Origin of the sequence: Burkholderia sp. AU27893 (assembly GCF_002223205.1) — a bacterium.
GTDB lineage: Bacteria > Pseudomonadota > Gammaproteobacteria > Burkholderiales > Burkholderiaceae > Burkholderia.
In genome coordinates this window covers 1145998-1203668 of sequence record NZ_NKFD01000004.1, presented here as the reverse complement: position 1 = coordinate 1203668, position 57671 = coordinate 1145998, and the positions used below count along the sequence as shown (strand labels likewise).

Annotated in this window: 49 protein-coding genes and 1 pseudogene (1 of these 50 running past the window's edge); 32 read left to right on the top strand and 18 right to left on the bottom strand. The window is 67.3% G+C overall.

Features of this window, described 5'->3' with window-relative positions; genetic code table 11:
* The 5 genes from CFB47_RS25300 to CFB47_RS25275 form a co-directional block, all read left to right on the top strand.
* A protein-coding gene (locus tag CFB47_RS25300; protein ID WP_089442508.1) for a universal stress protein crosses the window boundary here: on the top strand, positions 1–120 show its end. 351 nt of this gene lie to the left of the window's left edge; the window shows 120 of its 471 coding nt (coding positions 352–471); its start codon lies off the left edge, out of view; its stop codon occupies positions 118–120.
* Between the two features lie 368 nt (positions 121–488).
* Positions 489–995 carry a cupin domain-containing protein gene (locus CFB47_RS25295; protein ID WP_089442507.1) on the top strand — a complete coding sequence of 169 codons (507 nt, stop codon included), beginning with the start codon at positions 489–491 and terminating at the stop codon, positions 993–995.
* A 186-nt stretch (positions 996–1181) separates the two neighbouring features.
* Complete coding sequence (locus CFB47_RS25290) at positions 1182–2207, top strand: DedA family protein/thiosulfate sulfurtransferase GlpE (protein ID WP_041493311.1); 1026 nt, start codon at positions 1182–1184, stop codon at positions 2205–2207.
* Positions 2208–2650: 443 nt separating this feature from the next.
* A complete protein-coding gene (locus CFB47_RS25280; protein ID WP_089462658.1) occupies positions 2651–4033 on the top strand; it encodes an amino acid permease in 1383 nt (460 codons plus the stop codon).
* 217 nt (positions 4034–4250) lie between these two features.
* Positions 4251–5186, top strand: coding sequence for a universal stress protein (locus CFB47_RS25275; RefSeq protein ID WP_089462657.1), 936 nt, complete (start codon positions 4251–4253; stop codon positions 5184–5186).
* A gap of 559 nt (positions 5187–5745) precedes the next feature.
* Here CFB47_RS25275 and CFB47_RS25270 read toward each other — a convergent pair.
* Positions 5746–6180, bottom strand: a complete 435-nt coding sequence (locus CFB47_RS25270) for a hypothetical protein (RefSeq protein WP_089462656.1) — start codon at positions 6178–6180, stop codon at positions 5746–5748.
* Between the two features lie 563 nt (positions 6181–6743).
* Here CFB47_RS25270 and CFB47_RS25265 point away from each other — a divergent pair.
* Together CFB47_RS25265 and CFB47_RS25260 are read left to right on the top strand one after the other, a co-directional pair.
* The gene (locus CFB47_RS25265; protein WP_089442503.1) at positions 6744–6998 is read left to right on the top strand and encodes a DUF3562 domain-containing protein; all 255 of its coding nucleotides are present in this window, start codon (positions 6744–6746) and stop codon (positions 6996–6998) included.
* A gap of 343 nt (positions 6999–7341) precedes the next feature.
* A complete protein-coding gene (locus CFB47_RS25260; protein ID WP_089442502.1) occupies positions 7342–9141 on the top strand; it encodes a methyl-accepting chemotaxis protein in 1800 nt (599 codons plus the stop codon).
* A gap of 30 nt (positions 9142–9171) precedes the next feature.
* Here the strand turns inward: CFB47_RS25260 and CFB47_RS25255 are convergent, their stop codons facing one another.
* A complete protein-coding gene (locus tag CFB47_RS25255; protein ID WP_089442501.1) occupies positions 9172–10146 on the bottom strand; it encodes a sigma-54-dependent Fis family transcriptional regulator in 975 nt (324 codons plus the stop codon).
* Between the two features lie 459 nt (positions 10147–10605).
* Here CFB47_RS25255 and CFB47_RS25250 point away from each other — a divergent pair, with 459 nt between their 5' ends.
* Both CFB47_RS25250 and CFB47_RS25245 read left to right on the top strand, forming a co-directional pair.
* Positions 10606–12591 (top strand): ATP-binding protein, encoded by a 1986-nt coding sequence (locus CFB47_RS25250; RefSeq protein ID WP_089463546.1) that lies wholly within the window; start codon positions 10606–10608, stop codon positions 12589–12591.
* A 106-nt stretch (positions 12592–12697) separates the two neighbouring features.
* The gene (locus CFB47_RS25245) at positions 12698–13309 is read left to right on the top strand and encodes a DUF4142 domain-containing protein (protein ID WP_089463545.1); all 612 of its coding nucleotides are present in this window, start codon (positions 12698–12700) and stop codon (positions 13307–13309) included.
* A gap of 13 nt (positions 13310–13322) precedes the next feature.
* Here the strand turns inward: CFB47_RS25245 and CFB47_RS25240 are convergent, their stop codons facing one another.
* From CFB47_RS25240 to CFB47_RS25230, 3 genes are all read right to left on the bottom strand, one after another.
* On the bottom strand, positions 13323–13838 hold the full coding sequence (locus CFB47_RS25240; protein WP_089462655.1) for a PRC-barrel domain-containing protein: 516 nt from the start codon (positions 13836–13838) through the stop codon (positions 13323–13325).
* A 37-nt stretch (positions 13839–13875) separates the two neighbouring features.
* The gene (locus CFB47_RS25235) at positions 13876–14307 is read right to left on the bottom strand and encodes a CBS domain-containing protein (protein ID WP_089442497.1); all 432 of its coding nucleotides are present in this window, start codon (positions 14305–14307) and stop codon (positions 13876–13878) included.
* Between the two features lie 375 nt (positions 14308–14682).
* Entirely contained in the window at positions 14683–14931 is a 249-nt protein-coding gene (locus tag CFB47_RS25230; protein ID WP_071332608.1) for a hypothetical protein, read from the bottom strand.
* Between the two features lie 141 nt (positions 14932–15072).
* On the opposite strand from CFB47_RS25230, the gene CFB47_RS25225 reads away from it, so the two are divergent.
* From CFB47_RS25225 to CFB47_RS25205, 5 genes are all read left to right on the top strand, one after another.
* Positions 15073–15372, top strand: a complete 300-nt coding sequence (locus CFB47_RS25225) for a hypothetical protein (RefSeq protein ID WP_089462654.1) — start codon at positions 15073–15075, stop codon at positions 15370–15372.
* Between the two features lie 323 nt (positions 15373–15695).
* On the top strand, positions 15696–16007 hold the full coding sequence (locus CFB47_RS25220) for a hypothetical protein (protein ID WP_089442496.1): 312 nt from the start codon (positions 15696–15698) through the stop codon (positions 16005–16007).
* Between the two features lie 205 nt (positions 16008–16212).
* Positions 16213–17091, top strand: a complete 879-nt coding sequence (locus CFB47_RS25215) for a MipA/OmpV family protein (protein ID WP_089442495.1) — start codon at positions 16213–16215, stop codon at positions 17089–17091.
* A 96-nt stretch (positions 17092–17187) separates the two neighbouring features.
* Entirely contained in the window at positions 17188–18882 is a 1695-nt protein-coding gene (locus tag CFB47_RS25210) for a VRR-NUC domain-containing protein (protein WP_089462653.1), read from the top strand.
* Complete coding sequence (locus tag CFB47_RS25205; RefSeq protein ID WP_089462652.1) at positions 18879–21179, top strand: ATP-dependent DNA helicase; 2301 nt, start codon at positions 18879–18881, stop codon at positions 21177–21179. The genes CFB47_RS25210 and CFB47_RS25205 overlap by 4 nt, the downstream gene beginning before the upstream one ends.
* 105 nt (positions 21180–21284) lie before the next feature.
* Here the strand turns inward: CFB47_RS25205 and CFB47_RS25200 are convergent, their stop codons facing one another.
* On the bottom strand, positions 21285–22055 hold the full coding sequence (locus CFB47_RS25200) for an IclR family transcriptional regulator C-terminal domain-containing protein (RefSeq protein ID WP_089463544.1): 771 nt from the start codon (positions 22053–22055) through the stop codon (positions 21285–21287).
* Positions 22056–22220: 165 nt separating this feature from the next.
* Here CFB47_RS25200 and CFB47_RS25195 point away from each other — a divergent pair, with 165 nt between their 5' ends.
* Positions 22221–22454 carry an AbrB/MazE/SpoVT family DNA-binding domain-containing protein gene (locus CFB47_RS25195; RefSeq protein ID WP_089462651.1) on the top strand — a complete coding sequence of 78 codons (234 nt, stop codon included), beginning with the start codon at positions 22221–22223 and terminating at the stop codon, positions 22452–22454.
* On the top strand, positions 22441–22854 hold the full coding sequence (locus tag CFB47_RS25190; RefSeq protein WP_089462650.1) for a PIN domain-containing protein: 414 nt from the start codon (positions 22441–22443) through the stop codon (positions 22852–22854). The genes CFB47_RS25195 and CFB47_RS25190 overlap by 14 nt, the downstream gene beginning before the upstream one ends.
* Positions 22855–23003: 149 nt before the next feature.
* On the opposite strand, the gene CFB47_RS25185 is transcribed toward CFB47_RS25190, so the two are convergent.
* Entirely contained in the window at positions 23004–23417 is a 414-nt protein-coding gene (locus tag CFB47_RS25185) for a hypothetical protein (RefSeq protein WP_089462649.1), read from the bottom strand.
* Between the two features lie 382 nt (positions 23418–23799).
* Here CFB47_RS25185 and CFB47_RS25180 point away from each other — a divergent pair, with 382 nt between their 5' ends.
* Positions 23800–24288: a hypothetical protein gene (locus CFB47_RS25180; RefSeq protein ID WP_256946751.1), complete on the top strand. Its 489-nt coding sequence runs from the start codon at positions 23800–23802 to the stop codon at positions 24286–24288.
* Positions 24289–24375: 87 nt separating this feature from the next.
* Here CFB47_RS25180 and CFB47_RS25175 read toward each other — a convergent pair whose 3' ends face one another.
* Positions 24376–25677, bottom strand: a complete 1302-nt coding sequence (locus tag CFB47_RS25175) for a UDP-N-acetylglucosamine 1-carboxyvinyltransferase (RefSeq protein ID WP_089458185.1) — start codon at positions 25675–25677, stop codon at positions 24376–24378.
* Positions 25678–25894: 217 nt separating this feature from the next.
* Positions 25895–27202 (bottom strand): shikimate transporter, encoded by a 1308-nt coding sequence (gene shiA / locus CFB47_RS25170; protein WP_089462647.1) that lies wholly within the window; start codon positions 27200–27202, stop codon positions 25895–25897.
* Between the two features lie 358 nt (positions 27203–27560).
* Here shiA and CFB47_RS25160 point away from each other — a divergent pair, with 358 nt between their 5' ends.
* The gene (locus tag CFB47_RS25160) at positions 27561–28688 is read left to right on the top strand and encodes a 4-hydroxyphenylpyruvate dioxygenase family protein (protein WP_089462646.1); all 1128 of its coding nucleotides are present in this window, start codon (positions 27561–27563) and stop codon (positions 28686–28688) included.
* An 81-nt stretch (positions 28689–28769) separates the two neighbouring features.
* On the opposite strand, the gene CFB47_RS25155 is transcribed toward CFB47_RS25160, so the two are convergent.
* Positions 28770–30005, bottom strand: coding sequence for an NADH:flavin oxidoreductase (locus CFB47_RS25155; protein WP_089462645.1), 1236 nt, complete (start codon positions 30003–30005; stop codon positions 28770–28772).
* 218 nt (positions 30006–30223) lie between these two features.
* Between CFB47_RS25155 and CFB47_RS25150 the strand changes: the two genes are divergently transcribed.
* Entirely contained in the window at positions 30224–31453 is a 1230-nt protein-coding gene (locus tag CFB47_RS25150; RefSeq protein WP_089458979.1) for a DUF2252 family protein, read from the top strand.
* Positions 31454–31479: 26 nt separating this feature from the next.
* Here the strand turns inward: CFB47_RS25150 and CFB47_RS25145 are convergent.
* Positions 31480–31701: pseudogene (locus CFB47_RS25145) on the bottom strand (type II toxin-antitoxin system HipA family toxin); the annotation flags it as partial.
* Between CFB47_RS25145 and CFB47_RS40680 the strand changes: the two are divergent.
* Positions 31627–31869, top strand: coding sequence for a hypothetical protein (locus CFB47_RS40680; protein ID WP_105749947.1), 243 nt, complete (start codon positions 31627–31629; stop codon positions 31867–31869). The pseudogene CFB47_RS25145 and the gene CFB47_RS40680 sit on opposite strands and share 75 nt — an antisense overlap.
* 26 nt (positions 31870–31895) lie before the next feature.
* Here CFB47_RS40680 and ribBA read toward each other — a convergent pair whose 3' ends face one another.
* Together ribBA and CFB47_RS25135 are read right to left on the bottom strand one after the other, a co-directional pair.
* Entirely contained in the window at positions 31896–33020 is a 1125-nt protein-coding gene (ribBA, locus tag CFB47_RS25140; protein WP_089462644.1) for a bifunctional 3,4-dihydroxy-2-butanone-4-phosphate synthase/GTP cyclohydrolase II, read from the bottom strand.
* On the bottom strand, positions 33017–33955 hold the full coding sequence (locus tag CFB47_RS25135) for an alpha/beta hydrolase (RefSeq protein WP_089462643.1): 939 nt from the start codon (positions 33953–33955) through the stop codon (positions 33017–33019). Before CFB47_RS25135 ends, ribBA begins: the two co-directional genes overlap by 4 nt.
* Positions 33956–34236: 281 nt before the next feature.
* Here CFB47_RS25135 and CFB47_RS25130 point away from each other — a divergent pair, with 281 nt between their 5' ends.
* Complete coding sequence (locus CFB47_RS25130) at positions 34237–35427, top strand: LuxR family transcriptional regulator (protein WP_069251570.1); 1191 nt, start codon at positions 34237–34239, stop codon at positions 35425–35427.
* 182 nt (positions 35428–35609) lie between these two features.
* Here CFB47_RS25130 and CFB47_RS25125 read toward each other — a convergent pair whose 3' ends face one another.
* Positions 35610–36275: a cation diffusion facilitator family transporter gene (locus CFB47_RS25125; protein ID WP_089462642.1), complete on the bottom strand. Its 666-nt coding sequence runs from the start codon at positions 36273–36275 to the stop codon at positions 35610–35612.
* A 253-nt stretch (positions 36276–36528) separates the two neighbouring features.
* Positions 36529–37713 carry a thiolase family protein gene (locus tag CFB47_RS25120; protein ID WP_089463542.1) on the bottom strand — a complete coding sequence of 395 codons (1185 nt, stop codon included), beginning with the start codon at positions 37711–37713 and terminating at the stop codon, positions 36529–36531.
* Between the two features lie 1015 nt (positions 37714–38728).
* Here CFB47_RS25120 and CFB47_RS42150 point away from each other — a divergent pair.
* From CFB47_RS42150 to CFB47_RS25110, 3 genes are all read left to right on the top strand, one after another.
* Positions 38729–39025, top strand: a complete 297-nt coding sequence (locus CFB47_RS42150; protein WP_143330892.1) for an NAD(P)H-binding protein — start codon at positions 38729–38731, stop codon at positions 39023–39025.
* A gap of 216 nt (positions 39026–39241) precedes the next feature.
* Positions 39242–41473: an alpha/beta hydrolase domain-containing protein gene (locus CFB47_RS25115; RefSeq protein WP_089462641.1), complete on the top strand. Its 2232-nt coding sequence runs from the start codon at positions 39242–39244 to the stop codon at positions 41471–41473.
* 836 nt (positions 41474–42309) lie between these two features.
* Positions 42310–43332, top strand: a complete 1023-nt coding sequence (locus tag CFB47_RS25110) for a DNA-binding protein (RefSeq protein WP_089462640.1) — start codon at positions 42310–42312, stop codon at positions 43330–43332.
* Between the two features lie 144 nt (positions 43333–43476).
* Here CFB47_RS25110 and CFB47_RS25105 read toward each other — a convergent pair whose 3' ends face one another.
* Positions 43477–45048 carry a hypothetical protein gene (locus tag CFB47_RS25105; RefSeq protein WP_089462639.1) on the bottom strand — a complete coding sequence of 524 codons (1572 nt, stop codon included), beginning with the start codon at positions 45046–45048 and terminating at the stop codon, positions 43477–43479.
* A gap of 308 nt (positions 45049–45356) precedes the next feature.
* Here CFB47_RS25105 and CFB47_RS25100 point away from each other — a divergent pair, with 308 nt between their 5' ends.
* From CFB47_RS25100 to CFB47_RS25065, 8 genes are all read left to right on the top strand, one after another.
* On the top strand, positions 45357–45977 hold the full coding sequence (locus tag CFB47_RS25100; protein ID WP_089462638.1) for a TetR/AcrR family transcriptional regulator: 621 nt from the start codon (positions 45357–45359) through the stop codon (positions 45975–45977).
* Between the two features lie 234 nt (positions 45978–46211).
* Positions 46212–47270, top strand: a complete 1059-nt coding sequence (locus tag CFB47_RS25095) for an NADP-dependent oxidoreductase (protein ID WP_089462637.1) — start codon at positions 46212–46214, stop codon at positions 47268–47270.
* Positions 47271–47370: 100 nt separating this feature from the next.
* Entirely contained in the window at positions 47371–47670 is a 300-nt protein-coding gene (locus CFB47_RS25090) for a putative quinol monooxygenase (RefSeq protein ID WP_089458980.1), read from the top strand.
* A gap of 135 nt (positions 47671–47805) precedes the next feature.
* Positions 47806–48261: a (2Fe-2S)-binding protein gene (locus CFB47_RS25085; protein ID WP_043183740.1), complete on the top strand. Its 456-nt coding sequence runs from the start codon at positions 47806–47808 to the stop codon at positions 48259–48261.
* A 1-nt stretch (position 48262) separates the two neighbouring features.
* A complete protein-coding gene (locus CFB47_RS25080) occupies positions 48263–50485 on the top strand; it encodes a xanthine dehydrogenase family protein molybdopterin-binding subunit (RefSeq protein WP_089462636.1) in 2223 nt (740 codons plus the stop codon).
* Positions 50486–50500: 15 nt separating this feature from the next.
* Positions 50501–51799, top strand: a complete 1299-nt coding sequence (locus CFB47_RS25075; protein ID WP_089462635.1) for a cytochrome c — start codon at positions 50501–50503, stop codon at positions 51797–51799.
* A gap of 152 nt (positions 51800–51951) precedes the next feature.
* The gene (locus CFB47_RS25070; protein ID WP_089462634.1) at positions 51952–53397 is read left to right on the top strand and encodes an NAD-dependent succinate-semialdehyde dehydrogenase; all 1446 of its coding nucleotides are present in this window, start codon (positions 51952–51954) and stop codon (positions 53395–53397) included.
* A gap of 376 nt (positions 53398–53773) precedes the next feature.
* Positions 53774–55252, top strand: a complete 1479-nt coding sequence (locus tag CFB47_RS25065) for a diguanylate cyclase (RefSeq protein WP_089462633.1) — start codon at positions 53774–53776, stop codon at positions 55250–55252.
* A 54-nt stretch (positions 55253–55306) separates the two neighbouring features.
* On the opposite strand, the gene tagH is transcribed toward CFB47_RS25065, so the two are convergent.
* Together tagH and CFB47_RS25055 are read right to left on the bottom strand one after the other, a co-directional pair.
* Positions 55307–56770: a type VI secretion system-associated FHA domain protein TagH gene (gene tagH, locus CFB47_RS25060; protein WP_089462632.1), complete on the bottom strand. Its 1464-nt coding sequence runs from the start codon at positions 56768–56770 to the stop codon at positions 55307–55309.
* 44 nt (positions 56771–56814) lie between these two features.
* Complete coding sequence (locus tag CFB47_RS25055) at positions 56815–57201, bottom strand: TssQ family T6SS-associated lipoprotein (RefSeq protein WP_089442474.1); 387 nt, start codon at positions 57199–57201, stop codon at positions 56815–56817.
* Between the last annotated feature and the right edge of the window lie 470 nt (positions 57202–57671).

Sequence of the window (57671 nt, the reverse complement as noted above, 5' to 3'; positions counted from 1 at the left end):
GGGCGGCATGGCCTGCGCCGGCTGCTGCTCGGCAGCGTCGCCGAATCGCTGCTGCGCGCGGCCGACCGGCCCGTGCTGCTGGTGCGGCACAGCGAGCCGGGCACGCCGGCGGCTGCGTGACGCACGCGGCAACGCACCGACGTTGACGCACGGGCGCTGCGGGCGGCGGCCGTCTCGCGTATTCGTCGGACGACGGCGTGATGAGACGGACACGCCCGGCGCACGGCGGGTGAGCGCGACTGCCGCTGCCGACACATCGACCGCGCGAGGGCGGGACGCGCGGTGTACGCCACGCGCGCAATCGCGTGCCGGCGGTTGCATCCCGACATGCAGTTCTGGCAGCATCGACCGGTGTCCGCTTGTTCGCCGCGCGCATGGCCGCGGCGATCGACGCAGCCGCATCCGGCGACAGTCGACCGCGTTCGCGATGAGCGAAGCGACGCCGTCCGCCGGGTGCCCGGTTCCTTACCTTACCGACGTCATCCGCCATGCCGATCTCCGCTCCCGACCTGATTCGCCAGTTCGACCTGCAGCCGCATCCCGAAGGCGGCTATTTCCGCGAAACCTACCGTGCGCCCGATTCGGTCGTGCGTCCGGCCGACGGCGCGTCACGCGCCGCGTCGACCGCGATCTATTACCTGTTGTGCGACGGCGCGTATTCGTCGTGGCACCGGATCCGTTCCGACGAAGTCTGGCATTTCTACGCGGGCGACCCGATCGAAGTGTGGGTGCTCGACGAGCGCGACGGGCTGACGATCCACCGGCTCGGCAACCCGCTCACGCACCCGGGCACCGTGTTCCAGGCGGTCGTGCGGGCCGGGAGCTGGTTCGGCGCGCGCTGCGCGCTGCCGGAGCATGTCGCGCTCGTCGGCTGCACGGTGGCGCCGGGCTTCGAGTTCGCGGAATTCGAGCTGGCCGACGCGGCCGCGCTGGCCGCCGCGTTTCCCGATTACGCGGAACACGTCGGGCAGCTTGCCCAGCGCACCGACATGTGACTGTCACGGCGGTGCCACCCAGCGCGCGAAGCCCGCGCCGATGGCGTGTGTTCCGCGCGGTCGCGGCCAAACCCGTTTAGAATGCCGTGGTGCATCGGGTCGGCCGCGGGCGTGCCGCGGCGGCCGTTGCCCCAGCCGTGCCGACGGCCCTCGTCGCACGGCTGCACGCCTTCCAGGAGCGCCGCCGTGTGGCACTTTCCCATTGCTATTCCATCGTCGCTCGGCCCCTGGGCAGTGTTCGCGAGCGTGTTGATCACGCAGCTCGGCGTGCCGGTGCCGGCCGTGCCGATGCTGATTCTCGGCGGCACGATGGCGGCAATGGGGCAGGCGTCCTGGGTCAGCATGTTCGCGGCGGCGATCGGCGCGACGATGCTGGCCGATTCGCTGTGGTTCTTCATGGGCCGCACGCGCGGCCGGCGCCTGCTGAACGGCCTCGTGCGCTTCTCGCTGTCGCTCGACACGACGCTGCGTTTCGCACGTAACGTCTTCGAAAGATACGGCGCACCGCTGCTGGTGCTGTCCAAATTCCTGCCGGGCCTCGGCCTCGTGTCGGCGCCGCTGCTCGGCACGACCGCGATCGGCGTCGGCGTGTTCCTGTTCTGGGACCTGGCCGGCGCATCGCTGTGGGCCGCGTTCTGGCTGGTCGGCGGCGCGGCCATTCATGACCAGATCGTCCAGTTCGTGCTGTGGGTGCGCGCGAGCGGCGGCACGATCCTCGATGCATTCCTCGCGATCTTCATCACGTTCCTGCTGTACCGCTGGGTGCGTCGCGTGCAGTTCCGCCGCTATCTCGCGCAGGTGCGCATCTCGCCGCCGCAGCTCGTCGAAATGATGACGTCGGACGAGCCGCCGCTGATCTTCGACGCGCGGCCGAAAGCGATTCGCGAGCGCGAACCGTACCGGATCGCCGGCGCGGTGCCGGTCGATCTCGATTCGCCGGACCTGCTCGATCCTGAAATGCTGAAGCGGCCGATCGTCGTGTATTGCGTGTGCCCGAACGAGGCCACCGCGAAGCGCCTGATCGCGAAGATGCAGCGCAAGAAGATGATCCACAACATCCGCGCGCTGAAGGGCGGCCTCGATGCGTGGGAAAAACACGGTTATCCGGTCGAGCCGATGCCGGCCGATCTCGATGCGTCGCGTTATTTCGTGCGTCCGGATCACGGGGCGATCGAAGGCGAATATACGGTGCGCGCGACATTGTCGAAATAAATCCGTGCGCGAGCGTCGCGCGCATTCGAATTCCACTACCGGTTTCACGCCCCGCGATTTTTACTAAAATCGACTGGCGTGAAACGGCTTATCCTCCCTATAATCCCGCCTGCATATTGCGTGCGCCTGATCGCGCACCTTCGACGCGTGTTCGTTCGCGCCGAAAGCGATTGATCCCGTCGCCGTCCGTTACGCGCACAGCCGCGTCACACGGGCCGCACGGGCGTATTCCGTGAAAGGCCCGATCCGTTTTCCGGATTGTTCCGGAACATACGGATAATCGGCGGCGATTCCCATCGGATTGACGCAATATCCGTGTCGTTTCTAATTCAGAAAACGACAGCGGAGATTATTTCGTTTTCGGCATGCCGGGATCGGCATGAACGGTCGCGCATTGATATCGACAATGACGGCGGCCCATTCGCGGCTGCCAGGAGACGGACTTGAAACAACCAGAAGACCAGTTGCATCGAGGGCTGGAAGAGCGGCACATCAACCTGATGGCGCTCGGCGCGACGATCGGCGTCGGCCTGTTCCTCGGCTCGGCCAGCGCGATCCGCGTCGCCGGCCCGGCCATCCTGCTGACCTACCTGCTGGGCGGCATCGCGATTTTCCTGATCATGCGCGCACTCGGCGAGATGGCGATCGCCAATCCCGTCGCCGGCGCGTTCAGCCGCTACGCACGCGACTACCTCGGGCCGCTCGCCGGCTACCTGACCGGCTGGACCTACTGGTTCGTGTGGATCGTCACCTGCATGGCGGAAATCACGGCGGTCGGCGTCTACATGCACATGTGGTTCCCCGGCGTGCCGAACTGGATCTGGGCGCTCGCGGCACTCATGGCGATGGGCTCGGTGAACTTCATCGCGGTCAAGCTGTACGGGGAATTCGAGTTCTGGTTCGCGCTGATCAAGATCGTCACGATCGTGCTGATGATCATCGGTGGCGGGTTGATGATCGCGTTCGGCATCGGCAACGGCGGTGTCGCGATCGGCCTGTCGAACCTGTGGGCGCACGGCGGGTTCATGCCGAACGGCATCAACGGCGTGGTCGCCGCGTTGCCGATCGTGATGTTCGCGTATCTCGGCGTCGAGATGCTCGGCCTTACCGCCGGCGAGGCGCGCAACCCGGAGAAGTCGCTGACGAAAGCCGTGAACTCTGTGTTCTGGCGCGTGCTGATTTTCTACATCGGTGCGCTGTTCGTGATCATGTCGCTGTATCCGTGGGACCAGATCGGCACCCAGGGCAGTCCGTTCGTGATGACGTTCTCGCGGCTCGGCATCCCGGCGGCGGCCGGCATCATCAATTTCGTCGTGCTGACCGCGGCGCTGTCGTCGTGCAACAGCGGCCTGTTCAGCACCGCGCGGATGCTCTACAACCTCGCGCAGCAGGGCCAGGCGCCGAGCAAGCTCGGCCAGGTCAATCGCAACGGCGTGCCGGTGTACGGCGTGATCGTGTCGGTCGCGCTGCTGCTGATCGGCGTGCTGCTCAACTATCTCGCGCCGCAACACGTGTTCACGTGGCTCACGTCGGTGTCGACGTTCGGCGCGATCTGGACGTGGTGCGTGATCCTGATCGCGCAGATGCGCTTTCGCCGCACGCTGTCGGCCGACAAGATCGCGCGCCTGCCGATCCGCGTGCCGTTCTATCCGCTCGGTTCGTTCGTCGCGCTCGGCTTCCTCGTGCTGGTCGTCGTGCTGATGGCGTTCACGCCCGACACGCGCGTCGCGCTCGTGATCGGGCCGGTGTGGATCGTGCTGCTCGGCATCACGTATGCGCTGTTCTACGCGAACCGGCCGGCGGCATCGGTGCCGACGAAGTCGTAAGCAGCACCGGCCGGGGCCCGCGTGACCTTGATCACGATCATGCACGCGCGGGCCGGACGACCTATGCTGGACGAATCGATTGTCCGCGCTTCGCGTGGCAACCCGCCGATCCCCGTGACCGCCGCGACCGCGGCGGTTGTTCGGCCGCCGTGCGCCGCTTCCGCGCGAAGCTCCCGGCGTCGTTTCGCGACGCCGCGCCCGCACGGAGGCCTTCGCCATGCAGCCTGCCCAGCCCATCCCGACGCTTGCGCGGATCGCGCTGGCCGTCGATCCGACGCCCGAATCGCTGTCCGCCGCGCGCTATGCGCGCACGCTGCTGCGCCCCGGCATGCGATTGCGCATCGTCTGCGCCATCGACAACCCGCGCCTCGTATTGCCCGACATCCCGCGCATCGACGCACTGCTGACGTCCGCGCGCGAGGACCTGATGCGCGACGCGCAGGCCATCAACGAACGGATCGCGGCGTTGTTCGCCGACAGCGGCATCGAAGTCGAGCAGGCCGTCATCGATACGTCGGTGACGGGCGGCTCGGTGGCCGATGCCCTGGTGAGCGATACGTCGGCATGGAACGCGGACGTGCTGGTGGTCGGTGCGAATCCGCATCACGGGCTGCTGCGGCTCGTCGAAGGCGCGATGTCGGACACGTTGACGACACGCGTGCGCTGCGCGCTGCTGATCGTGCCGGCCGCCTACGTCCGGCCGCCGGACGGCGGCCTGCAGCGGCTGATGTTCGCGGTCGACGGCAGCGAGCCGTCGCTGCACGCGGTGCGCGTCGGGCTCGGCTTCGCGACGCCGACGACGTTGCTGTACGCGGCCTACGTGATCGATCGCGCGGTTCGTCTGACGGATATCGTGCCGGTGCGCGCGCTCGAGGATGCGTATCGCGCGGAGGGCGAGGATGCGCTCGCGAAGATCGGTCCGCTGTTCCATGCGACCGGGAACCCGAGCAAGCGCGGTGTCGTCGAAACCCGCCCGACCAGCGACGACGTGGCCCATGCGCTGATGCGCGACGCCGTGCACTGGCGCGCCGAACTGCTGGTGGTCGGCACGCATGGCAGGCGCGGCATCGCCGCCTGGCTGATCGGCAGCGTGGCGCGCCGCATTGCGCATCTCGCACAGGTGCCGGTGCTGCTCGTGCGCGATACCGAATAATTCGCACGGTGTCGCGATCGAAGCACGCTTGACTTGACCTGCATCAGAAATCGCGCGCTTCGCGCGTGAGACATTGACGGAACATCCGGCAACCCAGCCGGTCTGTCGTGCATGTACCGCACGGCCACGCCGCAACACGCACGCGGGTTGATGGCCGTGATCGACGGTGCATACACCGCGGTGACATCAATTTCCGGAGCCGCAACGTGCGATGCACGGTGCGTCATCCGACCGGGAACTCTCTGGCACGAGGGTAGGCAACCACGGTTGCCTTGGAGGACGGGCGGGGTGCAAATCACCCCGTCCGCTTTCCGCGTTCGTGTTGTAGTCGGCCCCGTCTGATTTGCCATCCCCGCAGGTATCGTCGTCATGGCGGCCGTGTCGAACGGCGCGTCATGACGCGCGATGGCGCGCGGTGGCGCCGATGCGGATCGGTGACGCTCGCGGCAGGCGCGCCGCTCGCTGTGGTACAGGCGCGGCGTGCGGCACGCGTTGCCGGCGTCGTGAGATGCTCAGCGCGTTGCGCGCACGGCGTGCCGCACAACGGCTGCCTGCATGCTCAGGTGAAGCGAAGCACCGACCGCAGGTCGTGCCGCCGGCCGGGCGCACGGCGCACCTGCTGACGCTGACGCCCGACATGCAGTGGCGCGCACGCGCCGCACGTGCGGTTGCGCAGGCGGTTCGCGTGCGGCCAGCCGGGGCGCGCCTTGCGACGTGGCTCGGCATCGGCCGGCGCGGCGGGTGCGGCCCGCGCGCAGAGTGCCACGGCGAACCGTTGCAACGCGAGCACCGAGCCCGCGATGCTCTGGTACTTTTCGCGGCCGATCTGCCCGTCGAGCGTCACGAGCAATCCGGCTTCGCGTGCAAGCGCGAGCAAGGTGTCGATATTGTCGGCCGGCAGGTTGCCCGCCGATACGGCCTCGGCGGGCAGGGCGCGCGCTTTGCCCGACGCGCGCCGCTGGCCGTCCCGGCCCGGTAAGTTGCGATGTGCCATGGTTGGTCTCCTGCGCCAGGCCCCGCATGCCGGCTCGACGGCCGGCTGAGCGATGACCCGTATGAACGTATCGTCCATGTCACCAGTATCGTGTCGCGCCCGTGCGCTGCCAAGCAGCGCGCGCTGAAGTCGCTGTCAGGTATTGCGCGGCGCCTATCGGAATCCGCTGACACGCCGATCGGCAGATCGGCACATCGGCCGTCCCGGCGACGCGCCGGCCCGTTCGTTCGGACGAATGGGAGCGCGTGGAGGAGATCGCTTGACGCATGATTTCGGCCGGTCTAACTTCGTCAATGCATCGGCGTCGGGCGGCGTTCCATCGTCAGCCTGTGTCAGCCGGTGCCGCGCCCCGGGGTGGCGTGGCAGGACTTTCAGTCTCGTTCGCGGGCAGTTTGCGCCGCGAACCTTGCGCGGCCGGTTCGGGGACGGATCGGCATGGCGGCATGCAACGTGCCGTTGATCGCGCACAAACATGCGCCGGCGCATCGCACGCCGTGCCGCCGTTCAGCCTTTAAGCTTCCGGTACCTTCTTCTTTTCGTTCCTCGCCGTCAGGAGTCCGTCGATGTCCAAGGACAGTTTGCTCGATTCACTCAAGGAAGCCGCCAAACAGCGCGCGATCGGTTCGGATCAGTTGCGCGCGATGCTCGAGGACGAAGTCCGCGTGCTGTCGTCCGACGCGCGGGTGCACGACTACATCCACGTATTCGCGATCCGGCACCTGCGCGAACGGATGCGCCGGCAGGACGATCTCCACGACGACACGCGTGCCGATGCGCCATCCGCGGACGCCGATCCGCGTCCGAGCCATCGCCTGTGACGGGCGAGCGCCGCGGCAGATGCCGCGGACGTGACACGATCCGTCGCCGGGCCAGGGCCGGATCCTGATCGACATTCATGCTTGGGTCGACAGCGAACCGGCCCGTTTCAACGCGCTTCTTGATCGCCGTGCCCGGGATCGACCATGCCGTCGTCGCGTCCGGCGGCTGTGCGCGCACGGCGCCGGTGCAACTCGGTCATCCGGACGAACCGCTGACAACCGGCGTTGCGTTTCGTCATACTTTCACTGAATTGTCACAGCGGCCTCAAGTAAGCGGCGCGATTGCCGTTTACCCGGTGAATTCGTCCACCGGGCGTTCGCGCTCCCTTACCGAGTCGTTGCCATGTTCTCGTCCATCCGCGCCCGCATCCTTGCCGCGTGCGTCGCCATTGTCGTATTCGCGCTGGTCGCCACCACGCTCATCAACTATTTCATCGCGCGCTCGTACAACAACGATGCGATCGACCGCAACCTGACCTCCGTCGCCAGCGGCCACGTGGTCGGGATCGCCGACTGGGTCGCCACCCGGAGCCGGATGATCGCGTCGCTGCAGGATGCCGCGCTGACGCCCGATCCGTTGCCGGTGTTCAAGCAGATGGCCACGGCCGGCGGTTTCACGAACGTCTACGCGGGCTACGCCGACAAGACGTTCCACTTCTCCGACCCGACCGGCATTCCGCCCGACTACGATCCGACCGGCCGACCGTGGTACAAGCAGGCCGCGCAGGCCGGCAAGCCGGTCGTCACGCCGCCGTACGTCGACGCCGGCACGGGCAACCTCGTCGTCACGTTCGCGGTGCCGATCCTGCGTGACGGCGCGGTGAAGGGCGTCGTCGCAGCGGACGTCGCGATGGACACCGTGATCGCGAACGTGAAGTCGATCCGTCCGACGCCGGCGAGCTTCGGGATGTTGATCGACAGCACCGGCCACGTGGTTGCCCACCCGGACCCGAAGCTCACGCTGAAGCCGGTCGGCGACGTGTCGCCCGAACTCGGCGCGACGAACGGCGCGACGATCGCGGCCGCGGCCGCGCCCGTCGAGGTGACGGTCGGCGGCGACGCGAAGCTGGTGCGCGCGCGCCCCGTGCCGGGCACGGACTGGTACGCGCTGGTGCTGCTCGACAAGAACGAGGCGACGGCCGGGATGCGCTCGCTGCTGACCGCGTCGCTGATCACGCTGCTCGTGATCGTCGGCGTGGCGTCGCTGATCATCGGCGCGATCACCGCGACCGCGTTCCGCCGCCTGTCGCAAGTGCGCCAGGCCATGGCCGCGATCGGCTCGGGCGCCGGCGACCTGACGCAGCGCCTGCCGGCCGACGGACGTGACGAAGTGGCCGACATCGCCCGCTCGTTCAACAGCTTCGTCGACAAGCTGAACGACGTGATGCGACAGATCCGCGATGCGAGCGAATCGGTGCGCACCGCCGCGAACGAGATCGCGGCGGGCAACCAGGACCTGTCGTCGCGCACCGAATCGGCGGCGGCGAGCCTCGAGGAAACGGCCGCGTCGATGGAAGAGATCACCGCGACGGTGGGTCAATCGGCCGCCGCCGCCGGCCAGGCCGACGAACGCGCGGCGGCCGCGTCGCGGATCGCGTCGCACGGCGGCGTGGTCGTGTCGGACGTGGTCGCGACGATGGAGAAGATCGAGGAAGCCTCCGGCCGCATCGGCGACATCATCGGCGTGATCGACGGGATCGCGTTCCAGACCAACATCCTCGCGCTGAACGCGGCCGTCGAAGCGGCGCGCGCGGGCGAGCAGGGCCGCGGCTTCGCGGTCGTCGCGCAGGAAGTGCGCAGCCTCGCGCAACGCAGCGCGCAGGCCGCACGCGAAGTGAAGGTGCTGGTCGAATCGACGGTCGCGAGCGTGTCGGCCGGGTCCGGGCAGGTGCGTCAGGCGGGCGACACGATGCGCGAGATCGTGTCCAACGTGGCGAACGTGACGACGATCATCTCCGAGATCACGCACGCGGCGAACGAGCAGACGCGCGGCATCCAGGAAGTGAATCGCGCGGTCACGCAGCTCGACGAAATGGTGCAGCAGAACGCGGCGCTCGTCGAACAGTCGACCGCCGCCGCGACGGCCTTGCAGTCGCAGGCGAACGCGCTGGCGACCACCGTCGGGCGGTTCAAGGTCGCTTGACGCGGCGCGCGGGAAAGACGGCCGCGCCGCTCAGGAGTGGCCGTTGTCGCGCATCAGCGCGAGCCGGTTGTAGAGCGTTTTCAGGCTGATCCCGAGCGCTTTCGCGGCGCGCGGCTTGTTGCCGTCGAAGTGGCGCAGCGTGGCCGCGATGAAGCGCTGCTGCGCATGGTGCAAGGTCGCGCCGAGCGGCAGCGCCATCGTGTTCTCCGACAGGCGCTCGGGCGGCATCGCCGGCTTCGGCAGCGTGACGTCGATGCCTTCATCCGCCAGGATGTACGCGCGCTCGATCGTGTTGTGCAGCTCGCGGACATTGCCGGGCCACGAATACGCGCGCAGTGCGGCGATCGCCGCGTCGGTCAGCCGCTTGTGCGCGTGGTGCCGCGCGTTGAGCGCGTCGACGAATTCCAGTGCGATCGTCTCGATGTCGCTGTCGCGCTGGCGCAGCGGCGGCACGTACAGCGCAAACGCGGCGAGACGATAGAACAGGTCCTCGCGCAGCCGGCCGTCGCGCACGGCTTCGGCCGGGTTGTGGCGCGTGGCCGACACGATGCGCACGTCGAGCGCAATCGGCTCGGTGCCGCCCACCCGGACGATCACGTTCGATTCGATCGCCCGCAGCAACTTCACCTGCAATGACGCGGGCATTTCCGCGATCTCGTCGAGCAGCAGCGTGCCGCCGCGCGCGGCTTCGAAGAACCCTTCGCGCTGCGCAATGGCACCCGTGAAGCTGCCTTTCTCGTGCCCGAACAATTGCGATTCCGCGATATCGGGTGGAATCGCGCCGCAGTTCACGGGGACGAACGGGCCGTCGCGCCGGGCACTGAGATCGTGCAGCCGGCGTGCGACGATATCCTTGCCGACCCCGCTTTCGCCGGCAATCATCACGCTGGCGCGGGTCGGGGCGATCTTCTCGATGCGGCCGAGCAACGTGCGCATCGCGGCGGACCGGCCGGACAACTGGCGGCCGTCTGCACGTTGCTTCGACCGGTTGGCGGTTTCTCCCATTGGCATGGATCGGTATTGGCGGTGCCGTTTTGAAAATCGGCACCACGCACTCCGTTGATTGCAATATTTTCATCGACAGCAAAACGACCACGAAGGTGCCGCGAAATAGAAATTTCCAATGCGCGCGGCGGGGACAGAAGAGACAGACCATCGACTCCTGACGCGCATCGCGGCCTCTCCCTGTGATCCAGGGTCGTATCGGTGCTTTTTTACAGAATTCCGATGAAAAAGCCGGTCGTGACTATCGTGCGTCGATGCGGCGTGCGACACCGGCCGATGCTCAACCGGTCTCGGCACGCCCGACAGCGGGGGAATCAGGCAGGCGGCCATCCACGGTCAGTGTCGGGCATGCCGCTTGCGGACGCCACCAGGCTCGCCCGGCACGCTGCGACGGCAGGCCGGATGCTCGACTTGCGGCATGACGCCGTGCGACCGGAGCCGGCGCGAGGCAAGGATGCAATGAGGACCCTGACCCGTGAGCTGTTACGGCAGGGTGCATGGATCGTGCTGGCCGTCGGGCTGGCGTCCGCGCTGCAGGCGTGGGCGGTTCGCGTCGTCGGCGAGCACGCGCCATTTGCGCCGCTGCCCTTTTATGCAGGCGTTGCGGCTGTCGCCTGGCTGACATCGTTCGGCGGTGGGCTGGCCGCGGCCGCGTTGAGCGTGGCCGTGATCGGCACGCTGTGGTGGCGTGATGCGCCGCTGGCCGCGTTGCTCGTGCAGGCCGGCGCATTCGTCGCGATCAGCTTCGTCGAGTGCGTGCTCGTGACGGCCGTGAAGCCGCTGCTCGCGAACGATCGTCTGCGCGAACCCGATGACGACGCTGCTGCCCGCGAGTCGCATCGCGAGCCGGCGCCGGCCGCACGCGTGCCGGTACCCGACGAGCGCCTGCTGCGCCGTGTGGTCGACGCTTCGCCCGATGCGATCGTCGGGGTCGATGTCGCACGCCGGATCACGAGCTGGAATCCGGCCGCTCGGCGGATCTTCGGCATCGACGCAACGCAGGCCGCCGGGCGCGACGTCGCCGCGATGATCGCGCCGCGCTGGTTGCGGCGCCATCCGTTGCCCGCGTCGTTCGCGAACCTGCACGCGCCGGTCGGTCCGCTCGACGTGCTGTGCGTGCGACGCGACGGGAGCCGTTTTCGGGCGACCTTCGCCGCTTCGCCGATGGTCGATGCGCAGGGCAACTGCACGGGCCTGTCGATGACGCTGCGCGACGCGCACGAACGACGCCGCGGCGAGCGGCGCAACCTGCGCTCGCTGCGCGGCGCGCGCGACGCACGCGCCCAGGCGGACACGTCGAACCGGCTGAAGGACGAACTGCTGGCCACGGTGTCGCACGAGCTGCGCACGCCGCTGAACGTGATCTACGGCTGGGTCGAGGTGCTGCGCAACGTCGACGGCCAGGGGCTCGCGCAACAGGCCGTCGACGCGATCGACCGCAGCGCGCGGTCGCTGTCGCACATGGTGGCCGACCTGCTCGATGCGTCGTCGCTCGCGACCGGCCGGTTGCGCCTCGAGCGCGTGCCGGTCGATCTCGTGCGGGTCGTGCGCGATGCCACGCGTGAGCTCGACGCGACGGCACGGGCGAGCGGGCTCGAGCTGTCGACCGAATGCGCGATGCCGGCCTGCGTGATTCCGGCGGACCGCGAGCGCGTGCGCCAGCTCCTGTCGAACCTGTTGTCGAACGCGATCAAGTTCACGCCGCCGGGCGGGCGCATCGTCGTGTCGCTGGCCCGGGCCGGCGAGCGCGTGCGGCTGTCGGTCGCCGATACGGGGCAGGGCATTGCGCCGGAATACCAGCCGCACCTGTTCGAGACGTTCAGCCGGCCCGAACGCGCATTCGCGTCGCCGGAGCGCGGCCTCGGGCTCGGCCTGTCGATCGTGCGCAACATCGCGCAACTGCACGGTGGCGATGTCGTGGCGACGAGCGCGGGTACCGGGCGCGGGACGACCGTCACGGTCACGCTGCCGGCTGGCTGGGACGTTGACGATCCGGCCGACAACCTGCTGCAGGCAGCGGGCACGCCGGACCCGGTGACGCTCGACGGCCAGCGCGTGCTCGTCGTCGACGACGACGCGACATCGCGCGCGAGCCTCGCCGCGGCCCTCGAGACGATGGGCGCGCAGGTATCGACCGCGCAGTCGGGGCACGACGCGCTCGACGCGGTGGAACGGCAGGCGCCGAACGTCGTGCTGTCGGATCTCGCGATGCCGGACGGTGACGGCTTCTGGCTGCTTGACCGCATCCGTCATTTGCCGGGCAGCAGCGGGCATCTGCCTGTCGTCGCGGTCACGGCCCACGCCGGCAACGCCGACCGGCACCGCGTGATGGCGGCCGGGTTCGACGCGTATCTGCGCAAGCCGGTGGACATGCCGACGCTGGCGAGCGTGATCGCCGATGTCGCGCCGGACGCCGCGCACCATCGGAAAGGGCGCGGCCGGTAGCAGCCGGCGTGGCGGCTCGCCGGGTCACGACGAAGGGAGGCGGCGCGATGGACGCAACGGCAACCCGCGCCGCTGGCCCGCCCCGTCGCGCCACACGGAGGTCCGGATGAAAACGAATCGGATTCATCGGCCGGCGGCGATCGCGCTGGCCGCGAGCGTCGGCGCATCGATCGCCGTACTCGCCCATGCGCAGGCGTTACCGGCTTCGTCGGCCCAGGTCGCGCCGGGCGTCATCCGCCCCGGCACGACGCCCGACGAGGCCGGCATGACCCAGCGGCCGACCGGTGTCGATGCGGAATTCGTCGACAAGGCCGGCATGATCGGCAAGGTGGCGCGGCAGGCCAGCCAGCTCGCGCTCGACCGCTCGTCGAACCCCAACGTGAAGGCGTTCGCGCGCCGGCTGGTCGACGATCACGGGCGGCTCGCCGACGAATTGCGGCAGCTTGGCGCGACCAAGGGCGTACCGGTTCAGTCGCGGATGCTCGTCGATCCGGCCGTGACCGCGTTGCGAACCAAGGAAGGGCATGCGTTCGACACGGCCTATGTCGCGGTGGCAGGCCCGCGCGCGCATGAAGATGCGATTCGGCTGTACGAAACGGAAGCGCGCGACGGCCGCGATCCGCAGCTTCGCGCGTTCGCGGCCCGCGCGTTGCCGACGCTGAAGGCGCACCTGGCCGCCGCCCGGCAACTCGCGCAGACGGTGGCGGCCGCACACTGAGCGCCGATTCGCGCTACCGCTTGCCGCCGTCGGGGCTTTCAGGCGCGTCGGGGCCGCCCGGCGACGCCTCGTAAGGCGGGGAGTCGAGTGCCGTTTCTCCTTCCTCGATCAGCCAGTACGGCGAACTGCCGTAGTACGCATGCAGCGCCTCGGCCCACGCCGGATCGGCCATGGCGGGCCAGCGGTTCCTGTCGAAGCCGGGGGCTTCGCGCACGCGTTCGGTGGGGCCGGGCAGCACGAAGCATCGGCGCTCGACGTCGAGCACCAGCACGTTCCACGGCACCGCGAGCAGCTTGTCGCCGCCCCCCGGCGCGCTGCCGGACGACACGACCGCATACGCGATCCGGCCGGCGCGCACGTCGAGCATGATGTCGGCGACCTGGCCGATGTCGTCGCCATCCATCGTCAGCACGCGATCGCCTTCGAGCGTGCGGGCGGCCATCACGTCGGGCCCTGGCCCGCCGCCTGCGGTGCGGCGGTTGCTGCCGACGATGCGCGTGTCGTCACGCGACGGTCTGTCCGTTGTCATCGAACACCTCCTGGTCGAAGCGGCACCCGGGCGCCGGTCAGCGCCGGCGCGGCAGTGACACGTCCTCGAGCGTATTGGCCAGCTCGTCGCGCTCGGGGCCGCCCGCGCGCGTCGCGATGTCGCCGAGCGACACGATGCCGACCAGCCGCCGGTTGCGGTCGAGCACCGGCATCCGATGCAACTGCACGTCGGCCATCCGCTGCTGGACGTCGCCGACACCGTCGTCCTCGACGCACCACTGCACGGGTTGGGACGCGACCGCCTGCACGGGCGTATCGGACGAATGGCCGTGCGACAGTCCGCGCACCGCGAGGTCGCGGTCGGTCACGATCGCGACGAGTTCGGCGCCGTCGCAAACGGGCAGCACGCCGATATCGAAGCGCCGCATCAGTTCGGCCGCGTGGCGAATCGTGTCGGTCGGCGCGACGCACACCACGTCGCGCGACATGATCTCGGTGACGCGATACATGAAGGTCTCCTTCGTGAGCCAGACTATCGGGGAGCAGATGGCGTGCCGCGCGCGAGCCGCACACGCCGAGCCTCGGCAGATGCAGGCCGCTATCAGCGTGAACGGGCCTCGCCGGCCGGGCGACGGAGAAATTTGCCAGCCCGCTTGTACATCTTCCACGGCCGCCGCCGCGAACGGGCGGGGCACGACGTCAGTGGCCGATGCCCGTCATCGCGACGATCGCGAGCACCACCGCGCTTTCGATCGCTGCCAGCGCGGCGACGCCGGCGGCGCCGCTGACTTCATGCCATCTGCGTTCAAGGCGTTTCATCAGATCAACTCCGGATTGCTCCGGCCCGCGCTGCGCCGCTGCGCAGCGCGGGCCGGGTGCCGCCGTCAGCCGTGATCGCGGGGCGGTGAAGGGACGTGCGGCGAGCGGCGTTCGTGCTCGCCGGACGGCTTGGCAGGATCGATACGGGTCGCGCCGCCCACGGCGGGCGGGTCGCTGGCCGGAAACGTCTCCTCGAGGCCCTCGTCGATGCGTTCTTCCGTCTTGTCTTCGGACGGCGGGCGCGACGTGGCGAGCCAGAGCAGTCCGGCAGCCGGTGACACGGCGTCGTGGCGGCCGGGGGCGTGAACGGTCATGGTCGAACCTCCTTGGTCATGGATACACGCGCAAGCGCCATGCCCGCGCGGGCCGACGGCACGACGCTTGCGCGTGGGCGACACCGCACGGGGCGCGGCGCAACCACGCTGCGCCGTCGGCGTGGACAAGAGGACATCGTGATGAATGCAGCCAGGGAAAGGATACGTTACGACGCGAACGTATGCGGCGGCGATTTCGCCCACGTGCGCGAGCGTTTTGACACGTGGAAGCGCGAGTCGCTGGTCTATCGGCCCGAGCGGCGCATGTTCGACGGCAAGGACGAGGTACGCGAACTGAACGACACCGTCTACGACGGCCCCGAGCGCGCGCAGCGGGCGCTCGTCGCCGAATGCAGGCCGTCCGACCGGTTCGCGCTCGCGGCACGGCTGACCGCGGAAGGCCGCATGATGTGGCTGGTGATGGCGGCCTACGACGACTGAGCGCGCGACAGCGTCCGGCCGGAGCGGGCAACCGGGCGCGCAGGAGCGGGCACGCCGCTTGCGCACGGTGCCGCCGCCATCGAGATGCGCGCGCCGTCGCGCAGGAGAGACATGAACACGCCATCCAAGCTGCATCGCCCCGAGCCGACGACGCCCGATGTCGACCCGGACCCGCCGCCGCCCGGGCACGACGATCCCGTCGATCCGCCCGTGCCGGATGGGCTGCCGCAAGGCGACCCGCCGTCGCAGCCGCCACCGATGCGGATGCCGGGAGGCGGTGCATCACAACCGTCCGCGCGAACACTGAAAAAAGGAGGACCCTCATGGACATTCACGTGCAATCGCCAGACAAGCGCGCGATCGCTCAGGTGCTGGGCCGCTATTTCGAATCGCGCTCGCTGCACTATCACATCGAGGAATTGCCGGGCGGGGTGCTGCAGATCGGCTTTCGCGCCAGCGGCCGTCCGGCAGCCGTCACCGTGTCGTTCGACGATGCCGCGTACGACACCTATACGCACTGGGATGCAAGCCAGAAGCAGCTCGCGCTCGGTCGGCTCGCCGACGGCTTCTCGCGGATGATGTCGACGCGCAGTCCGGCCGCGCTGGCCGGCGACTATCACGTCGAGCGATTCTGATTCCATCCCGCTTCACCGGACTGTCCCGCGTACGGCAAAGTGCCCGCACGCAGCGGGCGCTTTGCGTCCGTGCGTGTGTCGCGTAGGATGTCCGTTAATTCAGCGCACGCTACGTTCGCGCCGCAGGCTGCCAGCCGCTGCAGCCGAAGAGGCGCAGTGCGCTCCTTTACTTCGGGTTCGTTTCGCGCAACCGACGGGGACCTTGATGACTGTTGCTCGCTCTTTGCTGTCACCCGGCGCACGCCGGTTCGTTTCCGCGGTGTCGGCCAGCGCGGCGCTTGCCGCTGTTGGCGCCCGCGACGCGTCGGCCCAGACGCCTTCACCGCTCGGCGAGTGGCAATACTCGGCGGGTGTGCCGCTCCAAAAACTGTTCGAGCCGAATGTTTCCACCTGGGATATCAGCATGGGCGCCGCGATGACGCTGCAGCCACGCTATGCGGGCTCCGATCGCTATCGCGTGATGGGCGGCCCGACGGTCGATATCCGCTATCGCGACCTGTTCTTCCTGTCGACCGGCGAAGGGCTCGGCGCGAACGTGCTGCGCGGGCCGAACTGGCGCGTGAGCCTGTCCGTCGGTTACGACCTCGGGCGCCGCTCGGCCGACGACATCCAGCACCTGAACGGCCTCGACAACATCAACGCGGCGCCGGTGATGAAACTGGCGGCCGATTACGTGATCTCGAAGGAATTTCCGCTCGTGCTGCGCGCGGATGTCCGGCGCAGCATCGGCGGCTCGAATGGCTGGGTCGGCGATTTTTCCGCATACATGCCGCTGCCGGGCAGCAACGAGCATTTCTTCTGGTTCGCGGGGCCGACCGTGTCGTTCGCCGATTCGCGCTACATGAACAGCTGGTTCGGCGTGAGCCCGGGCGCTGCCGCGCGTTCCGGGTTGCCGGCCTATTCGTCGGGGGCCGGGCTCAAGTCGGTCGGCGCGGGCGTGACGATGGCCTGGTTCGTGAACAAGCACTGGTTCGTGACGATCGACGGCGCGCTCGAGCAACTCGTCGGCCGCGCCGCGCACAGCCCGATCACGCAGCAGAGGACCAACGGCGTGTTCGACATGTCGGTGAATTACCAGTTTTGAGCGGGGGCCGGGGGCCAATCGCCGACGGGGCGTGCGGCAGTTGCCGTCACATTTGATATGATTCCGACCTGTACAAATGTACAGTGATCGATCCCCGTGACACCTGCATCGCCGACGCCCCCGGCGTTTTACTACCTAACCAATTTCGAACGCGCGCTGGCCTGGCTCGGCGCGCGTTACGGCGACCTGTTCGACGCACACGAGCACGCGTTCGTCCGCCAGTTCGCGACGCTGCCGCAGGCGTCGCGCGCGCTGCTCGTGCGGATGCTGATGCGCAACGGCTCCGACTTCCGCGCCAGCAAGCTCGTCTACGACGAAATCGGCTGCGCGCTCGACGCGGTTGCGCCGCTCGTCGCACTCGGCTGGGTCGATCCGGCGCCTGCGCTGACGCTCGACGAACTGTTCGCGCTGTCGACCAAGGCCGATCTGCTGCGCATCTTTCCGGCACTCGCCGCGCATGCGGGCGGGCGCAAGCCCGAATGGCTCGAGCGGCTGCGGCCCGCGCACGACGTCGCGCAACCGCTCGACGCGTGGTGCGCGCAGGCCGGCGACCGCGTGCTGCGCGTGACGGTCGGCGCGCTGTGCGACCGGTTGCGCCTGATGTTCTTCGGCAATCTCCATCAGGACTGGAGCGAGTTCGTGCTCGCCGATCTCGGCGTGTTCCAGTACGAAAGCGTGCCGATCGCGCCGTCGTCGCGGGCGTTCCAGCAGCGCGGCGACGTCGATGCGTATCTCGCGCTGCAGACGTGTCGCGACGCGCTCGACGCGTGGCCCGACGATCTGCCGTTCGACGACCTGATGCGCGCGATCGACGCGGTCGGTTGCGGCCAGCCCTGGCTCGCGACGCGTCGTGCGAAGCTGCTGTTCGCGCTCGGGCAGACGTGTGAGCGCCGGGCCGACTGGGACGGCGCGCTCGACGCGTATGCGCGCAGCGCGTGGCCCGGCAGCCGCCATCGGCGCATCCGTGTGCTCGAACGCTGCGGGCGTGACGACGAGGCGCTCGCGCTGGCGCTCGATGCGCGCGGCGGCTTCGAGAGCGACGAGGAGCGCCAGCGTGTCGAGCGGATGCTGCCGCGCCTGCAGCGCCGGCTCGGCCAGCGCGTCGAACGGGCTGCCGCGGCGGCCGACGTGCCGCGCGAGACGCTCGTGATCGCGCGCCCCGATGCGTTCGTCAGCGTCGAATTCGCGGTGCGCGACCATCTTGCGCAACCGGCTTCGCCGGTTCACTACGTCGAAAACACGCTGATCAATTCGCTGTTCGGGCTGCTGTGCTGGGAGCCCGTGTTCGCCGCGGTGCCCGGTGCGTTCTTCCACCCGTTCCAGCGCGGCCCGGCCGATCTGCACGCACCCGATTTCGTCGCGCGTCGTGCGGAAGCGTTCGCCGCGTGCTTTGCGCAGCTCGATTCGGGCGCCTATCGCGACACGATCCGCCGGCATTTCGCGACGAAAGCCGGACTGCAATCGCCGTTCGTGTTCTGGGGCGTGCTGACGGACGCGTTGCTAGACGAAGCGCTCGCGTGCCTGCCGCCCGAGCACCTGCGGCTGTGGTTCACGCGCCTGCTCGCGGATATCCGCAGCAACCGCTCGGGGTTGCCCGATCTCGTCCGTTTCTGGCCCGGCGAGCGCCGCTACGAACTCATCGAGGTGAAAGGCCCCGGCGACCGCCTGCAGGACAACCAGACGCGCTGGCTCGCGTACTGCATCGCGCACGGCATGCCGGTGCGCGTGATCGATGTCGAGTGGGCCGGCGAGGGCGTCGCGCACGCCGAAGCGGCGGGGCTGTCCGCATGAGCTACGTTGTCGCGGTGCGGGCGATGTGCGAGTTCACCGCGCGACGCGGCGACCTCGACCTGCGCTTCACACCCGCGCCGACCGCGCTCGAAGGCATCGCCGGCCACGGTGCGGTCACGTCGAACCGCGGCGCCCGCTACGAAACCGAGATCGCGCTGACGGGCACCTGGGGCACGCTCACCGTGCGCGGCCGCGCGGACGGCTACGACCCGGTGGCGAACCGTCTCGAGGAAATCAAGACCTATCGCGGCAGCCTCGATGCGATGCCCGACAACCACCGCGCGCTGCACTGGGCGCAGGCAAAGGTCTACGCGCACCTGATGTGCGACGCGCGCAGCCTCCCGGAAATCGACGTCGCGCTCGTCTATTTCGACATCGTGTCCGAGCGCGAGACGGTGCTGACGCAAACGCTGGGCGCGGCCGAGCTTGCAACGTTCTTTGCCGAGCAGTGCGCGTGCTTCGTCGGCTGGGCCGAGCGCGAGACGGCCCATCGGGCAGCGCGCGATGCGGCGCTGCGCGCGCTGGCGTTTCCGCACGGTCAGTTCCGCAGCGGCCAGCGCGAGCTGGCGGTGGCCGTCTATCGCGCGGCACGCGACGAGCGGTGCCTGATGGCGCAGGCGCCGACCGGCATCGGCAAGACGCTCGGCACCGTGTTTCCGCTGCTGAAGGCCTGCGGCGAGGGCGAGCTCGATCACGTGTACTTCCTGACCGCGAAGACACCCGGCCGCGCGCTCGCGCTCGAAGCGGCGACGACGCTCGGCGCCGGCACGCCGGCGCTGCCGCTGCGCGTGCTGGAACTCGTCGCGCGCGACAAGGCGTGCGAGCATCCGGACAGCGCATGCCACGGCGAATCGTGTCCGCTCGCGAAAGGCTTCTACGACCGGCTGCCGGCCGCGCGCGATGCGGCCATCGAGGCCGGGCTGCTCGACCGCGAGACCGTGCGCGCAGCGGCGCTCGCGCACGACGTCTGCCCGTACTACCTGTCGCAGGAGCTCGCGCGCTGGTCCGACATGGTGATCGGCGACTACAACTACTACTACGACGGCAGCGCGATGCTGCACACGCTCGCGCAGCAGAACCAGTGGCGTGTCGGCGTGCTCGTCGACGAAGCGCACAACCTGCTCGATCGCGCGAGGAAGATGTACAGCGCGTCGCTCGATCCGTTCGCGTTCGCGGCGGCCCGCGAGATTGCGCCTGGGGCGCTGCGCAAGGCGTTCGACCGGCTCGCCCGCGCCTGGGGCTCGGTCAGTCGCGCGCAGGCCGAGCGCTATGCCGCGTATCCGGAGATCCCGGGCCCGATCGTGTCGGCCGTGCAGAACCTCGTCGCGGCAATCGGCGAACACCTGGCCGACGCGCCGCGCGCGAACGGCGATGCACTGCTGCGGTTTCATTTCGAGGCGATCCAGTTCGGCGTGCTGGCCGAAGCGTTCGACAGCGCGTCGATCTTCGACGCGACGATGCACGGCGAACCGATGCCGCGCCAGCCGGCGCTGGACGGCGTGGCGTCGGCCGGCCGCCGGCGCCGCGTCCAGTCGACGCTGTGCGTGCGCAACGTGATTCCGGCCGGCTTTCTCGCGCCGCGCTACGAAGCCGCGTGCGCGACCGTGCTGTTCTCGGGCACGCTGAGCCCGTTTCATTTCTATCGCGACACGCTTGGGTTGCCCGGCGACACGGGCTGGCTCGACGTCGACGGGCCGTTCCGCGCCGAGCAACTCACGGTGCGCGTCGCGAGCCACGTGTCGACGCGCTGGCGCGACCGCGAGCGTTCGCTCGAACCGATCGCCGACCTGATCGCCGCGCAATACGCGACGCGGCCCGGCAACTATCTCGGCTTCCTGAGCAGCTTCGACTACCTGGGGCGCGTGGTCGCGCTGATGCAGACGCGGCATCCGGACGTGCCCGTCTGGGCGCAGGCGCCCGGCATGGCGGAAAGCGAGCGCGACGCCTTTCTCGCCCGCTTCGACGCTGGCGGGCGCGGCGTCGGCTTCGCGGTGCTGGGCGGGGCATTCTCGGAAGGCGTGGACCTGGTCGGCGAGCGCCTGATCGGCGCGTTCATCGCGACACTGGGGTTGCCGCAGGTCAACGACGTCAACGAGCAGATGCGGCGTGCGATGGAAGCACGCTTCGGCAACGGCTACGACTACATGTACCTGTACCCGGGCTTGCAGAAGGTCGTGCAGGCGGCCGGGCGCGTGATCCGCACCGAGCACGACGAAGGTGTCGTACACCTGATCGACGACCGTTACCGGCGGCGCGAAGTGCGCGACCTGCTGCCGCGGTGGTGGCGGATCGGGTGAGACGGACGAGGCGCTGCCGGCAGACTGCGGATTCCGGCAGGTGAGCGCCATCCGTCGCGTAGCGAGATCGGGCGGCCGCGGACGCGGCCTGGGTGAGGGCTGCCGCTACAGCACATTCAGCATCGCGAGCGCGGTTTCCTGCAGATGCGGCAGGACGCGCCGCACGGCCGCGTCGGTCGTCTCCGCGCCGATCGGCATGTTGGTGCTCAGCGCGGCGACCACTTCACCGTGACGGTTCTTCAACGGCACCGCGATCCCGCGCACGCCGACCTGCAATTGCTGTTCGATCGCCGCGAAACCGGCGTCGCGTGCCTGGTCGACCTGTTCGAGCAGGCGCGCCTTGTTGGTGATCGTGTGCGGCGTGAACGGCGGCAGTTCGGTGTCGTCGAGCCACGCGCGCACGGCTTCGCGATCCGGATGATGGGCGAGCAGCACGACGCCGGGCGACGTCAGCGGCGCCGGCACGCGCGCGCCGAGCACGAAGCCGGTCGTCATCACCCGCGACACGCCGTTGCGCGCGATGAACACGAGTTCCCAGTCGTCGAGCACGCTCACGTACGCGGACTCGTTCAGCGATGCGCTCAATTGCTGCAGATAGGCCTGGACCGTGCGCGGCAGGCGAGCCGAATCGAAGTACGACCAGCCGACCCGCAGCACGCGCGGCGTGAGACCGTACAGCTTGCCGTCGGTGTACACGTAGCCGAGTGATTCGAGCGTCAGCAGGTAGCGCCGCGCGGCCGTGCGCGTGAGGCCGGTGCGCGCGGCGGCCTGGGTGGGCGTCATGCGCGCATGCTGGCTGTCGAACGCCTCGAGGATCGCCAGGCCTTTTTCGAGGCCGGCAATCCAGTCGCGTCGGTCGAGTTCGGGCTTTTTCATCGTCGTGAGCAGGCGTCGGAATGCGCGGTAATCGCGCGCGAATGGGCGATTATCGCGCACTTTTTCAGATGAATCACGTGCGGAAGACGTGATCCCCCATTTGGCCAGCTATGCAAACGGAAGGCCTGGATATGCAATCGAAGATGTATATCCAAGGAGGTCTATATGCAGGTCGCAAAGTGGGGCAATAGCCTGGCCGTCCGCCTTCCGGCCAGTGTGGTCGACGCTCTGGAGCTTCGCGAAGGTGACGACATCGAAATCGTGGTCGATAGCCCGCGCGTTTTCGCCGTGAGTCGCAAGCCCAGGCCCGAAGAGCTTCTGCAGCGGTTGCGGCGTTTCCGTGGCAAGTTGCCCGCCGATTTCAAGTTCAGCCGGGATGACGCGAATGAGCGGGACTGATGCGACGCGATCGTTCGTCGACAGCAACGTCGTGCTTTACCTGTTGTCCGAGGACGATCACAAGGCGAACCTGGCAGAGTCGCTCCTGCTTCGGCGGCCGACGATCAATGTCCAGGTACTGAACGAGGTAGCCAGTGTCTGCAGTCGCAAATTGCGGATGCCGTGGATCGACGTCGGGCAGTTTCTGGAGCCGATCAGGAGTTTGTGCCGTGTCGTGCCGATCTCGGTCGATACACACGACCTGGGGCGAAAGCTGGCGGAGCGCCACGGCTTGTCCTTTTACGACGCATGTATCGTTGCAAGCGCTTCGATCGAGGGCTGTGAATACCTCTATACCGCGGACATGCCTGACGGCTTGTGTGTGGAGGGCGGGCCGGTGCTGAAAAATCCGTTCGCGTGAATTGCGACGGGTTCGGGGGATGGCGCCGACAGACTGCTTCCACCCGCTGACCGAGATTCGCGGTCGGGCGGGGCTCGCCAGTATCCTGGTGTCGGTCGCATATGGAAGGAAGGGAGCCGGAGGCGGGGCATACCCCCTCCGGTGCGGCCTTACTCGCCGCTCGTCCACCCGACGTTCGCGCCGACCGAGTGTGGGAGGTGCCTGTAACACAGAGCGGCGACTTGCCATCGTCCGTCGTCAACTACCCATAACTCGGTAAATGCGTTTCGCTCGAAAATCTGATCGTTTTTCCGCATCGCGCAAATCCCGGATATCGTCGCCCATTCGCCGTATTCGGTAATGCACCGCGATTCGTCTACGTACGTCATGCCCGACATGCGCGAAACATACTCGGCTGCGAAAGTCCTCAGGCGGGCAAGTTGCTGTTGCTTCGTCTTTGTCAGTTCGCCATGTTTGACGAAGAAATGAGCGCTTTCCACATAGGCCAATTGCTCGACGTCGCCGGTGAGGTAAGCGTCTATCCATACTTCGCGCATCGACAGCAGGTCGAACTTCGGTTTCATACGGTTTGAGGAAAGTAGGTGGCCCGATTGATTCCCGATTTGAATTCGGGGGCGTTGCCGTCCCGATCATCTCGAATTCGGGTGTTGAAAATCGCGGAGTCGGAAACAGGACGTTAGAATCCGTGGCCCGGCGAATTCGGGCAATTGGACGCGTACGAATCTGGTACCAGCCGATCCCCACCCCGATGGTTTCCGCGTCGCCCGCCCCGTGCGTCTGAACATGACATCGGGCCAAACGCGGCATCGACTTGAACTGGACATGAAAACCCGACGATCCCTGTTTATCGCGTACGCCGCATTCGTGCCGTTACTTGCCGCGGCCCATTCCTCGGCTGACACGTCATTGCCGCGTCCGGCCGCCGACGTCCGTGCGTGGCCGCGCATGACGTCACCGAAATTCGGCTGCTACGTCGAAACGGCCTTCGGCTACCGTGACAAGCGCTTCAATTGCGCGTTGAAGAAGTACCGGAACACCGGCGACGCATGCAGGAACACGAAGGCCTACTACGAGGGCCCGACGTTCCCCGACCGGCTCGCGGCCAGCGTGCATCCGCTCGCGACGAAGGTCGATCTCGACTGGGAGCAAGGCAGGCTGCAGATGGTCACCGTCACGCTGAAGGGGACGTGGAACGAAGCGGACGTACGCAAGGCGTTCGGGCTGCCGCGCGCGGAAGGGAGCAAGCTGACCGAAGCGGAGTTGCGCTCGGAGCCGGGCAACCTGATGGACACGAGTGTCCAGTATCCGTCGTCTCCGCTCGACGAAAGCTTGGCGAAACGCCCAAGCAATTCCGCGCGCGGCACGACGGCCGTGATGCTCTACGGCTTCGACCACATGGGCGGCGGCGATGTCGATTGCGGGGGAGGCGAGTAAAGCAGGAAGGAGCGGCCGGCGCAGGCGCCGGCCGGGTGTGGCGGGTGGTACGGCCGCTCGCAGCGCGCGCGCCGTACCGTCAGGGCTTTATTCGCTGCTCGTCCACTCGACGTTCGCGCCGACCGAGCGCAGGTTCTCGACGAAGTGCGGGTGCGCGCGGCGGATCGGCAGCGCGTTCATGATTTCCGAGCGGCCTTCGATACTCGCGGCCACCATCAGCAGCGCGATCGCGACGCGGATGATGTACGGGCTCTCGACGCGCGCCGGCGTCAGTTGCAGGCCGCCGAACGTGATCAGCCGGTGCGGATCGGACAGCAGCACGTGCGCGCCGAACTTCGACAGTTCGCCGGACCAGCCGAGCGCGCCGTCGTACACCTTGTTCCAGAACATCGCGCTGCCTTCCGCACGCACGCCGAGTGCGATGAAGATCGGCAGCAGGTCGACCGGCAGGTACGGCCACGGCGCGGCTTCGACCTTGGTGAGGATGTTCTGCGTGAACGGCCGGCGCACGCGCAGCGGGCCGTCGCGTTCCGCGCGCGACCAGCCGTCGCGGTGCGTGACGGTCACGCCGAACTTCGCGAACGTGCGGTCGATCAGCGGGAAATGTTCGGGCGACGAGTTGCGCACCGTGATGTCGCCGCCGGTGATCGCGCCGAGCGCGAGGAACGTCGCGATTTCATGGAAATCCTCGGCGAAGCGGAACTCGCCGCCGCCGAGCTTGCCGCCGCCCGTCACGCACAGCCGCGACGTGCCGATGCCTTCGATCGCGACGCCGATCATCGCGAGGAACTGGCTGAACTCCTGCACGTGCGGCTCGGACGCGGCGTTCATCAATGTCGACGTGCCGTTGGCAGCCGTCGCGCACAGCGCGAAGTTCTCGGTGGTCGTCACCGACGCGTAGTCGAGCCAGTGGTCGTTGGCCGTCAGCGGGCCGTCGGTGCGGACGATCAGCGAATCGGGCGTGCGCTCGATATGCGCGCCGAAGCGCTCGAACACCTCGACGTGCGGATCGATCTCGCGCACGCCGAGCGTGCAGCCCTTCACGTCGTTCTCGAGCCGCGCGACGCCGAAGCGCGCGAGCAGCGGCGGGATCAGCATGATCGACGAGCGCATCGCTTCCGGCAGCCGGTGTACGGCCGGATCGAATTTCGTGTTGCGATGGTGGAGTTCGAGCAGGCCCGTCGTGAAGTCGACCGACACGTCGCTGCCGAGCGTGCGGAAGATGTCGAGGATCTTGCGCACGTCGGTGATGTCCGGCACGCCGATAAGGCGCAGCGGCTGATCGGTCAACAGGGTGGCGCACAGAATCGGCAGGACGGCGTTCTTGTTCGCGGACGGCTTGATGTCCCCGCGCAGCGGAGTGCCGCCGTGGACGATGAGATTCGACATGATATGGGGGCGTATCGGTGACTGACGTAGGCCCATATGATGCCATTGGTCGGCGGGCGGCGTGGAATGTTCAGAGGGGAAAAGGGGGAATCGACGCGTGTAACTGACAGTGTTTGACGTCGTGCGCCCGAACGCGACGCAGCGGCGCCGTTGCAGGTCATCGTCGAGCCACGCGGGATGGCCGGCCGCGCATCGGGCCGGCCATCCGGTCAGGGTGTTACTGCGCCGCCCGCATCCGCGCAGCGACCACCAGCGAGATCAGGCAGCCCACCGCGAGATAACCGGCGACGAGGTGCCACGAGCCGCCGGCGACGCTGACGAGGCCGACCGCGATGAACGGCGTGAACCCGCCGCCGACCACGCTCGCGAACTGGTAGCCGACGCCCGCGCCGCTGTAGCGGTACTCGGCGCCGAACAACTCGGTAAACAGCGGCTGCTGGACGCTCACGACCATGTCGTGCGCGGCGTTCGCGAGCAGGATCGAGAAGATCACGATCCACGCGACCGACCGCGCTTCCAGCGCGACGAAGAACGGCACCGCGGACGCCAGGCCGATCAGCGCGCCGATCAGGTAGATGCGGCGCAGGCCGTAGCGGTCGGCCAGCCACGCGAAGCACGGGATCGTCACGCAGCTCACCGCGCCCACCAGCAGGCCGATGTTCAGGAACAGGTCGCGCGACATGCCGAGGTTCGTCGTCGAATAGCTGAGCGCGAACGCGGTGACGATATACATCGTGAACAGTTCGGCCAGGCGCAGCGCGATGATCAGCAGGAATGCCTTCGGATGGCGCGTGAGCGCTTCCAGCACCGGCAGGCGCAGCTTGCGGTTGCCGTGTTCGACTTTCTCGACGAACTCCTGCGATTCGTCCATGTTCTTGCGCACCCACAGCCCGATCAGCACGAGCACGATGCTGAACACGAACGGCAGGCGCCAGCCCCACGACTTGAACGCGGCCTCGCCGAGCGTGTGGCTCAGGATCGACACGATGCCCGTGGCCAGCACGAGGCCGACGCCGTAGCCGACCTGCACGCCGCTGCTGTAGAACGCCCTCTTCTGCTTCGGCGCGCTTTCGACGGCCATCAGCGCCGCGCCGCCCCATTCGCCGCCGACCGCGAAACCCTGGATCGCGCGCATCAGCACCAGCAGCACGGGCGCCCACCAGCCGATCGTCGAGAACGCCGGCAGCAGGCCGATCGCGACCGTCGACAGCCCCATCAGCATCACGGTCAGCACCAGCATCCGCTTGCGGCCGAGCCGGTCGCCGTAGTGGCCGAACACGACGCCGCCGAGCGGCCGGAACAGGAAGCCGACGCCGAAGGTCGCGAACGCCGCGAGCGTGCCCATCGTCGGGCTCACTTTCGGGAAGAACTCGGAATTGAATACGAGCGCGGCGACGATCCCGTACAGCAGGAAGTCGTACCAGTCGACGACGGCGCCGACGAAGCTGCCGATCGCGGCCTTGCGGGCCTGGCTGCGCGCGCGGGCGCCGGCTGCGGCGTCGAGGGTGTCGAAGGTTGGGGTCATGGCGATGTCTCCTGGCACAGCGCATCGTGGAATCGTGGCGGCGCCGCGTCCGATGCTGCATTGAAGTCGATGAGTGAACGGAGAATAGGGCGCGCGCCGCACGGCGGCAATTGGCCAATCGGACAGAGTGCGCGATTATCGTTCAAATCCGTGCGATTATCGAACGATTTTCGGGTTTGCACTAGGCGGCGTGACGATATCCCGTTTGGCCAGGGTGTGCCGCCGTGAACGAACTGGTTAAAATTGGCGGCATTGAAAACTCGCCCGTTCGGGGCGGGATGCCCGGTCGCCACGCTGGCCGCGCCTTCCGCACGCATCGGGCGCCATCCCCATCGACCGCATGCCCCCGGAGACTGGAATGCCCGGCAATTCCCCCCCCCTGTCCAGCGATACGCCGCCCGTTGCCGATCCGGCTGCCAATCCGCTCGGGATGGCCGGCCTCGAGTTCGTCGAATTCGCGGCGCCCGTGCCGGAAGCGCTCGCGCAGCGCTTCGAGCAGCTCGGCTTCAAGGCGATCGCACGGCACGTCAGCAAGAACGTCACGCTGTACCGGCAAGGGCAGATGCACTTCCTGATCAACGCCGAGCCCGATTCGTTCGCCGCGCGCTACGCGGAGGAATATGGAATGGGTGTCTGTGCGATCGGGCTGCGCGTGGCCAGCGCCCGGCGCGCGTTCGAGCGGGCGATCGAGCTTGGCGCGTGGGCGTTCGAGGGCGAGAAGGTCGGCGTCGGCGAGCTGAAGATTCCGGCGATCCAGGGCATCGGCGATTCACACCTCTATTTCGTCGACCGCTGGCGCGGACGCGACGGCCAGCGCGGCGGCGTCGGCGATATTTCGATCTTCGACATCGATTTCCGGCCGATCGACATCGCAACCGCGCATACCGACCTCGACTGCGTGGGTGTCGGGCTGCAGCAGGTCGATCATTTCACGCAGACCGTCGGCGCAGGGCGCATGCAGGAGTGGCTGGATTTCTACCACGACCTGCTGCATTTTCGCGAGATCCACGAAATCGACGCGCACTGGCACGTGTCGGAGGAATCGCGCGTGATGGTGTCGCCGTGCGGCGCGGTGCGGATTCCGGTCTATGAGGAAGGCACGCGGCGCACCCAACTGATGCATGCGTACCTGCCCGACCACCCCGGCGAGGGCGTGCAGCACGTCGCGCTGGCCACCGACGACATCCTGTCCTGCGTCGATGCGCTGCGGGCGAACGGCGTCGAATTCGTCGAGCCGCCGGCCCGCTATTACGACGACGTCGACGCACGGCTGCCGGGGCACGGCGTTGACCTCGGCGCGCTGCGCCGTCGCGCGGTGCTGGTCGACGGCGAGATCGGCAGCGACGGCGTGCCGCGCCTGTTCTTCCAGACCTTTGTCAAACGCCGGCCCGGCGAGATCTTCTTCGAAATCGTGCAGCGCAAGGGGCACCACGGGTTCGGGGAAGGGAATCTCGCGGCACTCGCCCGCGCGCGCGACGCCGGCTGAGCGGCCGCGGCGCCCGCATCAGGCATCAGGCATCAGGCATCGGGCGTCAGGCGTCGGGCATCACGCGTTACACGTCAAGCCTCACGCGCCAGCGGCCGGCACGCGGTTCGGAGCGGGGTCATTCGGTTCGCGCAGCACGCACGCGGTGCCGCCCGGCGTGTACATCGACACGACACAGCGGTTGCACGACGTGCAGCCCGACTGCGCGAGCCGGCCGTCGCGCAGCCCGTTGACGAAATCCGGCTCGAACACGAGCGCGCGTGCGAGCGCCACCGCGTCGAACCCTTCGCGCATCGCCCGCTCGACGTTCGCGCGTGAACGCACGCCGCCGAGGTAAGCGAGCGGCATCCTGACGGCCGCGCGCACCTTCCTCGAGTGCTCGAGGAAATACATCTCCCGAAACGCACCCATCTTCGGCTCGGTGAGCTTCTGCAGCGCCATTGCCGCGCGCACGATCACGTTGTCGGCATTCGCGCGCGCATCGCCGGGCAACGGGCTGCCGAACAACTGCCACACCGATTCGACGTTCATCCCGCCACTGAGCACGAGCAGGTGCGCGCCTTCGGCTTCGAGCCGCCGCGCGACTTCGCAAGCGTCGTCGGTCGTACCGCCGCCGCGCACGCCTTCGGTCACGCCGAGCTTGCAGACGACGGCGAGGTCGCGGCCCACCGCATCGAGCACGCGGCGCAGCACCTCGACCGGGAACGCGGCACGCCGCGCCGCGTCGCCGCCATATGCATCGCGGCGGCGGTTGTACAGCGGCGACAGGAACTGGCTGAGCAGATAGCCGTGCCCCATGTGGATCTCGACTGCATCGAAGCCGGCGTCGCGCGCATGGCGTGCGGCCTGCGCGAATTCATCGGCGATGAGCGACATCTGGTCGCGCGTCATCGCCTGCTTCAGGAAGCGGCCGCTCATCACGCCGACCTTGTTGAAGCCGCCCGACGCGCTCAATGGCCGTTTGGTCGACAGCGACGGCAAGAACGTGAAGCATCCGCCGTGCGTGATCTGCGCGGATGCGGCGGCGCCGTGGCGATGGACGGCGTCGGTCAGCGCGCGGAACTGGCGGACCGTCGGCGCGTCGAGCCGCGCCTGGTCGACGAAGGTGCGGCCGTCGTCGCTGATCGCGCAGTACGCGACGGTCGTCAGCGCGGCGCCCCCTTCGGCGATGCGTTCGTGAAACCGGACGAGCGCGCGCGACGGCACACCGTTCGGCGTCATGCCCTCGTTGGTGGCGGACTTGATCAGGCGGTTGCGCAGCGTCAGCGGGCCGATCTGCAGCGGGCTGAACGCGGGGGACGGTTCGGTGGGTTCCATGTCGGGGAGACGTCGGGAATGGGTTCGACGGTCATTGTGCGCAACCCGCACCGGCGCGCATCGTCCAGGTGGATGGCCCCGATCGGGCCGAATGAAGCATGAGACGGCAAGCCGGGAGTTCGGGCATCGGCGACGCGGCCGGTTTGCAGAAAGGCACCGATCGATGGCATCGTGACGAAGCGGCATGCCGCACACGACAGGAACATCCGGAGAACCGCATGAGCAGCCAGTCACAACCGAAGCAGAAACAAAAGCAGAAGCGCATGCCGAAACCCGCCGGGCGCCAGGCGATCCTGACCGAACAGCGCCGCCGGAAGATGGCGCGTTCACCTCACGCGTACGTGCGCGGCAATACGGCGCGTTTCTACGAATGGCTCGTCGAAACCAACGGCAGCGCACTGCCGCACGGGCCGTCGATCTGGATCTGCGGCGACTGCCATACCGGCAATCTCGGCCCGGTCGCGAACAGCGAAGGGAAGGTCGACGTGCAGATCCGGGATCTCGACCAGACGGTCATCGGCAATCCCGTTCACGACCTGATCCGCCTCGGGCTTTCGCTGGCGACGGCCGCGCGCGGGTCCGCACTGGCCGGCCTGACGATCGTGCACATGATGGAGGCGATGACGGCGGGTTATGCATCGGCATTCGGCAGTCGCAACGCGAAGCTGCCCGAACGGCCCGAGCCCGTGCACCTCGTGATGAAGCAGGCCATGCGCCGCTCGTGGCGGCAACTCGCGGTCGAGCGGATCGAAGGGCTCGCGCCGACGATTCCGCTTGGCCGTCGCTTCTGGCCGCTGAGTGCGAAGGAGTCCCGTGCGATCGGCAAGCTGTTCGGCGACGAGGCGATCGCGACACTCGCGACGAGCCTCAAGGGCCGCAAGGACGGGGGCAAGGTCGACGTGCTCGACGCGGCGTACTGGGTGAAGGGCTGCAGTTCGCTGGGACGGCTGCGCTACGCGGTGCTGCTCGACATCGACGGCGACGTGAGCGACGGCGACGACCTGTGTCTGATGGACATCAAGGAGGGCGTGACGGCCGCTGCACCGCGTGACGAAACGGCCACGATGCCGCGCGACAACGCCGAGCGCGTCGTGGAAGGCGCACGGCATCTGTCGCCGGCCCTCGGCGAGCGGATGCGGGCCGCGCGCCTGCTCGACCGCGCGGTCGTGATCCGCGAACTGCTGCCGCAGGACCTGAAGCTCGACATCGATCTGCTCGCCGAGGACGATGCCCGTGACGTCGCGCGCTATCTCGGTGCGGTGGTCGGCGCGGCCCACGCGCGCCAGATGGACAAGCCGACACGCGCGGCGTGGCGCACCGAACTCGGCCGCAACCGCGCGAAGACGATCGATGCGCCGATGTGGCTGTGGAACAGCATCGTCCAGCTCGTGAGCAGCCATGAGGCGGGGTATCTGGAGCATTGCCGGCGCTTCGCCGCCGGCGCGTAGCGTATCGCCGCGGGCGACGGCCGAGGCTACCCGGCCGCGCCCAGCTTGCGGGCCTGCCGTCGCATGCCATCGAAGATCGCATCCGCCACGTCCGCGGGCAACTCCGCCGGGATCTGCGCTGCAGCCCCGGCGATCGCGGGTTCCGTGCGCGCAACGACGGCTGCCATCGCGGCATGCATGTCGTCTTCGTCGTCTTCGGTCAGGCCGACGCGCCGGCCCTGCGCGATCCAGTGCCGTGGCTCGATCTCGTCGCCCTATGCGCGCCGAGCCGTGCTCAGCACCTTGAAGCGCCGCTCGATGCCGGCTCCGACGGGGAAGCACGATTGCTGCGGGACGCCGGACGGGCGGCAGGCGTTGTCAAAATACAAACCAAAGACCGTATCCGCCAAAAACAAGCGATAGCCTGTCAGGCGTAAAGCCGCCCCCATCCCGCGTCGACACCTCACGCCGCCCGCAGCGGATTCGCCTGCACGCTCCGTGCGCTTTCCGGATCGTCGTCGCCGAGCGGAATGAACGCCATGATCTCGAGGTCGTGCCCCGACAGCGCCGGCAGCCGGAACGGGCTCGACAGCACGTTCAGCCGCCGCACGCCGAGTTCGCGCAGGATCTGCGAGCCGATCCCCGTCACGCGTCCGTCGCGGCGCGCATGGCCGGTCGGCATCCGCAATGCGTCGCCACGCATGTCGCAGTCGAGCAGCACCGCCACTCCGCAGCCGGCCGCGTCGATCCGTTGCAGCGCGGCGTGCAGCGGCCACGAATGCGCGGACGGCTCCGCATCGAGCAGGTCGAGCAGCGAATGGCATTCGTGCACGCGCGTCAGCACCGGCGTCGACGGATCGGGCTCGCCGCGCACGAGCGCGAGATGCGGCGCGCCGTGCACGGTGTCGCGATACTCGATCGCGCGGAATCGGCCCCAGGGCGTATGCAACGGCCGCTCGCCGACGCGTTCGACGAGCGATTCGTGTTCGCGCCGGTAATGGATCAGGTCGGCGATCGTGCCGATCTTTAGCCCGTGATGCGCGGCGAACGCCTTCAGCTCGGGCAGCCGCGCCATCGTGCCGTCGTCGTTCATCACCTCGCAGATCACCGACGCGGGCGTGAGCCCCGCGAGCGCCGCGAGATCGCAGCCGGCCTCGGTGTGTCCCGCACGCACGAGCACGCCCCCCGGGCGCGCGGCGATCGGGAACACGTGGCCGGGCTGCACGAGGTCGTGCGGGCGGGCGCCGGCCCGCACCGCCGCACGGATCGTGTGGGCGCGATCGGCCGCCGAAATGCCGGTCGTCACGCCTTCGGCCGCCTCGATGCTGACGGTGAACGCGGTGCCGAACGGCGTGCCGTTACGATCGGCCATCGGCGGCAGCTTCAGCTGTTCGCAGCGCTCGGCGGTCAGCGTGAGGCAGATCAGCCCGCGCCCGAAGCGCGCCATGAAATTGATCGCGTCGGGCGTGACGTGATCGGCCGCGATCACGAGATCGCCTTCGTTCTCACGATCCTCTTCGTCGACGAGCAGGACCATCCGGCCCGCGCGCAGTTCGTCGACGATCTCCAGCGTGCCGGCGAGCGTCATCGTGCCTCCGTCACATCGAACGCGCGGCGCAGCGCATCGGCGCCGAAGGTCAGCGCGCGGTCGGCGGCATCGATCGCGCCGAGCATGCTCGCGAAACCGTGAAGCTGGCCCGGCCAGCGCACGAGCGTCACCGGGGTGCCGGCCTGCGCGAGACGCAGCGCATACGCTTCGGCCTCGTCGCGCAGCGGATCGAATTCGGCGCTGATGATCGTCGCCGGCGCCACGCTTGCGACGTCCGGCGCGGCGAGCGGGCTCGCGAGCGGCGACGCGCGATCGGCGCCGTCGTCGAAATAGTGGTGCTTGAACCAGCGCATCGCGTCCGCCGTCAGGAAATAGCCGTTGCCGAGCGTTTCGTACGACGGATGCTCGGTCGCGCAATCGACGACCGGATACAGCAGCAACTGGTGCGCGATCGCGATGCCCGAGCCGCGCAACTGCAGCGCGGCGACGGCCGCGAGATTGCCGCCGGCGCTGTCGCCGGCCACGGCGATCGCCCCGGCGCGCGCGCCGAGATCGCGCGCACTGGCGGCGGCCCAGCGCACCGCGTCGCATGCGTCGTGCGCGGCCGCCGGGAAGCGCGCCTCGGGCGCAAGCCGGTAGTCGACCGACAGCACGAGCGTGCGCGCCCGGGTGGCGAGGCTGCGGCACAGGTTCGCATGCGTATCGATTCCGCACGACACGAAGCCGCCGCCGTGGAAAAACACGGTCAGCGGCAACGGCCCATCGGCGGCGGGCCGATACAGCCGTGCGGACAACTGACGGCCCGACAGCGGAATCCGCCAGTCCTCTTCGGCGGCGACGGCATCGCCCGGGGCAAACGTGCCGCCGGCGGCAAGGCTCGCGCGATATGCGGGAACGGTCAGCTGCGCGAAATCGATCGCGGGTGCCTGGGCAAACGCGGCGAGCAGCGCCTGCGCCTGTGGGTCGAGCGGCATGGGGACTCCTGTCTGAATCGGATGCGTTTTGAATCAGGTAAACCCGTGTCGCGGTTTTCCCTGAGTCCGCGCCGGACGCTTGCCGGCACGGCCTGACGGGCATTCCAGCGCAGCGGGCAGGGCGCCACATCATCCGATCGGACGATGGTTCGTTCGCACGGATGGCCAATTCTCACCATTCAGTGAATCTCCCGATGACGCCGGAATTTAGACGCGTCTTAATCATGGCGGCGCGGTTGGGTCGCGCCGGAAACATGTCGTATGGAGGATGGAGCGTGCTGATGGAGACGAGATGGGCTCCGCAAGAGAGCCAGGCAACCAGTGACGAGGCCGACATCGGCGTCGCGGATTTCAGCGAACTGATGGCGCGCATCTACCAGGGGCCGCTGGAGACGCCGCCGTGGGCCGGCGCGCTCGAACTGGTCCGGCGCTGGCTGCAGGCGAACTACGTGACGCTGATCCTGCGCGCGGCCGCGAGCGACCGCCGCGCGCCGCTGTCCGTGCACGCGTCGGAATTCGGCCCGGTGGTGCCGGGCGACGGCGAGGCGTCGTACAACAACTACTACTATTCGCTCGACCCGTTCGTCGGCCTGCCGGCCGACCGCGTGGTCACGGTCGACGACGTATTCGGCGACACCGGCTGGCTGTCGAGCGAGTTGTACAAGCAGTTCCTGAAGCCGCAGGACGTGCGCTATATCCTCGGCGCCGACCTGCGCACGGCGTCGGGCGTCGAGTGCCGCTTCCGCGTGTGCCGCAACCATGCGTCGAAGCAGTTTTCCGCGCGCGACAAGGCGATCTGCGCGCTGCTGCTGCCGCACTTGAAACGCGCGGTGGAATTGCATTCGCGGCTCGACACGGCCGAGGTCGAACGCTCGATCTATGCGAATGCGATCAACCGGATGCAGATCGGCACGATCACGCTCGACGAGAACGGCACGATCATCGACCTGAACAGCGTGGCCGACGAGATCCTCAAGCAGAACAACGGTCTGACGATTGCGCGCGGCACGATCGAGGCGACCGATGCGCAGGAGAACCGCACGCTGAAACGGCTGATCCGCCATGCGGTGATGGGGCACCACGGCACGGCCGCGGCAACCGTCGAGGCGATGCCGATCACACGCAGCTTCGACAAGCCGCGCCTCGGGCTGCTGGTGCGCACGGTGCTACTGTCCGACTGGTCGGAGGACAACAAGCGGCGGCCTGCCGTCACGCTGTTCCTGCGCGATCCCGACCGCAAGCCGCAGGGCGCGCAGGAGATCATCCGCAAGCTGTTCGACCTGACGCCCGCCGAGACGTCGCTCGCGCTGCTGCTGACGAACGGGCTGACGCTCGAGGAAGCCGCGGAGGAATCGGGGATCAGCAAGAACACGGCGCGCACCCATCTGCGCGCGATCTTCTCGAAGACGGGTGTCACGCGCCAGGCGACGCTCGTGCGGATTCTGCTCGGGAGTGTCGTGCCGCTCGGGTAAGCGACCATCAAGGTCGATCCATCGGAACCGACCGCATTCGTCTGGCGATACATCGACAGGGGGCGACGTGTCGCGTATAGCACGATGAGGGCGGCGATCTCATGCAAAAGAGGCTCGCACCGCGCGAGCCTCTTCTTCATTCATCGCCGATAGCGGCTAATGCAGGTCGATGCCCGCTGCGTTCACGAACCGCGCGTCGACCGATCGGCCCATGCCGACAGCGCCGGCCACTGCGCACAGCCGCGCCGGATGAAACCCACACCCGTGCGGATCACGAGTGCGCCGATCGCCAGCGCGGCCAGATCGTCGAGACGACCGAAGCCGACCCATGCCGCGCTCATCGCGAGCGCCGCCAGCAACGACGACAGCGCATCGGTCCGCACATGCCAGCCGCTCGCCTCGAGCAGCGCGGAGCCGGTCTCGCGCGCCTTGCGCAGCATCCAGTGCGACAGCCCGGCCTTGCCGGCGAGCGTGAGCGCGACGAGCGGGAGCGTCGCCGCGCCCGGCTGCACGACGGGCGGCAGCGCGAACCGGTTCGTCGCATGCCAGATCATCTGCGCGCCGGTTACCACGAGCAACGCACCAAGGCCCACGAGCGCGAGCGGTTCGTAGGTCGGGCGCCGCGCCGGCGGCAGGCGTGCGTCGAGCCGGCACGCGACGAGAATCAACGCATCGGCCGCGAGATCGATCGCCGCGTGGGCGACGTCCGCGAGCAACCCCGACGAATGCGCGGACCACGCCGCGACCGTCTCCACAGTGAGCAGCAGCAGGTTGATCGCGAGGCTGACGGCGAGGGCGCGGGAGGTGGCCGCATAGACGTGGGGCGTGGCGCGCGACGTGCGCTGCATGGCGAATTCGTCTGTCGATAGCGTGGATCAGAGACCCGAACGCTACCGATCGACGGTGGCAGATCCGTGACAGCGGTGCAATCGCCAAAACCGTGCGTGATGCGTACGGAAGCGCCCGGGCCGCCCTCGCCAACACGGCGAGGCGCCGCCGCGAAGGTGGCCGGCTGGATCGTGTCTCGGGAACACTGCGCCGCGGACCTCGTCGTCCGCGGCCTTTCCCTTTCATCCGAATCGTCGATGCGTCCGCTTCGACTCAAAGCGCCTCGATCGCCAGCGCGATGCCCTGGCCGCCGCCTATGCACAGCGTGACGACGCCGCGCCTGATGCCGTCGCGCCGCATCGAATGGATCAGGCGGGTCGTCAGCACCGCACCCGTCGCCCCGATCGCATGGCCGTGCGCAATCGCGCCGCCTTCCACGTTGACGATCTCCTCGGCGATGCCGAGCTGGCCTGCCACCGCGATCGGCACGACTGCGAACGCTTCGTTGATCTCGAAACGCTCGACGTCGGCCAGCGTCCAGCCCGCCCGCTCCAGCGCGATCCTGACGGCCGGCACGGGGCCGAGCCCGAACATGCCGGGTTCGACGGCGGCGACGCCGAATGCAACGAGCCGCGCGCTCGGCGCAATGCCGTGCGCATCCGCGAATGCGCGATCCGCCACCAGCATCGCCGCCGCACCGCTGTTCAGGCCCGGTGCATTGCCCGCGGTAATCGTGCCATCCGGGCGGAACGCGGGCTTCAGCTTCGCGAGTGCTTCGAGCGTCGTGTCGGGGCGCGGCGTCTCGTCGCGCGCAAACGCGACGCGTGTCTTGCGCTGCAGGACGTCGACCGGCACGAGTTCGGCGTCGAACTTGCCGTCCGCCAGCGCGGTGGAAAAGCGCTGCTGCGAGCGGAGCGCCCAGCGATCCTGGCGATCGCGCGAGATGTCGAGCTGGCTCGCGAGATCCTCGGTATGCCAACCCGAATGCTGGTCGGAAAACGCATCGACAAGGCCGTCGCGCAGCATGCTGTCGCGGATCGGCGCGTCGCCCATCCGGTAACCCGAGCGTGCGCCATCGAGCAGGTACGGCGCACGCTCCATGCTTTCCATGCCGCCGGCAATCGCCGCATTCGCGTAGCCCAGCAGGATCTCCTGCGCGGCGTTGACGACCGCCTGCGCGCCGGAGCCGCAGACGCGGTTGACCGTGAGCGCCGGCACCTTGACCGGCAAGCCCGCACCGATGGCGGCCTGCCGGCCCGGATTCATCTTGTTGCCCGCCTGGATCACGTTGCCCAGCACGACCGTGTCGATCGCCGCGCCGTCTAGGCCGCTGCGCCGCAAGGTTTCGCGGATGGCGATCGCCCCGAGCTCGGTGGCCGGGGTGTCCTTCAGGGATCCGTTGAACGTACCGATCGGTGTCCGGACGGGGTGGCAGATGACGACTTCGCGTGTACTCATGTTGCGTTCCTGGATCGCGTTGCAAGCTGCGCGGACGAGTCGGTGGCGAACGGGTGCGCGCCGCGCCATTCGCGTCGCCGGTTCGATTGCGCCGCAATGCCGGCAGGACCGCCGGCGCGGTGCAATGCGGCTGCCTCCTGTGACGGAATTACGCGCCGCACTGTTAGCGAACGGTATCTATGCATATGCATACTGTCAACGGGGGCTTTGCGGAAGAGATTGAGGGGCAGGGCACGTGATCGGGGCGGGGCGTCGGCTTTCAATCTCGCAGTTTTTGCGCTGATTGCAGAGGCGTTTGGGGTGTGCTGGCGGGCTGGGAGGAATCGAGATGTCGTGTTGTGCTCGCCACGTCTGATTGCAGAATTTTGTGCGTTCATCAGACGGCTGCGAAATTTTGTAAATCACCCACTCTCAAGCTCAAGCGCCCGCTCGGCACAGGAGGCTCTCAGGGCGAGCGCCGTACTCGTAGATGACCGCCAGAAGGTGAGATACTCGGAACGTCGCGTGCGCGGAAAATACATCGAACTTTGCCGACTGCAGAAATGGTTGCGAAGCAAAAGCGTTTCTTGGGTGCTACCTATTTCAGTCGTGCAGATGGAGCGTCGATTTCGACTGGTTGCACGGGGACTCGGCGTCGATGCAGCTCGCATAGAGCAGGCCACACCGGACCTTCATGCTTGCGAGAGGATCGTCAGATGTAAGCTTAGTTGTGGAGATCATCCCATGTATGCCTTAAATGTTATTGAAAGCATCAAAGCGAGGGGCCCGCGTCGGAGATTGTGGCCATCGCTCGAAGTGCAAGCAACGCGACCAATCTTGGGGTAAATGTCCAGGAGGCTGCTACAAAGGTGTCGCAGCGTTGAAAGACGTCTTTGCCGGCGTTGACAAGCTGCTGTTGAATTCGTCAAGTTCGCTCGACAAGCAACCGGAGCACGCGAACGTATTGGCTGAGGCTAAGGACATAGGCGCTAAGCAAATTTAATATACGAGTTGCCTACACGGCGAGAGCTGGGGAATTCCTTTTATCCACGACCACCAGGTAACCGAGCAGTGGATAAAAGCTTCGGGGGCCGAATACACGATCCTGCGCAATGGCTGGTATTGGGATAACAATACGACCCGTTCACCAACTGCAGTACAGTACGGTTCTCTCGTCAGCAGTGCCGGTAATGTCGAGATCTCGTGGGCGTCGCGCCAGGATTTTGCTGACGCTGCGGTGGCAGTCATGACCGAAGCAGGTCACGAGGGCAAAACATATGAATTGGCCGGGGATAGAGCCTGCACTTTCATGGGATTTGGCTGCGAAAGATGAACGTCCGTGTGGCAAGCCGGTGAGCGATGTCGATCAGTCAGAGGTCGATTTCATCACCACGCTGCAGCAAGTTGGTTTGCCTGCACCGATGGCGTTACTGGTTGCCGATATCGAAGCGCACGGACGGCAGCCCATTCGAGAATGTTAGCGTGAGCAAGTCGGCGCTGTCGGTGCATTGGTATCAGGTTTAGATCAACATTAGTGAGATGACCAGAGATGAAAATCGGCGTAAGGCGGCCCTTGACCGCCACCGTTCTGCTCGCTGTAATCTTGGTGCCTGGCGTGGCCGCTTCACGGTCCGCGTCTCCCTCCATCAAGAATTTTGAAATACGTTCCGTTGTCCCAGCTTATGGTGGCGCAACACCGCCAGGCGCCGCTGGCCCATACGAAGTCGTTACCGCTATCGCGTATGGCGAGCTCGATCCGGACAGTCCGGAAAATAGTGCGATCGTCGATTTGCGCAATGCGCCGAGGCAGTCGAATGGTCGCGTTGCTTACAGCACGGATGTCGTGATCCTCCGCCCGATTCGTGCCGCGAATGCAAAACGCGTGTTGTTCTACGATGTATCTAATCGCGGTAACAAGCTGGCCATTCCGTCCTTCATTGGTGGCGGTGCGCTGACTGACTCAAAGCCACCACCCGCCACCTTTCCGTCGCTGTTGCGTGACGGGATAACGATCGTGTGGAGCGGATGGCAAGGGGACCTACCACAAACGGGTAATCCGGGCGTTGCCGCTTCGTCACCGATCGGCACGGTCTTTCCTACCGCGCGGCGCAGCGACGGTACGGCAATCACGGCGATGAGCCGGGAAGAATACATCGCGGACTATGCAGGCGGAGCAACGAATACCATTTCACTATCCTATCCGCCGGCTGATCCGGCAGACCACTCGAATGTCACGTTCACAGCGCGGCAATCTTGGCTTACCCACTACGGTTCCCGCACCCCCGGCGAGCAGAGTTATGCGGCGCCCTCTGTCATGGTCACTGACTGGCGTTATGTACAAGCGCCCGGTGGGCGCACGACTGTAGTCTTCACTCCGCCCGCTGTCGTACCAGGACCGTTGGGCAAGTCAGTGCGGCCGGATGCCGGCACTATTTATAATTTCGTCTACCGAGCGCGCGACCCGCGTGTCAACGGCATCGGCTTCGCTGCAGTGCGCGACTTGATCTCGTTCCTTCGCTACGACGATGTGGACGGTAAGGGCAATGCGAACCCGCTCGCCGACCTGAAGTTCGCAAGCTGCGTGACTGCATCATGCGCGACGCCCGCCACTAGCACGGTGGACGTTGCCATCGGCGAGGGGATTTCGCAGTCAGGTCGATTCCTGCGGGATTTCTTGTATCAGGGATTTAATCGTGACACTCGCGGACGCCGCGTATTCGACGGCATGATGCCGATAATCGCTGGAGCGCGTCGCACCTGGATCAACGAGAGTTTTTCTCAGCCTGGTCGCTGGTCGAAGCAACACGAAGATCATTGGCAACCTGGCGACCAGTTTCCGTTCGCCTACAACATCATCAGCGACCCTGTAGGCGGCCGTGCCGATGGCCTGCTAAAGAGTTGCACGGATACGAAAACTTGCCCGCTAATTATGCAGATCGATGGCGCCTTCGAATGGTGGGGGGCGCGGGCTTCGTTGGTAGTGACGGACGGGCACGGGCACGATCTTCAGCTACCATCGAACGTCCGCTATTACCTCGTGCCTGGCACCATGCACGGTGGTGGAATGGGCGTCGGCAACGGGCTCTTCACCGTCCCAGCGGTCGGCGACGTTTGCCGGCTCCCGTACAGCCCGGTTGCGGAAGCGCCGGTCCAGCGGGCTCTTATCCGGGCACTCATTGATTGGGTGGCAAAGGGCAAAACACCGCCCCCCTCGCAGTATCCAAATGTCGCAGATGGAACGGCCGTTGCGCCCAGTCGCGCTGCAACCGGCTTTCCCGATTTGAGCGATGTGATGGTGCCGAGCGCCGGCAAGCCCGTCAAGTTGCACCTCGCCGATATGGGCATGTACAACCAGCTCTTCGTCACAGACTACGATCGCGCTGCGCCTATCGTTGATCTCGACAAGCGTTACACAGCGCTGGTGCCAAAAGTTGATGCCAACGGTAACGAGGTGGCCGGCGTGCTCGTGCCCGATGTGAAGGTGCCGCTCGCAACCTTCACCGGATGGAACTTACGCGGAGAGGGACATGCGGTGGACGAGAGTTGCTTGTCGAACGGCGGGGCGATCCCTCTCGCCGTCAGCTCAACCGCGCAGTTCGGCGGCCGCGACAGCCGCGCCACACTCGCCATGTTGTATAAAGGGCGAGCTGACTACCGAGAGAAAGTTGCTGCTGCGGCCCAGGCACTTGTCCGTGAGGGATATCTGCTGCCGCTGGATGCGAAGAATGTTTTTGAGGCACAGGCACAGACCGTTTCGCCACTCCTAATCCCCAAACCCTAAACTAGCGTCTCAGGCTGACATAAGTGTGTTGAACGAAGCCGTCAAAGGACTGAGAAACGGTAGCGTGTAAGCCTTGCGCTACCGTCCTGACACACCGTTGTCTCCGGTTCCGGGTCACATCCGCAGCAAACTCGCGATGTACCCGGCACTCGTAGAAGGTTGCGTTGAGCCCTCGGACATCCCCGCTGCGGCACTGATTGCGCTTTTCCGCCGACAAAACGCTGAGCCTTGCAACGACAAGCTCCCGCCATTTGACGGGTTGTAGCATCCAGTTTGCCTCGGTTGTTGCCTGTCGCCGGACCCAATTTGATCTATTTGAAACGGCCCCAATTAGCCGCGCGTACGAACTGACTGCAGCTCTTGAGATCGAAATCGGACCGTTCGCCATAGCACTCTCGACCGTCCGTGGCGACACAAGCCTGTCACGCGTACTCCACAGGCGGCGCGGAGGCGCGGGTATCGCCTTTAAGGTACGGAAATACGGTGTCTGCAGCGCCCCGCACCCATCACATGCTGCTGTTCTGTCAGTCAGTTACAAACTTACGAAGGCGCCTGGCGCCCGTTGTCCATCAGATGACGTCATCTTCGCGCATGGCCTCGTTCCCATTTTTGGCTGGACGATGTGCCGCTGCGCCTTGCTGGGTAAGGTTTGGGCTGTACTCCATTCATCTGGAGAAGAAGGGCAGTTGCAAATTTGCGCACGCGGTGATTCTGTATGCGATGCCGAGCTCGAGTATCTCGACATTATAGAAATAATGTCAAATTAAAAGACGTGATGAATTGGATATTTAACGGTTTACGTTATATTATTTACGAAATCACCAGCCCATCTCACCATGTCCGATCTCGCTGCCGACGAATCCCGCCTGACCGCCGAAATCGAGCGCCTCAAGGCCGACTTCCCGAAAACCCGCGAGCTGTATCGCGAAGCCTGCGCGCTGCTGTTCTTCCGCTTCGGCATCACGCCGACCGCGAACCGCCTGTACCAGCTCGTCCGCAAGGGCAGCATGAGCACGCCGACGGCCGTCCTCGGCGAGTTCTGGGCCGAGCTGCGGGAAAAGAGTCGCGTGCGCATCGAGCATCCCGATCTGCCGGCCGATCTGCAGGCGGCCGCCGGCGAACTGGTGGCGGCGCTATGGAATCGGTCGAGCGCCGCCGCGGCCGGCGCGCTCGACGCATTGCGCGCGGAGGTCGAGGCCGAGCGGGTGGCAGCGAAGGAGGAAGTCGCGACATTGCAGGCCGAACTGGCCCGCACCGAAACCGCGCTGGAGCAACGCACGGCCGCGCTGCTGGCCGCGCAGGTGCGCATTCAGGAACTGGAACAGGCGAGGGCGGCGGACGACGCATCGCGGCAAGCGTTGCAAGCGGACATCGAACGCCTCACGGCCGACAACGCGGAAGGCGACCGCGCGCTTGCGCAGGCGCGGGCGGATTTCACCACCCAGCTCGACCGGCTGCGCGACGATGCCGGCCGGGCCGAGGAGCGCTTGCGCGCGTCGGAGAAGCGGGCGCTTCAGGAGATCGATCGCGAGCGGCTCGCAGCCGCGCGGCTGCAGAAGGAACTCGAGGCAGCGGCATTGCGCATGGAGCAGCGCGATGCTCAGCAGCGCAAGGAAATGGCCGCACTGCAGGCGCAGCTCGGCGACGCGCTGCATCGATGCGGCGTGCTTCAAGGGCAGCTCGACGGCGCGCTGGCGACCGATGCGGCACGGAGCAAGGAACTCGATGCGCTGCGGCGAGAAATGACGGCGCTCTCGCGCCGGTCGGCGCTGCGTGGCGCCAAGGCAGCGCCAGCCGCACAACGGGACGAGCGGAGGGCGCGCACGCGAAAGCGCGCGGACGAAGCGCTGCCGCGCTAACGGCGAAACCACGAGCGTGCGTCAGCCGAAAGCGACGCACGCCTGAAGCCCGAAGCCCGAAGCCTGAAGCCTGAAGCCTGAAGCCAGCAGGCAAGCGACCGAGCCCCTCACACCCCCGATCGCCCATCCATCCACCGATACCGATCAACTCGACACATACCGCGACGGCAACGCCGGCGCATCCGCCGGAATCGTGACGAGCGACGTATTGAGCCAGCCCTGCGGCGACCCATTCGACTGCGCGTAGGCGCCGACGTAAGGCATCATCCGCGTCGTCTGATAGACCTGCGGCGTCCACCCGGCCGGCGCGAGGAAGATCGACGTCGCGCGCTTTTCGCTATACGCGGACGCCCCATACGTCGAGATGTTCCACAGCGTCTGCTGATACGTCGCATAGTCCGCGTTGTGCCGCGAACCGCCGGCCTGCCAGCCTTCGAGCTGGATGAACGTGTTGTACGCGCCGGCGCCCGCGAGCAGGTTGTTCACCGTGCGCCCGTACAGGAACGACAGGATCAGCCCGCAGTTCGTCGGCGCGAAATCGCTGCCGACGCTCAGGTAATAGCGGCCCGTCGTGTTCAGCACCGACGCGTAGTGCGAGTTGCCGATATCCGTCGAAGTCGTCAGCCCGCTCGCGCCCATGAAGCTGTCGAACGCCTGCATCGTGACACCCGCCGGCAGGTCGTTCGTCGCGCTGATCGCGACGATATGCGAGCCGGCCGCCAGCAGCGTCAGGAACGCGGACAGCGTGCTCGCGTTCCAGTTGCCCTGCGCATCGACGAACGGAAACGCGCGATAACCCGTCAGCGCGAACACGGCCGGATCGGAACCGGCCTGCCACGCGATCTGCGGCACCCACATCGTCAGCGGGCCGGCGTTCGACGCACTGGATACGTACTGCTTCAGCGCGTCGACGAGTTGCGCATCGGCAGCGGGCAGCACGCCATAGGCCGCACCGCTCTGCCAGCGCTGCACCCATTGCGCGACGAAGCCCGCCAGCTGGCCGCCGGTGAAGTCGGCGGGCGGCACGTAGCCGAGCGGGCCGGTGCTTTGGTACGCGGACTGGATGGCCGCGGCCGTGCGCACGTTGCTGCCGAACATGCTGTTCGCGAAATCCTGGCAGTTGTTGGCCGGCGGCGTCGCGAGCTGCGCGAGCGGGACGACCCACGCGCCGTTCGCGGTCGCGACGCCGCGATACAGCGTGAGATTCGCGACCGAGTCGTGACCGGGAAACGTCGCTGCGTCGGCGCCCGACACGTAGCCGGCCGACGGCGTGACGCTGACCGTGGTCGGTTGCGACCCGAACGGATGCGTGTACGAAACGGCAAACGAGGCGTCGCCGCCGGCAAGGCTGAACGATCCCGTACAGTCGCCCCAGCTGTTCGACGCGCTGACCGCGGTCGATTGCCCGGTGGCGACCTGCGCTTGCGACGCCTGCGGCAGCGAGCCGCTCTGGCTCGCCGCGTTGCCGTACGCGAGCGTCGTCGACGGGATCGCATTGACGACGTTGATCGTGATCGACCGGTCGGCGATGCCGTAGCTGCGCGCGGAGGCATCCGCGGCGCCGGCGGCGGCGAACGACGACGCGGACGTCGGGCTGCCGTCGCCGCCGCAGGCAGCCAGCGAGCCGACGAGCGGCGACAGGGTCAGCGCGGCGCCGCGCTGGATGAAGCGCCGGCGGTTCGGCGCGGACGGGCGTTCGGGTTTCGAAGCGGTCATGGGCGTTCCTGGTCACGGGTTGGAAGGACGGCAGAGGACGATCCGGCGCATTGCACACGTGTGCAATGCCGGCCGAAACCACTCGATCGCCGGCACATGCGCCGCGCGTATTTATGCGGGAGATCGATGAAACGCCCGCGACGAAACCGAGTCGTGCGTGTGACGCCGCGCGCTCGCCGGAGCGGGAAAGGAGGGAGGCATGCCGGCACGATGTTTGGGCGCCCGGCGGGGATCGGGTAAAGTGCCGCTCAACATGCCGGCTCGACGTTGCTAGACGACCGGTCTAATCGTTGCTAACATACGCCATCATGAATGCATCTTCGGGCGCGGAAGTCCGCCAGCACATCCTGAATATCGCCAAGCCGATCATGCTCCACAAGGGGTTTTCGGCGGTCGGCCTGAACGAGATTCTCGCTGCGGCGGGCATCCCGAAGGGCTCGTTCTACCATTACTTCGGCTCGAAAGAGGCATTCGGCGAAGCGCTGCTCGAATCGTATTTCGACGGCTATCTCGCGCACCTCGACAACCTGTTCAAGCATCAGGCCGGCACGGGCGCCGAGCGCCTGATGACGTACTGGCGCAACTGGTTGCACACGCAATGCGCCGACGATCCGGAAGGCAAGTGCCTCGCGGTGAAACTCGGCGCGGAAGTGTCGGACTTGTCGGAAGCGATGCGCGCGGTGCTGCGGCAGGGCACGAGCCAGATCATCGAGCGGCTCGCGGGCGGCATCGAGGCCGGGCTGGCCGACGGTTCGCTGAGCGGGGTCGCCGATCCGTCGCATACGGCCGCGATCCTGTACGAGCTGTGGCTGGGCGCGACGCTGCTGGAAAAGATTCACCGCAATCGCCAGCCGCTCGAACGGGCGATGGTCGAAACGCGGCGCATGCTGAACCTGCCGCCGCTCGCGCCGGGCGGCGCGCAGTCGTAACGCGGGCGCGCATCGGCGCGCCTTGTTTTTACCCCGATTCTAGACGACTGGTCTACTCAACCTCGCATGACGAACGTGCCACGCCGCATTACGCTGTTCCGATTGATTCAACTGCATGCACGCGGCCGCGACGGCCTGAGCGCCGCCGCCGCCGCCCGCATGCCTTTCCCGCTGGTCCATCCCTGATCCGATCGTGCCCACGAAGCACGTCCATTCCTGTTGACGGAGACTCACATGCCGCAAAGCAAGACCGCTAATCGCCAGATCATCCTGAATTCGCGCCCGGTCGGCGCGCCGACGCCGGACAACTTCCGCGCCGAATCCGTTGACGTGCCGACGCCCGGCGCCGGCCAGGTGCTGCTGCGCACGGTCTGGTTGTCACTCGACCCGTACATGCGCGGCCGGATGAGCGACGCACCGTCCTATGCGCCGCCGGCCGAACTCGGCCAGCCGATGGTCGGCGGCACGGTCAGCCAGGTCGTCTCGTCGAACCTGCCGGCGTTCCGCGAAGGCGACCTGGTGGTCGCAGGCGCCGGCTGGCAGGACTATGCGTTGTCCGACGGCCAAGGTCTGATTCCGCTCGGCCGCGACTTCGCCCATCCGTCGTACGCGCTCGGCGTGCTCGGCATGCCGGGCTTCACCGCCTATACCGGCCTGCTGACGATCGGCGAGCCGAAGGCCGGTGAAACCGTGGTCGTTGCGGCGGCGAGCGGTGCGGTCGGCGCGGTGGTTGGCCAGATCGCCAAGCTGAAGGGCTGCCGCGTGGTCGGCGTCGCGGGCGGCGCCGACAAGTGCGCGTACGTGACCGATACACTCGGTTTCGACGTGTGCGTCGACCACCGCGATCCGGCATTTGCCGCGAAGCTGAAGGAAGCGTGCCCGAACGGCATCGACATCTATTTCGAGAACGTCGGCGGGGCCGTGTTCGACGCGGTGTGGCCGCTGCTCAACGACCATGCGCGCGTGCCGGTGTGCGGGATCATCGCGCACTACAACGACGCGGCCTACGACGACAAGGCCGTGTCGACCGGCCGCGACCGCGTGCCGGCACTGATGGGCACGATCCTGCGCAAGCGCATCCGGATGCAGGGTTTCATCATCATGGATCACTATGCAACCGGCTATGCGACGTTCATGAAGGACATGAGCGAATGGGTCGCGCAGGGCAAGGTGAAGACGCGCGAGGACGTCGTCCCCGATCTCGCCGATGCGCCGGAAGCGCTGATCGGCCTGCTGGCCGGCAAGAACTTCGGCAAGGTCGTCGTGCGCGTGGGCCCGGACGAACTGGCCTGACGCGTCCGCACGACGACACACGACGATTGCACGCCGGCGTCATGCGACGCCGGCTTGTGGCATGCTCGACCCCACCATCGACGACAAGGAGAGTGACAAGATGGCGCTGCACGTAATTGCTTCCCTGTTCCTGAAGCCCGAACACGCGGCGGCCGCCGAGGCCGAACTGCGCAGCATGGTCGCGAAGACGCGCACCGAACCGGGCAACCGGCGCTACGACCTGTTCCGTGAGCAGGACGGCTCGCCAAACCTCCACCTGTACGAAATCTACGACGACCAGGCTGCGTTCGACGCGCACCTCGCGAGCCCGCATTTCGGCGAATTCCGCGCGAAGTCGGCCGACTGGTTCACCGCGCCGCCGGTCATCAAGGTGCTGTCGGGCATCGACGTCGCCGAGTAACCCCGCCGTATGCCCGTCGCGGCGCGCTCCCACCCGGGCCGCACGGCACCCGCCGCACCGCATGCGGCGGCGATGACAACACCACGCGGCGCATCGTTCGCGCCGCTTCCCCAATACACCGGCCCCGGAGGCTGAATGATCACCCTCAACATCAACGGCGAAACCCGCTCGGTCGACGCCCCCGACGACATGCCCTTGCTCTGGGTGCTGCGCGACGTCGTCGGTCTCACCGGCACGAAGTTCGGCTGCGGGATCGCGCAGTGCGGCGCGTGCACGGTGCATCTCGACGGCGTTGCCGCGCGCTCGTGCGTGCTGCCGGTCGCGGCCGTCGCGGGCCGCAAGATCACGACGATCGAAGCCGTCGGCGCGACGCCGGCCGGCCACAAGGTCCAGCAGGCGTGGCGCGAGCTCGACGTCGTCCAGTGCGGTTACTGCCAGTCGGGGCAGGTGATGGCCGCCACCGCGCTGATCGCGTCGAACCCGAACCCGAGCGACGCCGACATCGACGCGGCGATGGCCGGCAACATCTGCCGCTGCGGCACGTACAACCGGATTCGCGCGGCCGTGAAGCAAGCCGCGAAGGAGGCCTGACATGTCACGAGGACTGATCGAAGCCGGTCGGGCCGGCGCGGGCGTGTCGCGCCGTTCGTTCCTCAAGCTCGGCATGTCGCTGGGCGCGGCGGCCGGCGGCGGGTTGCTGCTCGGCTTCAGCATGCCGGCCGCGGGTGACGATGCGCGCCGGTCGGTGATCGGGGGCGACGCCGCCGAACCGGCTCAGCCCGGCGTATTCGCACCGAACGCGTTCGTGCAGATCGACCGCGCCGGCAAGGTCACGCTGGTGATGCCGAAGGTCGAGATGGGGCAAGGCGTCTATACGGCGCTGCCGATGCTGATCGCGGAGGAACTCGAAGTGCCGCTGTCGAGCGTGACGCTCGACCATGCGCCGCCGAACGAGAAGCTGTTCCTCGATCCGCTGCTCGGCGGCCAGCTCACCGGCGGCTCGACGTCGGTGCGCTACGCGTGGGAGCCGCTGCGCCGCGCCGGCGCGACCGCGCGCACGCTGCTGGTCGCGGCGGCCGCGAAGCAATGGAACGTCGATCCGGCAGCCTGCCGCGCCGCGAACGGCGAAGTGCAGCATCCGCCGAGCGGCCGGCGCGCGTCGTACGGCCAGCTCGCCGACGCGGCGGCGAAGCTGCCGGTGCCGAAGGACGTCGCGCTGAAGCAGCCGGCGGATTTCAAGCTGATCGGCACGCCCGCGAAGCGGCTCGATTCGCCGGAGAAGGTCGACGGCACCGCGCAGTTCGGGCTCGACGTGCGCTTGCCCGGCATGCTTTACGCGGTGATCGTGAACAGCCCGGTGTTCGGCGGCACGGTCGCGAGCGTCGACGACACGGCCGCGAAGAAGCTCCCCGGCGTGCGCCAGGTCGTGCGCGTCGACAACGCGGTGGCGGTGGTCGGCGATCACACGTGGGCCGCGAAGCGCGGCGCGTCGGCGCTGGTCGTGAAGTGGAACGAGGGCGCGGGCGCGAAAGTCTCGACGAAGGATCTGTTCGCGGATCTCGCGCAGGCGGCGGCGAACGGCAAGGGCGCGGTCGCACGCAAGGACGGCGACGTCGACAAGGCCTTCGCGAATGCGAAGACGCGCGTCGACGCCGTCTACGAACAGCCGTTGCTCGCCCACGCGACGATGGAACCGGTGAACTGCACGGTGCACGTGCGCGGCGACGGCTGCGAGATCTGGGTCGGCACGCAGGTGCCGACGCGGGCGCGCGATACCGTGCAGCAGCTCACGGGCCTCGCGCCCGACCGGATCGTCGTGCACAACCATCTGCTCGGCGGCGGCTTCGGCCGGCGGCTCGAGACGGACATGATCGGCCAGGCCGTGAAGGTTGGCAAACAGGTCAACGCGCCGGTGAAGGTGATCTGGACGCGCGAGGAAGACGTGCAGCACGACATGTACCGGCCGTGCTACCACGACAGGATCTCGGCCGGCCTCGACGCGAACGGCAAGCCGGTCGCGTGGCAGCACCGGATCGTCGGCTCGTCGATCATGGCGCGCTTCGCGCCGCCGGCGTTCCAGCACGGCGTCGATCCCGATGCGGTCGAGGTCGCGGCCGAACTGCCGTACGACCTGCCGAACCAGCTGGTCGACTACGTGCGCCAGGAGCCGCGCCACGTGCCGACCGCGTTCTGGCGCGGCGTCGGCCCGACGCGCGGCACGTTCGTGGTCGAGAGCTTCATCGACGAACTGGCCGCGCAGACCAAGACCGACCCGGTGCAATACCGCCGCGCGCTGCTCGGCAAGACGCCGCGCGCGCTCAACGTGCTCGACGTCGCGACGAAGGCGGCCGGCTGGGGCGGCCCGGCGCTGCCGACGGGGCAAGGGCGCGGCGTCTCGGTGATGCACGCGTTCGGCAGCTTCTTCTCGATCGTCGTCGATGTCGCGGTGGACAACGGCGAAGTGCTGGTGAAGCGTGTCGTGTGCGCGGTCGATTGCGGGATGGTCGTCAACCCGAACACGATCGAGGCGCAGGTGCAGGGCGGCATCATCTTCGGGATCACCGGCGCGCTGTATGGCGAGATCACGATCGAGGAGGGCCGCGTCGTGCAGAGCAACTTCACCGACTACCGGATGCTGCGGATCAACGAGACGCCGCCGATCGAGGTCCATCTGGTGAAAAGCGGCGAGGCGCCGGGCGGCATCGGCGAGCCGGGTACGGCCGCGACCGCCGCGGCGGTGGCCAACGCGATCTTCGCGGCAACCGGCAAGCGACTGCGCAAGCTGCCGGTCGGCGACCAGCTGAAGACGGCTTGAGGGGAGGCGACGACCATGAAAAACCTCACCCTGAAGACGCTCGGCACGTCGTTGCTTGCCGTGTCCGCACTGCTGGCCGGCACGGCCGCATATGCCGCGCAGGCGGCGCCGGCCGACAGCGCGCTCGTCGCGCGCGGCGCGTATCTCGCGAAAGCGGGCGACTGCGTCGCGTGCCACACCGCACCGCGCGGCACGCCGTTCGCCGGCGGCCTGAAGATGGTCACGCCGATGGGCGCGATCTACACGACCAACATCACGCCCGATCCGGAGACGGGCATCGGCGGCTATACCGAAGCCGACTTCGAAAGCGCGTTGCGCAAGGGGGTCGCGAAGGACGGTCACAACCTGTATCCGGCGATGCCGTACCCGTCGTACGCGAAGCTGAAGGACGACGACGTGAAGGCGCTGTACGCGTATTTCATGCACGGCGTCGAGCCGGTGAAGCAGGCGAACCGGCCGTCGGACATCCCGTGGCCGCTCAACATGCGCTGGCCGCTCGCGTTGTGGAACAAGGTGTTCCTCGACACGACGCCTTATGCCGACAAGCCGGCCAAGGATGCGATGTGGAACCGCGGCGCGTATCTCGTGCAGGGGCTCGGGCACTGCGGGTCGTGCCACACGCCGCGCGGTGTCGGCTTCCAGGAGAAGGCGCTCGACGAAGGCGGCGCGGCGTTCCTGTCGGGCGCGCCGATCGACAACTGGTTCGCATCGAACCTGACCGGCGAGCCCAACACGGGGCTCGGCCGCTGGAACGAGGCCGAAGTCGCGCAGTTCCTGAAGACCGGCGCGAACCGCCATGCGACCGCGTTCGGCTCGATGGTCAGCGTGATCAACCACAGCACGCAGGCGCTCACCGACGACGATCTGACGGCGATTTCGCGTTACCTGAAATCGCTGCCGGCGGCGGGCGGCACGGGCGCGCCGCCGTACAGCTACGATCCGAAGGCGACGCAGGCCGCGCTGGGCCGGCCGGCGGCCGATCCGGGCGCGAAGGTGTATAACGCTTACTGCCTGCATTGCCACGGCGCGGACGGGCGCGGTTACGCGCCGCTGCTCGCGCCGCTCGCCGGCAATCCGAACGTGCTCGAAGCCGATGCATCGTCGCTGATCAACGTGACGTTGAACGGCAGCGACACGCTCGTGATCGATGGCGTGCCGTCCGCGTATCCGATGCCGGCGTTCTCGAACCAGTTGAACGACCGGCAGATCGCCGACGTGCTGACGTTCATGCGCGCCGGCTGGAACAACGGCGCGCCGGCCGTGCAGGCGGCGGACGTCGCGAAACTCCGCAAGGCGACGGCGGCCGCGCGCTGAGCGCGGCCCCATGCGGAACGAGGGCGGGCCGGCGTGCCCGCCGTCACTGCCGCCGGGTGCGTGCCTGCCCCGGCGGCGTGGCTTTTTCTGTCAACCGGCGCGCGGCCGTTCGCGGCAGCGCGCGTTTATCGACGCAATGTAGGGGTGTCTGGATGGCTAACGTGACTTATACGGATACGCAACTGCTGATCGACGGCGAGTGGGTCGACGCCGCGAGCGGCAAGACGATCGACGTCGTGAACCCGGCGACCGGCAAGCCGATCGGCAAGGTGGCCCACGCGGGCATCGCCGATCTCGACCGCGCACTCGCCGCCGCGCAACGCGGCTTCGAAGCCTGGCGCAAGGTGCCCGCGCACGAGCGCGCGGCGACGATGCGCAAGGCGGCTGCGCTGGTGCGCGAACGCGCCGACGCGATCGCGCAACTGATGACGCAGGAGCAGGGCAAGCCGCTCACCGAAGCGCGCGTCGAAGTGCTGTCGGCGGCGGACATCATCGAATGGTTCGCGGACGAAGGCCGCCGCGTGTATGGCCGGATCGTGCCGCCGCGCAACCTCGGCGCGCAGCAGACGGTCGTGAAGGAGCCGGTCGGCCCGGTCGCCGCCTTCACGCCGTGGAATTTCCCGGTCAACCAGGTCGTGCGCAAGCTGAGCGCCGCACTGGCCACCGGCTGCTCGTTCCTCGTGAAAGCGCCGGAAGAAACCCCGGCCTCGCCGGCCGCGCTGCTGCGCGCGTTCGTCGACGCAGGCGTGCCGGCCGGCGTGATCGGCCTCGTGTACGGCGATCCGGCTGAAATCTCGTCGTACCTGATCCCGCACCCGGTGATCCGCAAGGTCACGTTCACGGGTTCGACGCCGGTCGGCAAGCAGCTCGCCGCGATGGCGGGCTTGCACATGAAGCGCGCGACGATGGAACTGGGCGGCCATGCACCGGTGATCGTGGCCGAAGATGCCGACGTCGCGCTCGCGGTGAAGGCGGCCGGCGGCGCGAAGTTCCGCAACGCGGGGCAGGTCTGCATCTCGCCGACGCGCTTCCTCGTCCACAACAGCATCCGCGACGAATTCACGCGCGCGCTGGTCAAGCATGCGGAAGGGCTAAAGGTCGGCAACGGCCTCGAGGAAGGCACGACGCTCGGCGCGCTCGCGAACCCGCGCCGGCTGACCGCGATGGCATCGGTCATCGACAACGCGCGCAAGGTCGGTGCGAGCATCGAAACCGGCGGCGAGCGGATCGGCTCGGAAGGCAACTTCTTCGCGCCGACCGTGATCGCGAACGTGCCGCTCGAAGCGGACGTGTTCAACAACGAGCCGTTCGGCCCGGTCGCGGCGATTCGCGGTTTCGACAAGCTCGAAGAGGCGATCGCGGAAGCGAACCGTCTGCCGTTCGGTCTCGCCGGCTACGCGTTCACGCGTTCGTTCGCGAACGTGCACCTGCTCACGCAGCGCCTCGAAGTCGGGATGCTGTGGATCAACCAGCCGGCGACGCCGTGGCCGGAAATGCCGTTCGGCGGCGTGAAGGACTCGGGCTACGGGTCGGAAGGCGGGCCGGAAGCGCTCGAGCCGTACCTCGTCACGAAGTCGGTGACGGTGATGGCCGTCTGACGGTCGTCGATATCGATCGCATGCGCGGCGCTTGTTGGCGTCGCGCATGCGATCGGCGCGGGCCGGGCGGGGCGCCCGGTCTATTGCCAGCGTCTCACTCCCGCCGTTCATTCGAACGGCACCCCCTTCGGTATTTCAATATGCGTGTCACTGCGGGCGGATCGTTTCAACTCCGTCACCGGCAACGACGCGTGCCGCATCCGTCGGTGAATTGACGTCGGCGCCTTCCGCCCGATACCGTTCGGCTCACGTGACCCGCAACCTGGCAAGTACGGACTGCCCCTCGTACCCGGACGTCACACTTTTTGGTATAGCTTATCCAGAAGAAACCAGAACAACCGGTGCGTCAGCGTCGGCCCAACCTGAGAGGACACGGATGCATCCGCGGTCGGCAGCGCCGTATTACGTTGTGCTGGCAGGGACCTTGATAGCGTGCGCGCTGATGGGCCTCTGCGTGTTGCAGTTGTTCCAGAGCCGTCACGACGCGCTCGACCGCGCACGCGAGACGTCGCGAAACCTGGCGCTCGTCGCCGAGCGCGACATCGAGCGCAATATCGAGTTGTACGGCCTGTCACTGGAGGCGGTGATCCAGGGCCTTCGGCGGCCGGACGTCATGGCGGCCACGCCGGCCCTGCGGCGCGGCGTCCTGTTCGATCATGCGATGACCGCGCAATTTCTCGGCTCGATGCTCGTGCTGGATGCGGCCGGCAACATCATCCTCGATTCGGCGAACGACGTGCCGCGACAAGGCAATTTCGGCGACCGCAAGTACTTTACGGTTCACCGGGACAATCCGAACGCCGGGCTCTACATCAGCGATCCGTTTGCATCCCGCCTGCGCGGCGGCTCGCTCAGCGTGGCGCTGACGCGCCGCGTGTCGAATCCGGACGGCTCGTTCGGCGGCATTGCACTGATCGCGGTCAATCTCGAGTATTTCCACACGCTGTTCGCCGGCCTCGCGCTCGGCTCGCACGGCGCGATCTCGCTGGTCGGCCGGGACGGCATCATGTTCATGCGCCAGCCGTACGACGAACACACCATCGGCCGCGACATCAGCCAGGCGGCGACGTTTCGCCACTTCATGACGGCGCCGGAAGGCTCGTTCACCGAGACCTCGACGATCGACCACGTGCGCCGCCTGTACTACTTCAAGACGCTGCCGCACCTGCCGCTGATCATCATGGTCGCCGAGGCGGAGCAGGACATCTACGCGGCGTGGCGGCGGCGCGCGATCATGATCGGCGCGCTGGTGGCGACGTTTGGCGCGGCGTTCATCGTGCTGTCCTTCTTGCTGGGCACCCAGCTGCGGCGCAGGATGCGGGCCGAATCGGAGCTGGTGATGCTCGCGCGCACCGACGGCCTCACCGGGCTCAACAATCGCCGCTCGTTCGGGGAAGTGCTGGACCTCGAATGGCGCCGCGCCCGCCGTGCCCGTTCGGTGTTTTCGCTGCTGTTCGTCGACGTCGACCGCTTCAAGGCCTTCAACGACACGTATGGTCACCAGGCCGGCGACGACGCGCTGGCGGCGGTTGCACGATGCATCGGCGAGAACATCCGGCGTCCCGCGGACACCGCCGCCCGCTATGGCGGCGAGGAATTCGTCGTGATCCTGCCCGATACGCCGGCCACGGGCGCGACCGAGATCGCCGAACGGATTCGCGCGGCCATCGACGGGCTCGCGATCGAACATGCGGAAAGCGAATTCGGGCGCGTCACCGCGAGCATCGGCGTGGCAAGCTGGGATCCCGGGCAGGAGGGGGAGGTCGAGTCGGTGATCAAGGCCGCCGACCAGGCGTTGTACCACGCGAAGGAAACGGGGCGAAACAAGGTGGCCTCGCATGAAACGGGCACCTGACGCTACCGCCGGCACGCGCCGCCCGCCACCGGCGGCGGACGTGCCGTTCGACGCTCAATGCCGGCCGCTGCCGCGGTAGCTTTCCACTTCCGCGTCGTACGCGGCCAGAAACGCCTTGCCGAACACCGACGCGAAATCGTCCTCGATCGCGAACACCGTGTCGCGATGGGTCGCCGCGTAGCGATCCCACATCCTCGCCTTGTACAGCATGGGCACGCGCTTCTCGTACCAGCGCATCGCGTCGTCGCGCTCGCGCAGCCGTTGCGGCGAAAAGCGCGTCAGCAGGTCCATCAACGCGGCGCGCATGCCGGCGACCATGCCGATCTGGTGCGCATGCAGATCCTGGAACGCGTCGCTCACCGCGCTCTGCGGCGACATGAAGCCCGGCAGCGGCAGCCCGAACATCTGCCGCAGCACGGCACCGCCGTCCGGCAGCAGCTTCAGCGGGTTGTTCTCGCGATCGAGCAGCATCGTCATGTGCGCCTTCACCTCACGCTTCAGGATGCTGCGCGACGACAGCAGCTCGACCGTGCCGTTTGCGAACAGCGCCAGCAACTGGCCCGCGATGTACAGCTGCTCGGCCGACCACTGATGCGACTCGGCCGCCGTATCGAGCCCCGCGCCTTCGAAGAACGCGCTCAGCAGTTCATCGGGCGTCGGCGGGCGCGCGGCATGCGGCGCCGGTTCGTCGGCCGGCTGCGCGTGCGTATCGGCCGCGCGCGCGGCAGCGGGCTGCACCCGCACGTGTTGGGTCCACTCGGGCGCGTGGTCGGCCTGGGTCGCGGACGACGCTTCGCGTGCCGTGTTGCCGCGCTCGGCATGCGATGCCGTGCCCGATGCGCCCGATGTGCCGATATCGCCCGACGGCTGCGCGAACAGGTCGAGCGGATCGGTCGACAGCTGGTGCAGGTCGCGCTGTGAAGGGGCGGGCGGTACGGTTTGCGCCGCGCGGTTCGCCGGCTGCGCAGCATCCGCCCGCGCGGGGCCGCCGGGTCGCGTACCGGTGTCCGCCGCCTTGCCGCGGGGCGCGAGACGACCCTGGAGCAGCCCCCACAGCCGGTTGCCGGCGCCTTTCGTATCGATCCGCGAAGACGATGCGGGCGAGGGTGCGGCCGACGTTCGCCCCTGCGGCGGCGGATCGACGTGCACGCCGGTCTCGGTCGCCATGTCGATGACCGGCGCATCGTCGCCAGAGCCGCCGTCGTCACGTTCGGCGCGCAGCACGTACGGCCCGATGCGGATGATGTCGCCGGTATTGAGCGGGCGCTCCTGCGCATAGCCGACCGGCTCGCGGTTCACCTCGATCGTCGAGACGCTGCTCAGGTTCTTCAACAGGCACGCGTCGTCGCCGACCTGCAGCAGCGCCTGCAGCCGCGAGATCTGCCGGGTGTCGTCGCGCAACACGAGATGGTTGTCGCTGGCCCGGCCGATGGTGCCGCCGGGCGGATGAAACACGACGGCGTCGTAGGAGTCGTTTTCGACCGGCTCGCCGGCATGTTCGATCACGATCAGTTGCATGTCATACGTCGCTCGGTGAAGCGCTCGCGTGGACGCCGGTTCGTTCAGGATGACGACGCATGCCTGCGGCGCGCGAATTCGAACGCGGGCCCCCAGATCGGATGCCCCTTCTCGGCAGGGGACAAGTCGAAGCGCGGGTTGAGGTCGAGAATTTTCGAGAACTCGGCGCGGCACGGCGTGATGCGGTTCGTCACGCAATAGCTGAACGCGAGAAGCTTGTGCGCGGCCACCTGCGTGTCGGGGTCGGCGCCGTCGATCTCCTTCGCATGGCTCAGCAGTGCGATCGTGCGCCCGTAGTCGCCGCTGTCGTACGCGGCGCGCGCGCTGTCGAGCGTCGCGCGTGCAGCCGACTGTGTCGGGGACGTACTGCACCCGCCGGCCCCCAGCAACAGTGCGCCGAGAAAAAGAACGAGCGATGAACGACCTTTCATTATTGAAATTAAAGATTGGCGTAATTGGAACGTGGCACACAAGCGCTGTTGGATTCTAGTGCCAATCATCGGCACCCAACCGGCTGTTACGTTTTGTTTCATTTCGGCAATCCGTTTCCACCTGAATGCAGAATCGACTACGAATCTCCGTGCTTGTGAAACCGGAAAAACGGCCTATAGTTCGCTGTGTTTTTCGGATTCATCAGTTGTTTGGTCAGCGCACGTCAATGCACGAAAAACGGTGCCGTCCGTTCGTGCGAAACGAATAGCCTGCCACACCACCTCCGTCGCGAGCGTCCCTTGCCCGGCGGGTGGCTGGCTTGCGCCCCGCGTCCATCCGACAGGTGTCCACGCCATGGAACCGGGCCGCCCGCGCGCACCGGCCGGATTAACTTTTGCCATTAATTCACTAATCCCGATTCAATTGCCCATCATCTCGCCAAAGCGACTTTCAAAAATCATTAATGATA

Bases quoted from the DNA above. Each gene is read 5' to 3' on its own strand.
- CFB47_RS25295 (WP_089442507.1), top strand. From the start codon at position 489: ATGCCGATCTCCGCTCCCGACCTGATTCGCCAGTTCGACCTGCAGCCG.
- CFB47_RS25275 (WP_089462657.1), top strand. From the start codon at position 4,251: ATGCAGCCTGCCCAGCCCATCCCGACGCTTGCGCGGATCGCGCTGGCC.
- CFB47_RS25270 (WP_089462656.1), bottom strand. From the start codon at position 6,180: ATGGCACATCGCAACTTACCGGGCCGGGACGGCCAGCGGCGCGCGTCG.
- CFB47_RS25265 (WP_089442503.1), top strand. From the start codon at position 6,744: ATGTCCAAGGACAGTTTGCTCGATTCACTCAAGGAAGCCGCCAAACAG.
- CFB47_RS25260 (WP_089442502.1), top strand. From the start codon at position 7,342: ATGTTCTCGTCCATCCGCGCCCGCATCCTTGCCGCGTGCGTCGCCATT.
- CFB47_RS25255 (WP_089442501.1), bottom strand. From the start codon at position 10,146: ATGGGAGAAACCGCCAACCGGTCGAAGCAACGTGCAGACGGCCGCCAG.
- CFB47_RS25250 (WP_089463546.1), top strand. From the start codon at position 10,606: ATGAGGACCCTGACCCGTGAGCTGTTACGGCAGGGTGCATGGATCGTG.
- CFB47_RS25245 (WP_089463545.1), top strand. From the start codon at position 12,698: ATGAAAACGAATCGGATTCATCGGCCGGCGGCGATCGCGCTGGCCGCG.
- CFB47_RS25240 (WP_089462655.1), bottom strand. From the start codon at position 13,838: ATGACAACGGACAGACCGTCGCGTGACGACACGCGCATCGTCGGCAGC.
- CFB47_RS25235 (WP_089442497.1), bottom strand. From the start codon at position 14,307: ATGTATCGCGTCACCGAGATCATGTCGCGCGACGTGGTGTGCGTCGCG.
- CFB47_RS25230 (WP_071332608.1), bottom strand. From the start codon at position 14,931: ATGACCGTTCACGCCCCCGGCCGCCACGACGCCGTGTCACCGGCTGCC.
- CFB47_RS25225 (WP_089462654.1), top strand. From the start codon at position 15,073: ATGAATGCAGCCAGGGAAAGGATACGTTACGACGCGAACGTATGCGGC.
- CFB47_RS25220 (WP_089442496.1), top strand. From the start codon at position 15,696: ATGGACATTCACGTGCAATCGCCAGACAAGCGCGCGATCGCTCAGGTG.
- CFB47_RS25215 (WP_089442495.1), top strand. From the start codon at position 16,213: ATGACTGTTGCTCGCTCTTTGCTGTCACCCGGCGCACGCCGGTTCGTT.
- CFB47_RS25205 (WP_089462652.1), top strand. From the start codon at position 18,879: ATGAGCTACGTTGTCGCGGTGCGGGCGATGTGCGAGTTCACCGCGCGA.
- CFB47_RS25200 (WP_089463544.1), bottom strand. From the start codon at position 22,055: ATGAAAAAGCCCGAACTCGACCGACGCGACTGGATTGCCGGCCTCGAA.
- CFB47_RS25195 (WP_089462651.1), top strand. From the start codon at position 22,221: ATGCAGGTCGCAAAGTGGGGCAATAGCCTGGCCGTCCGCCTTCCGGCC.
- CFB47_RS25190 (WP_089462650.1), top strand. From the start codon at position 22,441: ATGAGCGGGACTGATGCGACGCGATCGTTCGTCGACAGCAACGTCGTG.
- CFB47_RS25185 (WP_089462649.1), bottom strand. From the start codon at position 23,417: ATGAAACCGAAGTTCGACCTGCTGTCGATGCGCGAAGTATGGATAGAC.
- CFB47_RS25180 (WP_256946751.1), top strand. From the start codon at position 23,800: ATGACGTCACCGAAATTCGGCTGCTACGTCGAAACGGCCTTCGGCTAC.
- CFB47_RS25175 (WP_089458185.1), bottom strand. From the start codon at position 25,677: ATGTCGAATCTCATCGTCCACGGCGGCACTCCGCTGCGCGGGGACATC.
- shiA (WP_089462647.1), bottom strand. From the start codon at position 27,202: ATGACCCCAACCTTCGACACCCTCGACGCCGCAGCCGGCGCCCGCGCG.
- CFB47_RS25160 (WP_089462646.1), top strand. From the start codon at position 27,561: ATGCCCGGCAATTCCCCCCCCCTGTCCAGCGATACGCCGCCCGTTGCC.
- CFB47_RS25155 (WP_089462645.1), bottom strand. From the start codon at position 30,005: ATGGAACCCACCGAACCGTCCCCCGCGTTCAGCCCGCTGCAGATCGGC.
- CFB47_RS25150 (WP_089458979.1), top strand. From the start codon at position 30,224: ATGAGCAGCCAGTCACAACCGAAGCAGAAACAAAAGCAGAAGCGCATG.
- CFB47_RS40680 (WP_105749947.1), top strand. From the start codon at position 31,627: ATGCATGTCGTCTTCGTCGTCTTCGGTCAGGCCGACGCGCCGGCCCTG.
- ribBA (WP_089462644.1), bottom strand. From the start codon at position 33,020: ATGACGCTCGCCGGCACGCTGGAGATCGTCGACGAACTGCGCGCGGGC.
- CFB47_RS25135 (WP_089462643.1), bottom strand. From the start codon at position 33,955: ATGCCGCTCGACCCACAGGCGCAGGCGCTGCTCGCCGCGTTTGCCCAG.
- CFB47_RS25130 (WP_069251570.1), top strand. From the start codon at position 34,237: ATGGAGACGAGATGGGCTCCGCAAGAGAGCCAGGCAACCAGTGACGAG.
- CFB47_RS25125 (WP_089462642.1), bottom strand. From the start codon at position 36,275: ATGCAGCGCACGTCGCGCGCCACGCCCCACGTCTATGCGGCCACCTCC.
- CFB47_RS25120 (WP_089463542.1), bottom strand. From the start codon at position 37,713: ATGAGTACACGCGAAGTCGTCATCTGCCACCCCGTCCGGACACCGATC.
- CFB47_RS25115 (WP_089462641.1), top strand. From the start codon at position 39,242: ATGAAAATCGGCGTAAGGCGGCCCTTGACCGCCACCGTTCTGCTCGCT.
- CFB47_RS25110 (WP_089462640.1), top strand. From the start codon at position 42,310: ATGTCCGATCTCGCTGCCGACGAATCCCGCCTGACCGCCGAAATCGAG.
- CFB47_RS25105 (WP_089462639.1), bottom strand. From the start codon at position 45,048: ATGACCGCTTCGAAACCCGAACGCCCGTCCGCGCCGAACCGCCGGCGC.
- CFB47_RS25100 (WP_089462638.1), top strand. From the start codon at position 45,357: ATGAATGCATCTTCGGGCGCGGAAGTCCGCCAGCACATCCTGAATATC.
- CFB47_RS25095 (WP_089462637.1), top strand. From the start codon at position 46,212: ATGCCGCAAAGCAAGACCGCTAATCGCCAGATCATCCTGAATTCGCGC.
- CFB47_RS25090 (WP_089458980.1), top strand. From the start codon at position 47,371: ATGGCGCTGCACGTAATTGCTTCCCTGTTCCTGAAGCCCGAACACGCG.
- CFB47_RS25085 (WP_043183740.1), top strand. From the start codon at position 47,806: ATGATCACCCTCAACATCAACGGCGAAACCCGCTCGGTCGACGCCCCC.
- CFB47_RS25080 (WP_089462636.1), top strand. From the start codon at position 48,263: ATGTCACGAGGACTGATCGAAGCCGGTCGGGCCGGCGCGGGCGTGTCG.
- CFB47_RS25075 (WP_089462635.1), top strand. From the start codon at position 50,501: ATGAAAAACCTCACCCTGAAGACGCTCGGCACGTCGTTGCTTGCCGTG.
- CFB47_RS25070 (WP_089462634.1), top strand. From the start codon at position 51,952: ATGGCTAACGTGACTTATACGGATACGCAACTGCTGATCGACGGCGAG.
- CFB47_RS25065 (WP_089462633.1), top strand. From the start codon at position 53,774: ATGCATCCGCGGTCGGCAGCGCCGTATTACGTTGTGCTGGCAGGGACC.
- tagH (WP_089462632.1), bottom strand. From the start codon at position 56,770: ATGCAACTGATCGTGATCGAACATGCCGGCGAGCCGGTCGAAAACGAC.
- CFB47_RS25055 (WP_089442474.1), bottom strand. From the start codon at position 57,201: ATGAAAGGTCGTTCATCGCTCGTTCTTTTTCTCGGCGCACTGTTGCTG.